The following is a 57,671-nucleotide window of genomic DNA, read 5'->3' on the forward strand; positions in this document are numbered from 1 at the left end:
GCGTCGATGTCAGCGTTTTTATCAGCAACAACTGAAGCTAAAACTTCTTTACCGAATGCTAAGAAACCAGCATCTTTAGCAACGAAGTCAGTTTCGCAGTTCAGTTCGATCAGCGCACCAGTTTTACCGTCGTTGAAAACTTCAGTCAGGATAACGCCTTCAGCAGCAACACGGCCTGCTTTTTTAGCTGCTTTCGCTTGACCTGATTTACGCATGTTGTCGATTGCTAATTCGATGTCGCCGTTAGCTTCAACTAATGCTTTTTTACATTCCATCATACCTGCGCCAGTACGTTCGCGCAGTTCTTTTACCAATGCAGCGGTAATTCCAGACATGTGATTTATTCCTCGATATGCCTCACGGGACTTTCCCACAAGGATAATTCTGATTCACAGAGACAAAAGGGGCCTAAGTAGGCCCCTTCTAACCAATATATAGCAATACCTGGTTAATAAGGGCTTTTGCCTTATTATTCAGCTTCTACTAAGCTTTCTTCTGCTTGAACAGCCAGATCTTGTGAACGACCTTCACGAACGGTGTTTGCAACAGCGCCCAGATACAGTTTGATTGCACGGATTGCATCGTCGTTACCAGGGATAACGAAGTCGATACCGTCTGGATCAGAGTTAGTATCAACGATAGCGAATACTGGGATACCCAGGTTGTTAGCTTCTTTGATAGCAATGTGTTCGTGGTCTGCATCGATAACGAACAGAGCGTCTGGTAAACCGCCCATATCTTTGATACCGCCTAAGCTGTTTTCTAACTTACCAAGTTCACGAGTACGCATCAGCGCTTCTTTCTTGGTCAGTTTGTCGAAAGTACCGTCTTGTGACTGAACTTCCAGATCTTTCAGACGTTTGATTGACTGACGAACAGTTTTCCAGTTAGTCAGCATCCCACCTAACCAACGGTGGTTTACGAAATATTGATCACAGCTTCCAGCAGCTTCTTGAACGGCTTCGCTTGCAGCACGTTTAGTACCAACAAACAGAATCTTGCCTTTACGAGAAGCAATTTTAGTCAACTCAGCCAGAGCTTCGTTGAACATTGGAACAGTCTTTTCCAAGTTGATGATATGAACTTTGTTACGAGCGCCGAAAATGAAAGGTTTCATTTTAGGGTTCCAGTAACGAGTCTGGTGACCAAAGTGAACGCCCGCTTGTAACATATCGCGCATGGAAACAGTTGCCATTTTATACCTCTGTATATAAGTAATTGGGGTTATGCCTCCACGAATCCCATGCTACCGACTCTATAGCTGCGTCTAAACGCATAAGAGCACCCCGGCGCACGTGCCGATTCGTGTGTGTTATTACACAATTGAGTTTTAGTTTACGCACATCCAATCGATGCCTTTAAGATTCACTCACTAATCCAAATTAGATTAAAAAATGAGATAAAGAGAAAAATATGGATTGCCGGCGCGCTTTATATCATAAAATGCAGTTACAATCCAATAATTGTTGTTTTTTTCGCTGATAAAAACCAAGCGCATTATTCAAATCTCAACGAATTTTGCCCGTCACAAAAGAACCACTGAGCAAATATAGAGCAACAACAAAACGATAGCGAAAAATGGCCAAGATGAAAAACTCATCATCAAAAATCGACTGGTGATTTTGACAATTTGTGCTCTAAAAAGCTCAATTTGAACAAACCACGCCTGAGGCTTGGCTTACCCTGTGCTCCATTATCTGTTTTTAATCGGCTTGTATAATCGGATTGTGGGCATCTAAACATATCGCCTACTAGTTGGCAGAAAATGCGGTGACTGTTACCATACTCGGCATCAACGGTAAAAATGTCGCAACAATTGCCCATTCCCAAACCCTTTTTTTAACATGTCGCAAATCCCTGCTGACATATATGGACTGAACTCATGGCTATTATTATCAAAACTGAAGAAGATATTCAGAAAATGCGTGTTGCTGGTCGCCTAGCAGCTGAAGTGTTAGAAATGATCGCACCGCATGTTGTGCCGGGAGTCAGTACAGGTGAATTGGATCGCCTTTGCCACAAACACATTGTTGAGCAACAACAAGCGATCCCAGCCTGCCTTGACTACCATGGTTTCCCTAAGTCTGTTTGTATTTCTGTGAATGATGTTATCTGCCACGGTATTCCAAGCGACGATAAAATTCTGAAAGATGGTGATGTGGTTAACATCGACGTCACTGTCATCAAAAATGGTTTCCACGGCGATACCTCTAAAATGTTCATCGTCGGTAAACCGACTATCCAAGGTGAGCGCCTGTGCCAAGTGACTCAGGAGAGTCTGTATCTGGCAATCCGTATGGTGAAACCAGGTATCCGTTTACGCACCATCGGTAAAGCCATTCAAGAGTTTGTTGAGAAACAAGACCTGTCCGTTGTTCGTGAATATTGCGGTCACGGTATCGGTGAAGGCTTCCACGAAGAGCCACAAGTTCTGCATTATGATGCAGATGACAGCGGCGTTGTGCTGCAAAAAGGCATGACTTTCACTATCGAACCAATGGTGAATACCGGTGATTTCCGTATCCGTACCATGAAAGATGGCTGGACAGTCAAAACTAAAGACCGTGGTTGGTCTGCACAGTACGAGCACACTTTAGCGGTGACTGACAACGGCTGTGAAATTTTAACTCTACGTAAAGAAGAAGAGCCATTTATTTCAGCGGTTCTGATCAACGAGTAATCGTATTTCAAGCTCCTCCTAGGGGGAGCTTAGTTTTTCTGTTCATCCCCCCTAAAAAAACGTAAGCTGATCATAATTTCTGTATGGCTCTCAACACGGACAGATGATGATGACGGCACCTTCAAACAGCTATTTATCCCCCACTCAATTCCAACCTTCCGATCTTGAGCTCTCAGCGCTTCGGCAACACGTTGACCAATTTGATGCTTGGCTAGAATCTGCATTTCACCAAGGAAAAAATGTTGTGGATTTACTCCGCGCCCGCAGTGACTACCTTGATGCCCTGCTCACCAAGCTTTGGCAGAACTACCATTTTGACCAATGTTCAGGGATGTCGTTGATTGCCGTCGGAGGCTATGGTCGTCATGAGCTACACCCGCTATCAGATATCGACATTTTAATTCTCAGCCAGCAACCGCTTCCTGAAGAGATTGCGGCTAAAGTCGGTCAGTTCATTACCTTGCTGTGGGATTTGCGTTTTGATATCGGGCACAGTGTTCGCTCATTGGAAGAGTGCATTGACGCTGGAAAACAAGACTTAACCACAGCGACTAATCTGATTGAATCGCGCCTAATCTGTGGTGATATCACCCTATTCTTAAGCTTACAGAAAACCATTTTTAGTGATGATTTTTGGCCTTCCGCCACATTTTTTGCCGCAAAATTAGCCGAACAGCAGGAACGCCATCAGCGTTATCACAGTACCAGCTACAACTTAGAGCCAGATATTAAAAGCAGCCCCGGCGGATTGCGGGATATTCATACCTTACTGTGGGTAGGCCGCCGTCATTTTGGTGCGACAACCGTCGATGAAATGGTCGGCTTTGGTTTCCTCACCGAAGAAGAACGTCAAGAGCTCAAAGAGTGTTTATCGTTTTTATGGAAAATCCGCTTTGCCTTGCATTTAGTGGTCAAGCGCTATGACAACCGACTACTGTTTGATCGTCAATTTAGTGTTGCACAATCATTAGGTTACACCGGCGAGCGGAACCAACCTGTCGAGCGCATGATGAAAGATTTCTATCGCGTCACTCGCCGCGTCAGGGAATTGAATCAAATGCTGCTGCAACTGTTTGATGAAGCTATTTTGGCCTTGAATCCCAATGAAAAACCGCGTCCTATTGATGAATACTTTCAACTACGTGGCAACTTAATCGATGTAATTGACGAAATGCTGTTTATTAAACAGCCAGAAGCTATTTTGAAAATGTTCTATCAAATGGCTCGCAACCCCAATATTGAAGGGATCTACTCCACCACATTACGCCAATTACGCTTTGCACGGCGCGATCTGAAAGTCCCATTATGCGAAATCCCTGAAGCTCGCCGCATGTTTATCAAAATATTGCGCCACCCAAGAGCGATAAAGGGAGCCTTTGTGCCGATGCACTTACACAGTGTTCTCAGCGCCTATACACCATTTTGGAGCAACATTGTCGGGCAAATGCAATTCGACCTGTTCCACGCCTATACGGTGGATGAGCACACTATTCGCGTCTTACAGAAAATCGACAGTTTTACGCAGGAAGAGAATCGCCGCGAGCACCCGCTATGCATCAGTGTTTACCCTAAGATTTTGCAGCCGGAACTGTTGCGCTTAGCAGCGATGTTTCATGATATTGCTAAAGGGCGCTCTGGGGATCACTCCGATTTGGGGGCTGAATTTGTCTATGAATTCGCCCTTCAACACGATTTTACAACCAAAGATGCCGAGCTTGTCTCATGGCTGGTGAAAAACCATCTATTGATGTCCGTGACAGCCCAACGCCGAGATATTCAAGACCCTGATGTGATTAAACAGTTTGCAGGGGAAGTAAAATCGACAGCACGCTTAAATTACCTAATGTGCTTAACAGTTGCCGATATTTGTGCCACCAACAGCACATTATGGAATAGCTGGAAGCAAAGCTTGATCCGCGAGCTCTATCTTTCAACCGAGCATCAACTCAACCAAGGCATGCAAAGCACTCCTGACCTTCGCGAGCGGATTCGTCACCATCGCTACCAAGCGCTATCGCTACTGCGCCAATCTCATGTCGATGAAGAGCAGCTCAACACTCTGTGGTCACGCTGTCATGCAGATTATTTCCTGCGCCACACGCCGATTCAACTGGCTTGGCACGCCAACCATTTGCTCAAGCACGATTTAACACAGCCTTTGGTGTTAATCAGTACTCAGCCGAAACATGGCGGAACAGAGATTTTTATCTGGTGCCACGACAAAGCGCATTTATTTGCAGCCGTTGCCAGTGAGCTGGATAGACGCAATCTAAGCATTCATAGCGCTCAAATTTTTACCAATAAAGATAATATGGCGATGGATACTTTCGTGGTGCTCGAACCTAACGGCTCGCCACTTTCGAAAGATAGATATGAACATATCCGCAAGGCGCTATTACTGGCAGTTCAGCAACCTGAAATTCCGTTACCAAAACCGCGAACACTCCCTGCGAAGCTACGCCATTTCAGCGTGCCAACCAAAGTGAATTTTCTACACTCCAATAATGACCGCCGTACCTACATGGAGTTATTCGCCCTTGATCAACCCGGCTTGCTCGCCAAAGTAGGCCACATTTTCGCTCAGATGGAAATTTCTTTATACGGCGCCCGCATCACAACCATTGGTGAAAAAGTCGAAGACTTTTTTGTATTGGCAGATAAAGAACACAAAGCATTGGATAAAAATATGCAACAAGAGTTATCAGAAAGGTTGACAGAAGCCCTTAAATCGAAGGATAAAATATAGTGCCAGTCTCATTGATGGCATGTTACCTGACTGAGAACCATTGTAGGAGAAACAGCATTAATGCAACAATTACAAACAATTATTGAGCAAGCATTCGAAGATCGCGCATCCATTACTCCAAATACCGTTACCCCAGCGGTTAAACAAGCCGTGATGGAAACCATCGCTTTATTAGATAGCGGTAAACTGCGTGTTGCAGAAAAAATTGCGGGTGTTTGGGTCACTCACCAGTGGCTGAAAAAAGCCGTTTTATTATCTTTCCGTATTCATGATAACCAAGTCATCGAAGGCGCTGAAAGCCGCTATTTTGACAAAGTTCCGATGAAATTTGCGGATTACGACAAAGCTCGCTTTGAACGTGAAGGCTTCCGTGTTGTTCCACCAGCAGCCGTACGCCAAGGAGCTTACATCGCTAAAAACAGCGTGTTGATGCCATCTTACGTTAACATCGGTGCGTATGTTGATGAAGGAACCATGGTTGATACATGGGCAACGGTTGGTTCTTGTGCTCAAATTGGTAAGAATGTTCACTTATCGGGTGGCGTTGGCATCGGCGGTGTTCTGGAGCCATTACAAGCAAACCCAACAATTATCGAAGATAACTGTTTTATCGGCGCACGTTCTGAAGTCGTTGAAGGCGTAATTGTTGAAGAAGGCTCCGTGATTTCTATGGGCGTTTATCTGGGTCAAAGCACCAAGATTTATGACCGTGAAACGGGTGAAATTTTCTATGGTCGCGTACCTGCTGGCTCCGTTGTCGTTTCTGGTAACTTACCGTCCAAAGATGGTAGCTACAGCCTGTACTGCGCCGTGATCGTGAAAAAAGTCGATGAAAAAACCCGCGGTAAAGTCGGTATCAATGAGTTACTAAGAAGTATTGATGAGTAAATATGGATCAGTGACTTACTCGTAAGTTACCGAATCAATTACTCATCAAACTCTAAACTCTCACCTTCCCCTACATTTTAAGGGGCATAAGGTGTAAAACGCGAAGCTACCCCGAAACGCATGTCCATCTGCGAATCGGGTAGCCGAGTGTCCCATCAAGCTATTGTTCCACTGATTCATTGATTAGCAATGGAAAATCCCGCACTTCAAGCATAAATCTCTCGTTAAGTCAGCAGAAGCCTCTGGGTTATAGATAGATAACGTAAATAATAAAGTAGATTCTATTACAAACAGAGGTTGGTCAAACTGGATTAATCGCGCATAATATGACCGAGAATTTACTGCCCTTGGTCAATTAGCTGCTATTATTAGATGGTTATTTTGTAACTAATCATTTTATAAGCAATTAGGGCTCAGTAAATGGTTATAAAAAGAGACCGCTTTGTTTATAGCCCTTATTTATAACCCTAAAAGTCATCGACACAGTCCCTTACGATTAAGCGAGCTAACATGTACGACAATTTGAAAAGTTTAGGCATCAGCAATCCGCAAGATATTGACCGCTATTCCCTGCGCCAAGAAGCTAATAACGATATTTTAAAAATTTACTTTCGCAAAGATAAAGGCGAGTTTTTCGCTAAAAGCGTGAAGTTTAAGTACCCACGCCAGCGTAAAACCGTTGCAGCAACTGATGGCAGCAACAACTTCAAAGAAATTAACGAAATCAATACTAACTTACGTTATGTAATTGAAGAACTGGATCAAATTTGTCAAAACGACCAAACTGATATTGATTTAAAACACAAAATTTTGGATGACCTACGTCATTTAGAACACGTTGTGTCCAATAAAATCGCAGAAATTGAAGCGGATCTCGAGAAACTCACTCGTAAATAGTCTACTTCCTCACTGCACTGTAAGCCGACATGTTTACAGTGCAGATGCATAAGGCTCACTATTTACAGCAAATCCGCCCAAGATTGTAACCACGCTTTGGCAAACTCTTCAGGCTCTTCCACTTCAGTCGCATCAATAAACAGCACATCGCCAATACGGCTGCCAGATTGCTCAGCTAATAGCTCATCAAACTGTTTACCAGCCCCGCAGAAGTTCTCATAGCTGCTATCACCTAAAGCAATCACGCCATATTTCAATTCAGGCTGATAGCCGACAACATCTTTAATTTCGTAAAAAAGCGGCGCAATAGTATCGGGAATGTCGCCTTGTCCGGTGGTGGAGGTGATCACTAGAGCAATGCCCTCTCCCGCATTGTAAATTTGCCAATCCGCTAGCGTTGGCTCTTCAAACACTGCGACTTCATGGCCTTGCTGTTCAAAGATCTCTTGCGCCACCTCAGCAACCGCTAATGCGTTGCCATACACCGTCCCGACAAAAATTCCGATTTTGGACATTACGCCCTCCTTATAAAAACCTGTCAAACAGGATAATCAATCACATTAATGTCGAGCTTCGAGACAGTATCACCCCATCCAAATTGCTCAACTAATGATAGCCATTGTGCATCCCATGGCGCGACTAACGATATTTTTTCTTCTGTTATAGGGTGAATAAATATTAGCTGACTAGCATGCAGCATCAAGCGAGAAACTGAAAAATGCTCACTCACACCGCGGTTTTGTCGTAAGTCCCCATGTTTACTATCCCCTATAATTGGATGACGTAAATGGGACATGTGGCGTCTTAATTGGTGTTTACGTCCAGTTTCAGGCTTAAGCTCAACAAGGCTAAAACGCGCAGTATCATAGCGCCCAATCGCTACTGGACACTCAACTGTCGCTAAAGGTTTGTAATGGGTGACACACTCTTGTAACCGTGGCTCTTTAGTGGCATGTTTATCCGCAATTTTGTCGAGTTCCTCGAGCAACGGATAATCCAATCTATCCCCTTGTGTAACGTAGCCTCGCACAATCGCATGGTACACTTTTTCCATGGTATGCTGCTCGAACTGCTCGGCGAGTGACCTTGCTACCTCACTGGATAATGCAAACAACAACACACCCGATGTCGGTCTATCAAGACGATGGATTGGAAAAACATGCTGCCCAATTTGGTCACGCAGTGTTTGCATCACAAACACCGTTTCTTTGCTGTCGAGCCAACTGCGGTGCACCAACATGCCTGCTGGTTTATTAACAGCAACTACATACTCATCTTGGTAGATAATATCCAGCATCCGTTATTCACCCATCACGGTGAATTGAAAGTAGCTATCTAACTCACGCAAATGATCGAGGAATGCAATAAAGCGCCCTTCTTCATCGTCTTTGTAGATCTCTTCAAAATATGGTGCGATAGCAAAATTGCTCGGCAACATGGCACCTTGATCAATCATCGCAGTCAACCGAGGAATTAAAATCCACTGTAACCATTGCGCAGCCTCCATCGTATCGATGGCGAAAGGCTCTACACTTTCAAACGCGTCTGGACTTGGTGGTACTTCTTCCCATAAGGATTTAGCTCTCATCTCTATTTCAAGATGACCGAGTTTCTCAAGGATGCGTTGCTCAATATTCATACTAAAACCTATTCAACTATAATAATTCAAAATATACCGTATTTTTGGACACCGTTTTGTCGCAAACATGGTTCTGTCATAAACATAGTCTGTCGCAAATATAGTCTGTCGCAAATATAGCTCTGCCGCAAACATGGGGATGAGACAAGCAAAAAACAATCATGAGCCTAAAAATTGACTTTCAATTCTCCATTCTTAACATTTATTAAAATAATGAATATTTGTTTATCATTCGTTGTATGTTCAGCATTTATTATCAAATGTTTTTCTACACAGTTTGCTTTTTTCATTATTAACATAAAGATGGTTTATCTATGGGACTATTAAAGCAGTGGCGTCAACAAAACAAGACATGGAAATCTTTCACTAACAAATACGTACAGCTAAAAAGAAAGATCCGCATTGCTAAGTTGCCTTCACAACAATATCAGCAATATCAATCGATGTGCGATACATACCAAAGCGCCCAGCTATCAGCGACTATCGATGGTGTACCTCAATTTATTGAGCGACCAATCAACAAATATCTGCATAAAGCATGGAGCGGTAAACAGAAATTATCCACTGCAAGCTACACGTTAGATTTAATTGAAAAAACCTTTACGCCTGAAGCTATTAACGCCATGTTTTCAGATAAACGAGATGGCTTAACGGTCGCGAATATTGAGCTAAAATCTGGTGATTTTGCCCAATTAAAAATGATTTATTCTCAATATCCACGTGAAGGGGATCTCTCCATCCATTTACTCAATGAAACGGGTGATGAAATCTATTTGATGAGTTTCTCATTTGGTGAACAAGGCCAGCTGTATGTCTGCTCTCTACAAGGGCCATCGACAGAGCAGAGTGTAGAGCAAGTGAAATCCATCACAAAGCAGATGCATGCAATGAGGCCTAAAAACCTTTTGATGTCTGCTATTTATGCAGTAGCTGCTTATTTCCAAATCAAATCTATTCTCGGAATTTCAAATAACAGTCATATCAAAAGCCAGCATTTAAAATCTAGCTACGATACCTTTTGGGAGGAATGTGGCGGCGTTTTAAATGCTGAAGGTTGGTATCAATTACCGCTTCAAGAGCCGATGCGTGATATCGAATCAGTAAAAAGCCAGAGACGTTCTGAATTTCGTAAGCGCGAAGCACTGAGAGAAGCTATGTCCCAAAGCATTATTGAGTCCCTTACCCAATACTCAAACTCAGCTCAGAAATAAAAAAAGTAGCCAGTTAAAACTAACTGGCTACTTATCTCTCAATTGACTTGCATCCTGCAATGCGACTTCCTGCCGCCTAACATCCTGTTAGATAAAAATTTAGCAGACCAACTGTTCTGCTAGGTTATCCATTTCCTTGTTTTTTATATGTAAAAAAGCTAAACAACTACCCTGTCCAGCCCGATAAGAATGTATTAAATCCATTAACCAAACAACCTAGTGTTCTACATTCTGGTTATTCAAAAAATAGTAAAAAACTTAAAATGGATAGTAACGCCATGAAATTAAAAGTTAAATAGTTCTCATTTCAGTAAAATGAAAAATTATTAAGACATGGCTTAACCAAATTGTAGGCAATAACCTACAACACCATGCTATACATCTCTTACCCCTGAGATGATATAACGGGCTTCAGTTGTTGAATAAAGCTCGCAAGATTTTCTGCAATAACTTGTCGTTGCTTGCTTCCAAACGTTTCTACAATAATTTCTCCGGTTAAATTACACATAGAAATCATCTCTAATTCAGAGTCTAACGTAGCAATAAACAGCGTTGGTGCTAACTTTAAGCGCTTTTGAGTCACCAAATGCCCAATCAAGTTTTCCTGTAAGCGAATAAAGTCCTCCTCGCTCCACACTTGCACCAAATTCAATGACAAGTCACCAAATGTCGCATTCATGTCTCCAGCTAACTGAGTGGTATAAAAAGCGTGAATATCGTCCTGTAATTGGAGATCTAGCGCATTAGCCACATTATTTAAGCTTTTCTCTTTTAATGGAAACGGTTGAGGCTCCCAATAAACCACATCATCACCAGTACGAACGATGCAAGGAGAAGGTACCCCATACAGCTCAGCAGACACCGGCGGAAGCCCCGTTGCTTCTTGCCACTTAGCCACATACTGGCTGGTAAAATTTTTAATTAAATCAGAGATTATTGTATTCATCGTTTTTCAATTGTGAGAAATGACATTATTGAAACCAATTTAAATTGGCAGACTCAATATTACGGATAAGTGGTATTATGACAGAAGTTAACCAGCGAATAAAACGCACTCAGTTTGCCAATGTTCAGCACTGACACACCGAAAAGATAAGGATCACAATGTCTCACTATCAAAATAACCCCGCTCTCGATAATTTAACCCTCGGGAAAAAGACGGCTTATCATGACCAGTATGATGCCACTTTATTGCAAGCGGTGCCGCGTAGCCTTAATCGTGATCCTTTGGATATTCATGCTGATACACTGCCATTCCACGGTGCCGATATTTGGACACTGTATGAACTCTCTTGGCTAAATGCCCGTGGCGTTCCTCAAGTGGCGATAGGCTCTGTCAGTGTAGATGCGACAAGTGAAAATCTGGTGGAGTCAAAAAGCTTCAAGCTTTATCTCAATAGTTTCAATCAGACTCGCTTCGAAACGTGGGAAAATGTGCGAAGCATTTTGCAAAATGACCTAAGCCGCTGTGCTAATGGCGAGGTTAAGGTTACACTTTATAAACTTGATGACTTCACTCAGCAAGCCATTCACCCATTCCAAGGTGTCTGTATTGATGAGCAAGAGATTGACATCGATAACTATGAATTTAATCGCGACTATTTGGTCGATTGCACCCAACCAGAGGTCGTCGAAGAAACCCTCGTCAGCCACCTGTTGAAATCAAATTGTTTGATAACCAACCAACCTGATTGGGGCTCAGTACAAATTCATTATCGTGGTCCGAAAATTGGCCGTGAAGCGTTATTACGTTACCTCGTCTCATTTCGTCATCATAATGAATTCCACGAACAGTGTGTGGAGCGCATCTTCAACGACATAACAATACTGTGCAAACCAGAAAAATTATCGGTGTATGCACGCTATACTCGCCGAGGTGGGCTTGATATCAACCCATGGCGCAGTAATGAACAATTCGAGCCTGACACGGGTCGTTTGGCACGGCAATAAGTACCTACTAAATTGAAAATCAGTGTAATTTAAGAGAATGCTATTTAAATCATTTTCAATGTAATTCACGCGTCAAGAGCCCAATTGGGCAAAGGAGTGTTACTTGATTACTCATATCAGTCCATTAGGATCTATGGATCTATTGTCTCAGCTTGAAGTCGATATGCTGAAACGTACGGCGAGCAGCCATTTGTATCAGCTATATCGAAACTGCTCCTTAGCGGTATTACATTCAGGAAGCCTAACTGACAGCAGTAAAGAGCTTTTAGAAAAAAGTGCAGGTTTTGATATCAACATTTTACGCCGTGAGCGTGGTATCAAATTAGAGCTTATCAACCCGCCAGAAAAAGCGTTCGTTGACGGTAAAATTATTCGCTCATTGCAAGCAAACTTGTTTGCCGTACTGCGCGACATTCTGTTTGTTCACGCTCAAATCAGCAACGCCAAACAGCAGTTACATCTCGATTTAGAAAACAGCACTCACCTCACTAATATGATCTTTTCCATCTTACGTAACGCTCGTGCGCTACATATTGGTGAAGAGCCGAATATGATTGTGTGCTGGGGTGGTCACTCCATTAATGAAAATGAATACCTGTATGGCCGTAAAGTCGGTAATGAACTAGGCTTGCGCGAACTGAACATCTGTACGGGTTGTGGACCGGGAGCCATGGAGGCACCAATGAAAGGTGCCGCGGTAGGTCACGCTCAACAGCGCTATAAAGATAGTCGTTTTATCGGGTTAACTGAGCCATCCATCATCGCGGCTGAACCACCTAACCCATTAGTGAATGAACTGATCATCATGCCAGACATTGAAAAACGTCTTGAGGCATTTGTCCGTTTAGCCCACGGGATCATTATTTTCCCTGGTGGTGTGGGAACTGCAGAAGAGCTGCTGTATCTGCTGGGTATTATGATGGATCCTGAAAATACCGAGCAAGTGCTGCCATTAGTCCTGACTGGACCGAAAGAGAGCGCTGAATACTTCTCTGTTTTGGATGATTTTATTCGCCATACTCTGGGAGATGAAGCGAGCAAACATTACCAAATCATTATCGACAACCCGCAAGAAGTGGCACGCGTGATGAAAAAAGGTATGTCTGCAGTGAAAGAGTGCCGTCGTAATACGGGTGATGCGTACAGCTTCAACTGGTCAATTAAAATCGCCCCTGACCTACAGCATCCGTTTGAACCAACCCATGAAAATATGGCGTCACTGAATCTGCATCCGGGCCAATCCCCAGAAAAACTGGCTTCAGATTTACGCCGTGCTTTCTCTGGAATTGTCGCCGGTAACGTCAAAGAAGTCGGCATGAAAGCGATTGAAAAACATGGTCCTTTCAAAATTCATGGGGATAGCGACATCATGAAACGCATGGATATTTTACTCCAAGGTTTCGTGAAACAGCATCGTATGAAGTTGCCGGGTGGCACCGCTTACGAACCTTGCTATGAAATTGTGAAATAATCACCTACGCGCCAAGGATGGCGCGTTTAACCACCAAACGGCTTATGATCCATTTATTAATTATTGATGCTTTAAACTTAATTCGACGTATCCACGCGGTTCAGGGTAGCCCATGTGGAGAGACCTGTTTGTCCGCTATTTCTCAGTTGATTAACCACACTAACGCCACCCATATCGTGGCAGTATTTGATGAAGAAGGTCGCCACCATAGTTGGCGTCATGAGAAACTGCCTGACTATAAAGCCGGGCGTCAGCCTATGCCTGAAAACTTGCAAGCTGAGTTACCTCAGCTCGTTGCTCAGTTTGAAGAAAATGGTATTCATTGCTGGCAATCTGAAGGTGATGAAGCTGATGATTTAGCCGCAACTCTTGCCAAACGTATTGCCGATTCTGGGCATACCGTCACCATCGTCTCTACCGATAAAGGTTACTGCCAGCTACTTTCTCCAAACCTGCGTATCCGTGACTATTTTCAAAAACGTTGGTTGGACGTACCTTTCATCGAGAATGAATTTGGAGTCAAGCCTGAACAACTACCTGATTACTGGGGTTTAGCGGGGATCAGCAGCAGTAAAGTTCCTGGAGTGGCAGGTATTGGCGCAAAAAGTGCCACGGAGCTACTTCAGCGATTCCACACGATTGAAAATCTGTACGCCAACTTTGATGCTCTTGAAGAGAAATGGCAGAAAAAACTGATTAACCAACAAGAAATGGCGCTTATCTGTCGCGATATTGCCACATTAAAAACAGACATTGCCTTGAAAGGTAATCTGAATCAGTTACGCTATCAAGCTAAATAGCAGGCACAAAAAAGGTCACTTCACAGTGACCTTTTTACTATTCAAGCCAACTTTGACTTAATAATATTCACGTGCCATTGGGTTTGCAGACCAAACACGTTGTACATGCACGGTGACTTCTTCACGGTCATGATACAAATGTTTCGCGTGGATCAGAACGTTGATACCATTCTCTTTCAGCTGAACTTTCATTTTTTCCAGAATATGCGCGACTTCTTCATAACGCTTTTTCATCGGCAGCTTCAAGTTAAAAATGGTCTCGCGGCACCAGCCTTCTTGCAGCCACTGAGTCATTAATGCGGCCACTTTGGCAGGTTTTTCCACCATATCACATACGAGCCACGTGATATTTTGAGAGGTTGGCTTAAATTTAAAACCATCTTCACGGTGATGTCGAACTTGCCCTGTGTCCATCAAGCTTTCTGCCATTGGACCATTATCTACCGCTTCCACCATCATGCTGCGTTTGACGAGCTGGTAAGTCCATCCTCCCGGACATGCGCCTAAATCCACTGCTTTCATGCCACTCGCTAAACGCTCATCCCACTCTTCATAAGGAATAAACACATGGAAAGCCTCTTCCAGCTTTAACGTCGAACGGCTTGGTGCATCCGATGGGAACTTCAAGCGCGGAATACCCATATAGAAATTCGAGCTATTATTCGAATAAGAATAACCAGTATAGCAGCACCCCGGTGCAATAAAGAACACGTGAACGACTGGGCGTTTAAAGTTCTCTTGCGCTAATAAGACTTTCTCTTGGCGTAATGCATTACGCAGAGGTACCGTAAATTTACGGCAGAATTTCATCAATTCTTTTGATTCATTGGTATCCGCAACTTCAACACGCAGATCGCCCGCTCTCTCAACCTGCTGGCTAAGCGCATTCACAATCGGTGTGACTCTATCTTCTGGTGGTAAATCTTTTAATAAATCACCCACCACAAACATTTGGCGAGCAAAAATCAATTCACGAAATGGAAGTGTACGCGCAAGGATGTCCGCATCCTCAGATTGATAACATTCGAAAATAACATAGCCGCTATTTTCTTTAACGCGGGCAAAACCATAAATTTCGCGTTGCCCTGCTTTATCTGTAATTTCTGCTGCGCACTCTTTTTCAAAGCCCGGGCGGCAATATAATGCAATTTTATTACTCATTGCGTGACGCCGATTTCCTTAGACGCATAGCGCCAATAACAACTAAAAGCCAGCCAACGAGGAAGCAAACGCCACCTATTGGCGTAAAATAAGAGAAGTATTTTACCTGCAATAAGGCCATACAATAAAGGCTACCGCTAAAAAGAAGTATCCCTACGGAGAAAAACACACCCGCCCAATAGAACCACAAAATGACTTTACGCAGTAATACCGCACCCAGCACCATTAATGCAACGGTATGAAACATTTGATAACGTAGCCCTGTTTCAATCCAAGCCATTTGATGAGCGCTCATAATTGGAGAAAGTGCATGAGAGCCAATGGCGCCAAATGCAACAATAAAAAATCCACTAATCCCTGCAAAAATTAACATCAAACGACTATTCACAATAGCACCTTCGTTTTAACTGTTTGATTATTGTATATGCGTCAAATCTTGGTCATTGGTAATAAAGCCAAGCTTTTCTTGCTCACTGGCTGCTTGTGCAAGGATCCATTGACGAAATGCCGCTATTTTCCCTAAATCGGCCTGACTCTCTTGGCAGACCAGATAGAATGCATTTTTACTGACTAATACTTCACTAAACGGACACACCAATCTGCCGGCATCAATCTCATTCTTTGCCATCACATTATTGGTTAATGCCACCCCTTGCCCATGAACTGCTGCTTGGATCACCATGGCACTGTGACTAAAAATAGGCCCTTGCTGCACATTCACAATATTTTGTAGATCTAATTGCTTAACATAAGCTTGCCAATCACGACGAGAAGAGTCATGAAGCAGCGTATGCTTAGCTAAATCTTCCGGGTTCTTCAGTTGATTTCCCCCGGTCATCAATGCAGGTGAACACACTGGCATTAAATATTCGGCGTAAAGTCTGTCCGTTCTTAAGCCTGTCCAGTTTCCTCGGCCATAAAAAATGGCCACATCCACATCATCCGCTAGCTTATCTTCTTCCCGATCAACCGCTTGAATACGCACATCAATGCCTGGGAAAGCTTGGTTAAATCCAGAAAGCCGAGGAACCAGCCATTGTATCGCGAAACTTGGCGATAAGCTTACAGTTAGTGCGCCTTTTGCACTTCTGGCTTGAAGCTTTCTCGTCGCTTCATTTAAAGACGAGAAAATTTCCTTGATATCAAGGTAATAACTTTGCCCTTCTTCCGTCAGCAGTAGTGATCGATTTCGACGGCGAAATAGTTTTAATCCGAGGAAATCTTCTAAGCTTTTTATTTGATGACTGACAGCTGCCTGTGTCACAAATAATTCATCTGCCGCTTTAGTAAAACTTAAATGACGAGCGGCGGCATCAAACACTCTCAGAGCATTTAAAGGCGGTAATCTTTTAGACATAATCTCTTCGACTCAGCTTCGTTATACGCATTAGTTTTTCTCATCCGAAGCATTATAAATTGTCCCTTGAGGATACGCCAGTAAATACCTATAGTATGCGCACTTCCTAAGCCGGAACGAAAAGTTGCAGAGTTTAGTTACTTTGAAACTTTTGGCTTTGTGGTTGTGATGTTGTGTTTGCAAGTTGTCTGGTTAATCCAGGCTTTGTAGCGATTGCTACTGTTTTTTTTCACTTCCTGTACATTTACCCTGTCTGTCCATAGTGATTTTTATAGTGCACCGCCTAAGCGCGGTGCTTTTTTTATTTTGGGCGACATAAAATCCATTATGAAAGATAAAAAAAACATTATCCCATCGGATTTCGAGTAAAAAAGCCCATAAAACGCATCTTAAATTAAATTTAACCATTCGGTTAAAAAGCAAACCTTCATCGACTTAGTGCGTTAACTTTTTTCAGGCGCGCAATTATTCAAAAATTTGCGCAAAAATCTTCCTGTTAAGTGTAACAAATTATTTCTAATAATCGATAACTGAATAACATTTTTTATCTCCATCTACTTATTCACTGTTTTCCGTTATTATCATAATCAACGCATATTCATAACCACAACTATAGCCACATTCACCTGTTGGATAGCTAACATCAAAGAATCAGCATAATGGATAACTTTAACGCTCCTCAATTTCGTCAGCAATTTCCAGCCATCGGCTCTGACATTGTTTTCCTTGATAGCGCCGCCACCGCTCTAAAACCCTTGGATATGATCAACGCCTCTGACGATTACTACCGTTTTTCAGGTAGTTCGGTCTATCGCGGGCAATCTCCCGAAGCATTAAAAATTACTCAATTGTACGAACAAGGTCGCGTATTAACGGCAAAATATATCCAAGCGCCAGACGAAAAATCCATTATCTGGACACGTGGCACCACTGAATCTATTAACTTGATTGCGCAGAGCTATTTCCGTGAGAAACTTCAAGCAGGTGACGAAATTATCGTCAGTGAGACTGAGCATCACTCAAACTTACTGCCGTGGCTGATGTTGGCACAACAAACAGGTGCAAAGATCGTAAAATGGTCGGTGACTCCTGACTTAACCTTAAATCTCAATGCGCTGCTATCGATCTTGAACGCCAAAAGTAAAATTGTTGCAGTAACGCAAATGTCTAACGTAACGGGCTACCAGCCGGACATTAGCGCGATAACCACACTTGCTCATCAATTTGGTGCAAAAGTCGTTGTTGATGGCGCTCAAGGCGTTGTACACCATCCTCTTAACGTCATGGAAACTAATGTAGATTTCTACGCGTTTTCAGCACACAAATTATATGGGCCAACAGGTTTAGGCATCTGCTATGGAAAACCTGAACATTTAGCCAATATGAGTCCATGGCATGGTGGCGGTAAAATGTTAAATCACGTTGATTTTTCAGGTTTCACCCTCGCCCCAATACCTCAACGATTTGAAGCTGGAACCCCGAATATCGCAGGTGTAATAGCCTTTTCAGCTGTGCTCAAGTGGCTTTCAACGCAAAAATTAGCGCAAGCAGAAGCCTATACTTGCGCCTTGATAGACTATGCCTATGAGCAGCTTTCTCAACTCGAAGGTGCGATTTGCTATCGCACGCAAAATTCGCCACTTTTATCTTTCAATTTCCACAATATTCACCATAGTGATTTAGGGCTTTTCTTGACCGAACAAAAAATTGCATTACGCTATGGACAACATTGTGCTCAACCATTGATGGATTCACTCAATATCAGCGGGTGTTTACGTATCTCCGCCATGCCATATAACAACAGGCAAGATATTGATAAATTTATTGATTCAGTGAAATTTGCACTTTCGATTTTAAATGATTAAAAGGTAATCTAATGACTTTGTCTCGACATGAACTGGCTTCTCATCCATTTGGCACAGAAATTGTCATTCACGAAATCGTTGAACAGTTTTCCAAACAAAAAGCGTGGGAAGATAAATATCGCTTACTTATTCAACTCGCGAAAAAACTGCCCTCTCTCACAGAAGAAGAAAAGCAGCAGACTCAGGAAGTTCATGGGTGTGAAAACCGTGTATGGATTGGCGCTATTCTCAATGATGATGACACATTCCATTTTTATGGGGATAGCGAAGGACGTGTAGTGAAAGGGTTATTTGCTATTTTGCTCGCCTGCGTTGAACAGAAAAATGCACAGCAAATTTTAGCAACTGACTTCGATGAGATTTTCAGCCAGACTGGCTTATCAGGGCAACTGAGTGAATCCCGCCAAAATGGGATCCACGCATTGATTACTGCAATCAAAAACATTGCGGGTGAAATGACCCCAGCAGAATGATTATTCCGTTGAGGCTACACCGTAGCCTCAATTCTACTGTTTAGCTTCTCTTTGTGCCTTTGCGACCATCTTTTTCAACGCATGGGACACCGCAATAAAGCCAAAACTGGCCGTCACCATCGTGACCGCACCAAATCCTGATGCGCAGTCCATACGTTTTGAACCATCTGCCGTGCTTTTCGCTGCGCACACCGTTCCATCACTCTGTGGATAGACCAACTGCTCCGTCGAAAATACACAATCGATTCCCAATTTACCTTTGCCATTTTTCACGACATTAAAGTCTGATTTCAGACGTTCGCGTAATTTTGCTGCCAAAGGATCTTGAACTGTCTTTGCTAAATCTGCGACTTGAATTTGGGTCGGATCGATTTGACCACCAGCGCCTCCCGTCGTCACGACAGGAATTTTAAAACGTCGACAATATGCCAGCAGCGCCGCTTTCGGTCTTACACTGTCAATGGCATCAATAACGTAATCAAATCCCAAAGAGAGGTATTCAGCCACATTATCCACCGTAATGAAATCATCGATAACATTCACGGTACACTCAGGATTGATTGCCAAAATGCGCTCTTTCATCACATCAACTTTAGGTAGCCCCACCGTTGATTTCAATGCATGAAGTTGGCGATTCGTATTTGTCACGCAGATATCATCCATATCTATCAGGGTGATAGCACCAATACCTGAACGCGCCAATGCTTCAGCAGCCCACACACCAACGCCGCCCACACCAATAACACACACATGTGAACGTGCAAAAAGATGAAGGGCTTGTTGCCCATATAAACGCCCGATTCCAGCGAATCGCTGCATCCACGCATCAGAAAGCTGAGCTTGCATAATCACAAACAACCTTAGTTAAAACGAAAATCGAATAAACAGTAAATGGGGGCTACATCGCACTAAAAACAGGCTGGCTCTTTTTCAGAACCCATACTCGGCCATAGTGGTTATAAAAACCGGCCATTTTACCTGCATCGTGCCCTGTTCCATGATAAATATCGAAATGGTGCCCTTTAATTGCGCCACCCACATCAAGGGCAACCATCATACGCATTTCGTATCTACCCGTAAATTTCCCATTGCCATCTAACACAGGAACTTCGGCTAGCAATGCGGTTCCCGGTGGGATCAAGGTTTTATCCGATGCTACCGACGCTTTTGCCACTAATGGCACCGCACTCGCACCTCTGACAGGGACGAAAGATTGCGGTTTAAAGAAAACAAACGATGGATTACTTTCAAGTAATTCACGCACTTCTTGCTCACTGTGGGTGTTTGTCCAGTCGTGAATAGCCTGTAGGGACATTTTTTCTAAAGGCACTTCGCCTCTATCAACTAGCACCTTGCCAATACTTTTATATGCATGACCATTTTTGCCTGCATAAGCGAAGAAATTCAGTGGGCTACCATCGCCGAAATCCACGTAACCACTGCCTTGCACTTCCATCATAAAATTGTCAACAGGAGAATCGCTGTAAGCCAAGATCAAATTGTTACTGAGTGCACCATTATATATTTGCGCACGGCTAGGTAAGCGCCCCTTGCTTTTTGACGGCATACCATACAATGGATGGCGGTAATTACCTTGCGGCGAGCGGCGAGCTTCAATTACTGGCGTGTAGTATCCCGTGAATTGGACGTTTCCGTAATTGTCCATCCCTTCCATTTGGAAAGCCGACAAATTGAAACGCGATAACTGAGCAGGATCGCCCCCTGCCATCAACCAGTTTTCTATTGCGTGGTAAGTTTCATTATTGTTGTTGAATAAGCGTGGCGATGCATTTTGAATTTCCGTCACTTGGCGATTAAAATCCGGCGCATTTATTGGTCGTCCTTGCACGTTAACTTGATTAACTTGTTGCAAGTCTCTATGCAATTTCCCGTCTTTATATTGTTGTCCTTTATCTGTTGGATGAGATTGACACCCAGCCAGTAAAGAAAAGAAGACGCCCGCGATTAACCCTTTCAGCCATGAATTCATCTTTATACCACCTAACACATATCCAATATGAAGCGCACAATAGCAAACCCAAATTGAGAATGAAACGGCTATAAATATTTAGTGAGGTTATTTTTGGATTAGAAACCTTTAAAGAACAAAAAAACTACATTTTGTGCGATTTTTAAACGCCACTTAATGAAAAATGAAAAAAAAACACGAAAAAACTTGCATCAGATCTCATCCCGAGTATAGTGCCCGCTATCGGACGCGGGGTGGAGCAGCATGGTAGCTCGTCGGGCTCATAACCCGAAGGTCGTTGGTTCAAATCCAGCCCCCGCAACCAATTTCTTGATTTAGTCAAACTTGATTCAGTCAAAGTAAATTCAGCAGTAAAATCAAAGTAGTATCCCAAAGTAGTGAAATATTCAGGCGCGGGATGGAGCAGCATGGTAGCTCGTCGGGCTCATAACCCGAAGGTCGTTGGTTCAAATCCAGCTCCCGCAACCAATTCCTGATATATTTAACCTCTTCAGTCGCGGGGTGGAGCAGCTTGGTAGCTCGTCGGGCTCATAACCCGAAGGTCGTTGGTTCAAATCCAGCCCCCGCAACCAATTCTTTTTTCTTTTCTTATATACCCTTTACTTCATTTTCCTTAGCCATATCAAAACCAAAACTGATTCTTAATCACTTAGTTTCTTGTTTTCAGCCAATAAAAAAGGCGACTCACATTGCTGTTTGCCACCTTCTTCGATATGTAAAATCTCGCGATTAATTACGGATAGCTAGCTCACCACCATTACGGAAATAAGCTTTGATTCCTTCAAAAATCGACTCAGCCATCTGCTGTTGAAACTTAGCGGTTTTGAGTTTGCGCTCTTCCTCTAAGTTACTGATAAAGGCCGTTTCCACTAAAATGGATGGAATTTCTGGGGCTTTTAATACCGCGAAGCCAGCTTGATCCACTTTGTTTTTATGTAGCCGGTTAACGCGGCCCATGCGTTTTAAAACTTCATCCCCAAACTTCAAGCTGTCATTGATCGTAGCTGTTTGCACCAGATCTAACATGGTGTGGTCGAGATACGCATCGCCGCTTTTACTCACACCACCAATTAAGTCAGCTTCGTTCTGAGTTTGAGCAAGGTAACGCGCCGTGTTACTGGTTGCCCCTTTCGTGGACAATGCGAAAACCGATGAACCATTCGCTGAACGGTTGGTAAATGCATCCGCATGAATAGAAACAAACAAATCGGCCTGCATCTTTCTCGCTTTCGCCACGCGAACTTTTAATGGAATAAAGACATCCTCATTACGCGTCATATAGGCCCGCATTTTCGGATCTTTATCAATCAGCGTTCTCAAGCGACGAGCGATTTGTAAAACCACATCTTTTTCACGGGTCTTATACTTACCAATCGCACCGGGGTCTTCCCCACCGTGACCTGGGTCAATCATAATGACAATCGGCCTATCGGTACCCGCTTTCCCCGGTTTTTTCGCCTGTACCGGCATACTCTCTTCTAAATCACCTTTGTTGTAATCTTCAAGGAGTGCCAATAATGGGTCGTCGTTGGTTTCAACACCTTTACCTGGATAGAAATCCATGACTAAACGGTGTTTAAATTCAGCAACTGGCGGTAGAGTAAAGAACCGAGGAGATACTTTGTTTTTAACTTCGAAAACCAAACGTACCGTTTTAGGATCAAACTGCCCGACTCTCACTAATTTTAAGTAAGGGTCTCGAGACTGAATTTGGCTACCCATATTCTTAAGAACGTTATTTAATTGAACGCCCTCTAAATCAACAACAATACGCTCAGGATTGTTTAAAACAAACTGGCGATACTTTAAAGGAATGCTGGATTCTAGAGTAATACGGGTATAACTCGAGGCTGGCCAAATACGAACGGCAACAACGCTACTACTGGCAGCAAAACCGAATGGGCTGACACTTAATAGCATAACTGCCGCCGCACCTTGCAATAGGCGACGTTTTGATGGGCTGTGATCTTGATGACTCATCAATAATTCCGAATCTATATCCTGAAAAGTTTAATAATATCTAAGACAAGAGATAATATATTAGCGACTAATTCGCACTCTATCTAGTTCTTCATCCTTTGTCATTACCAATCTATTCTATTTATATCCCAGCACGCATCTATTCAATGCAATATAAACGCCACACTTGCGTAATTTAAATAGTTAATGATGCTCAATTGTCGAATAACATTTATTGGCAATTATCTGATATGCAGATTGTATTGTTGTGATTATATCCATTTATATTTAGAGATATGTAAACCTTAAAAATAAATTTGTTACTTTTATTGTCCTAACTTTTACTTGATATTTTCCGCCAAAAAGAATAAAAATACAGTTATTGCGAATAAAAATTCAGTTAAGAGGGTAATTATGAAAGAGCGCAGCACCGAGTTGGTTGATGAATTTCGCCATTCGGTACCTTATATAAATGCCCACCGTGGCAAGACATTTATCATCATGCTTGGCGGTGAAGCAATTGCGCATGAAAATTTTCCTAGTATTGTCAACGATATAGGCCTACTGCATAGCCTTGGTATTCGTATTGTCGTTGTTTATGGCGCTCGACCTCAAATTGAAGAGATCCTCGCTGAACATAATTATGATGCCATTTATCATAAACATACCCGCGTTACTGATGCGAATACCCTTGAATACGTTAAGCAGGCTTCTGGAGCATTACAGCTCGACATTACCGCTCGTTTATCGATGAGTTTAGGCAATACGCCATTACAAGGGGCACACATTAACGTCGTGAGTGGTAATTTTGTGATTGCGCAGCCTTTAGGTGTCGATGATGGGATTGATTATTGCCATAGCGGCCGCATTCGTCGCATCAACGAAGATGCTATCAACGCTCAACTCGATAATGGATCTATCGTGTTAATTGGTCCTGTGGCAGTCTCTGTCACAGGTGAAAGCTTTAATCTTACCTCGGAAGAGATTGCAACTCAGCTTGCCGTTAAAATTAAAGCCGAAAAACTGATTGGTTTCTGTTCATCTCAAGGGGTAGTCGATAAAGACGGTAATATTCTGTCTGAACTCTTCCCGAATGAAGCGGAAACACGGATCCAAGAATTAGAGTCTGAAGGAGATTATTATTCTGGAACAGTTCGCTTCTTGCGTGGCGCGGCTTCCGCCTGCCGCCGAGGAGTACGCCGTAGCCACTTACTTAGCTATCAAGAAAATGGCTCGCTGATCCAAGAACTCTTCTCTCGTGATGGTATCGGTACACAGATAGTCATGGAAAGCTCAGAAAAGACTCGCCGTGCGAATATCAATGATATCGGTGGGATTTTAGAGCTGATCAGACCCCTTGAGCAGCAAGGTATTCTAGTTAGACGCTCACGGGAACAGCTCGAAATGGAGATCGATAAGTTCACAATCATTGAACGTGATAATTTGGTGATCGCCTGCGCAGCACTTTACCCCTATCCTGAAGAGAAACTAGGCGAAATGGCTTGCGTGGCTGTTCATCCTGATTACCGTAGCTCATCACGCGGTGAAGAATTACTACAGCGGGTTATGGCACAAGCTAAACAACTTGAACTGGATAAACTGTTTGTCTTAACCACAAGGAGCATTCATTGGTTCCAAGAACGTGGTTTTATTCCAGCAGAAATTGAGATGCTTCCTGTCAAAAAGCAGGCACTTTATAACTATCAGCGTAAATCGAAAATTTTAATGCTGGATATTAAAAGCCAAGCCGCTTGAAATCGCCCAGAAAGTTGGCAAACAAATTAGTTCGCCATACTCTCTAACTAACGTTCATAAACCCAGATATTCAAGTAATACTCTGGGTTTTTCTTTGATACGACCTAATCTTAAGTTAAGCCATTTGTACTACTCGGCACTTCTCGCACAGTGGGTTTTGCTCTAACAGTGGACGTAAAATCGCTTCCATTTCAGCAAAAGAGGTACCGTAAAAATAGAATGCAGTTTCTGTTGGGCCATCCCAAACACCGTGGATCCCACCGATATCTTCAACCGCTTCATCAAGCTGATCAAAAAGATCGTTAATATCATTATTTTCATAGACTTCATCAGCTAAATCTGTGCCATTGAAATAAATCGCCAACCCTTCATCCGCTCCAAAATCGATTTGAACGTCTTCACCATGAATAGTTAAGCGGGAACCTTTAGGGGCTAACATCGCCGAAAACATTTGAATAATCAGGCTGATATTCTCATCACTTGCATCACTTAGTGCCAATTCAATATCACACTCAGCAACTTCGCCATTTTCAGCTAATTGGGTACCACCACCACTAACTTGGATTTGCCCTTCTTTACCTAATTTTTCCATGGCTTGATCAAATGCATCTTCCAAATCTGCACGGCGAGCAGGATCAATTTTGGCATTCAATGTTACTGTCACGGCGGTCATTTGTTGCTGGTTTTCCATATTGGTACCTTAAATGTCTAGGAATTAATTTAACTGCTCAAACCGTAGTGTTCAAACTGTAGCGCTAAGCCACTACGGCGTTTAGTCGGTGTTTCTATCGCACGGCGTAACACTTTTTTGCTGCCATACAATGAAAGTTCATTTTTAGCTCGTGTCATCGCGGTATAGACGAGCTCTCGAGTGATTACGGGCGAATATACATAAGGTAGAACCAAGGCGGTATGAGCAAACTCTGAACCTTGAGATTTATGAACCGTCATCACGTAAGCCGTTTCATGTGTTGGCAGTCGATTGGGTTGGATCCCACGAATGGAGCCATCAGGAAACTGGAAATAAGCTCTCATTTGCCGCTCTTCATCTAACAAGATAATACCAATATCGCCATTAAAGAGGCCTAGTGCGCTATCATTACGGCTGATCATGACCGGCCTTCCAACATAATGCTTATGCTGCAAGTTATACGGTTTTGTAATTAACCCTTGGCGATGGAGTAATTTTTCAAGTTTGTCATTTAAACCAGAAACCCCGTATGCCCCTTCCCTCAATGCGGCAAGTAGACGGTATTGATTAAATTTATGTAGGACATCGGCAGGGTTTTCCCTTGCTTTAACGGCTCGTAAATAGTGCTGATAGAACCCTACAGCATCTAATAACATGTTAGCGTAGCTTTCACTAATTTCAGCTTCAGCCTCGTTTTCGTTATCTGGCATAGCGTTAGGAATATAGTTATGAATATCCGTGAAACCCTGCGTAAGAATATCATCCACCCTTTTCACATTTCCGGCATTGACGGCGAAAGCCAGCTGGCCAATTCCTGAATCCGCAGAAAAACGATAACTATGTCTTAATAGACATAAACTATCACGGATAGCAGGCCCTTCATTTGAAGTAAATTCACTTAATGAGCATCCTGCCAATCGCTCCAGCTGAGCGGCTCGCTCAGGGCTATAGCCTTTATTCGCGAAACGGCAGATATCCCCTAAAACCGCCCCCGCTTCAACAGAAGCGAGCTGATCTTTATCACCTAAAAATATCAATTTAGCTGAATCAGGCAGTGCTTCAATGAGCTTACCCATCATGGGTAAATCCACCATGGAAGCTTCATCAACAATCAAGATATCAAGTGCAAGCGGATTATCACGGTGATAACGAAACTGCTGGCTTTCAGGCTGAGCCCCTAATAATCGGTGCAATGTTTTGGCTTGAGAGGGGAGAGATTCACGCTCATCGTCATTTAGCGGCAGCTGTTTCATCGCATACCCTAATGACTCGGTTAAACGAGCGGCAGCTTTACCTGTTGGGGCGGCTAATTCAATACGCAAGCGATGTTGCTGTTGATGGCCTAACTTAATCAGCGCCGCTAAAATTTTCGCGACCGTCGTCGTTTTCCCCGTTCCAGGTCCCCCTGAAATAACCGAGACTCGGCTAGTTAACGCAATAGCAGCGGCAATTTTTTGCCAATCTATCTGCGTTGATTCAGGGAAAAGCTCCGTTAAAATCGGCTGAATTTTCGAATCATTAACAATATTATTATTCCTAACATCGGCTAATTCAGTTTCTGAAAAGAAGTGAGCTACGCACTGCTCGTATTGCCACATACGCTGGAAATAAAGGAAATCACCTGATAGCAGCAATGGAGCAACAGACCCTCCCTCAACTTCACACACGGATTCACTGGATAATAATGCAGCTCTGATAGCGGCTTGATTTGGTTCTCCAATCATTTGCCATAATTGCGCCGTAAACTCAGGATGTCTTCCCATAAATAGCACGTCAGGGCGAATATCCTCCAACGATAAGCAAACATGTCCAGACATAGTTTCTGCACTAAGCAGCGCTGCCACTACCAATAAAATCGGGTTATCTTCATTCGCAACGTTATAGGCGAATTGCACATCAAGAGGCGTGAATATACGCGCTTCAATAGCTTGATTAAATAACGCTTTCATCATTGTGGCTCCTTAGATTGAGCATCATGAAATAGCGCATCAAACTCACTGATAAATTCAATTGTTGGTCGATAAAAGAAGATGCCATTTTGAGAATCTATGCGTTCAGTTCCCCGTAAAAAGAGATAATAAACGCCGCCAAAATGAGTTTCATAATCGTAATTTGGCATCCTCTGTTGTAAAAAACGGTGTAATGCCAGCGAATAAAGCTGATATTGCAGATCATATCGATGGTCAATCATCGCTTCAGCCATTGCCTCTTGAGTGTAATAAGAGGCATCTTCACCTAAATAGTTGGACTTATAATCCAACAAATAAAACTTCCCTTTCCAGCAAAAAGTTAAGTCGATAAAACCTTTTAAAATACCTTGTACTTGCTCAAAGCTCAGAGGGGGGCAATGTTTTGATAGAGGGTCATACTTGTGAGTAACACGATCAACCTCCTTTGCATTGAGCAAGCTATCAATTGGTAAATAAAACTGCATTTCATCCAGCCTATCTTGAGCTGGAATAGCCGACAAACAGAGCCCATCATCAGCTAACGGTATATTAAGAATGGCATTCAACCAGCCTTGTAACATAGAAACCCATTGAGTATCAAAACCTGCTACTTGTAATTTTTCTTCTAGCCATTCGGATGAAATGTCACCTGAAAAATCAATTTCTTCCATCAAACTATGTAAAAATGTGCCTGGCGCAGCACCTTTAGGGAATTGGTGCGGAGTCAGTGTATTTTCTTGTGTTTCTTGCACCTCAACATCATGACTGACTTCAATATCCATCTTAGGAGCTAATGAGTTAGCAAATTGCTCAGCAGATAAGGTTTGCTCTTCTTCTCCATGGGAGGTGCTATAACTCAGACCGGAATAGCTTGTTACACGCCAGCTATCATCAAAGTGCCGAGAAACCGCTCTTGCTGATAATTCATCACTGGCCTCTTTAGCTAAATCCAGTTTTACCATTTCAGGGAGATCTATCGGTTGCACATCAATCACATCATTACTGAGCGCATCGAGCATACTGCTAAGTAAAACACTGTCACCTTCTTCGCCTTTTTGCAGCAAATACCCCAGCGCGGATAGGTGCAAATCCGTATTACCTGCTTTTTTACGATTGCCCTTGATAAGCGGAGCCACTCCGACACTACAGTGATAAATAGCGCGAGTGAGTGCCACGTAAAGTAAGCGTAAATCCTCAGCTAAACGTTCTTCATCCGCTAGTTCGACATACTCTTGTGAGTCATCAAGGTCGAGCTTCGTAACGTAATCATCACGGTCATGAAACAGGCCTTTTGATTGAGGCAAAAAGTTACTCGCAAACGGCAACCAGACAATTTTATATTCCAGCCCTTTAGACTTATGTATGGTGCTGATTTGCACCAAATGTCTATCACTTTCAAGGCGCATCTGTTGTGCATCTGATTGATGGTCTGGGTGAGCAATCTGCTGCGCTAACCAACGGGTTAGTGTGTGCTCACCTTCAAGTTGGAGAGACGTCTCTTGCAGTAATTCACCAATATGCATGAGATCCATCAAACGACGCTCACCTTCAGAACCCGATAGCAAGGTTTCAGCGATATGTCGCTTGGACATAATCCCACGTAACATGGGTAAAACACCGCGTTTACGCCAAATTACAGCATAGTAAGCAAACTCATCAACTAAGTTTTCCCACGCTTTTTCATCGTAATTTAGGTTATCAATATCTTCCGCCGTTAAGCCTAATAACCCCGTCGCTAAGGCGCTTCGCAACACCCGTTCTTTTTCTGGTGTTAATACTGCCAATAATAGCCAGAGAACCTCTTTAGCTTCTTGGGTCGCAAACACGCTTTCTCGATTTGATTGGAATACCGATGGGATATTCAGTTGATTTAGCGCATCACGGATCAATATCGCCTCACGACGACTGCGCACTAATACGGTGATATCCGAAGCTTCTACAGGCGTTTGCTGCTGCTTATTTTCAAAGTAAGTGGTCCCTTTCAAACCACCAGCAAGATATTGCCCTATTTGTGCTGCACATTGCTGCGCAAGGGCTTGTTCATATTCAGAAACGGAAACAGCTTCAGCTTGCTGCTGCCAGAAAGTGAGCGCTTTCACTTCTTTCCCGTCATGGATCAGTTTTTTGTGGCGATTATGAGCCGCAAAATTAACGCTTTGAAATGGAATTTGTTCAAAAATAAATGGGGTTTCAGCATGGTGAAAGACCTGATTAACTGCCTCAACCATACTCTGGGATGAGCGATAGTTTGTCTCTAACGTATAGTGAGCACTAACTTGCGTTTTCGCCGCAATATACGTGAAGATATCTGCACCACGGAATGCATAAATAGCTTGTTTCGGGTCTCCGATAAACAGCAATGCAGTGTCTTCAGTTTCCCGATAAATACGCTGAAAAATACGATATTGCTGCGGGTCAGTATCTTGAAACTCATCAATCATCGCCACAGGGAAGCGCTTAGCAATCGCTTCGGCAAGTAATGCCCCACCGTCTTGATGCAGCGCTCTATCCAGTCGAGTTAGCAAATCATCAAACCCTAATTCACCACGCGTTTGCTTTTCATGAGCGATAGTTTGGCGTACTTCACTAATCGCCTGCGGGATAATTAAATCTTTAATCGTCAGCGCCTGGGCAAGCAATTCATCCACTAATCTGAAAACAGAATGGGAAGGCCCCGAACCGCTTTTGGATTTTTCATCTAATCGAGATTGCGCAAAACGCTCTAAAATATCTTTCGGCAGTTGATAATCATCGGTGCTTTTCTTCGCCCACTCGGTTATTTTTTCTAACCAAGTTGGTAAATAACGCGCGCTGTAGCTACGTTTGTCTACATCAGACTCCGAGATTAGCTTTTCAAAATCAGCGACATTTTCGGCCCATACGTCTTTTACATTTTGAATTAAACCAATCAAACGTTGATGGCGCTCTTCAAGGGTTTCAGGTAATTCCGGCTGATTGATAATGGCAGGAATATCCCCTTGCAAGAACGGCTTAATATCGTTCAATAGTGCTTCAGGTCCATTCCACTCGGCATGAACCACTTTAGTCATAGAATAATCCAGAGGATAAAAATGACGACGCCAAAAATCCGCACAGGCTTGTTTCTGGATAGGAAATTCATCTTGGATCATGGTTTGCTCAAACAAAATGCCTGATTCAAACGCATTGTGCGCTAACATTCGTTGGCAAAAACCATGAATGGTGTAAATAGCCGCTTCATCCATTTGACGCTCAGCAGCTAATAGCCAATTCGCCGCAAAAGCGCGTTGTTCTTCACTCGGTAATTCTGTTAACAGTGTGAGATATTCTGGTTCCGATTCAAATCCCAAGCCATTTCGTAAACACGCCAAGCGCATCTTATGAATACGCTCACGAATACGCCCACGTAATTCATTGGTCGCTGCCTCAGTAAAGGTCACAACTAGAATTTCTTCAACACTTAAAGGTCTAGGGAATGCATTTTCATCCCCTAAACCTAATAATAGGCGCAGATAGAGGATCCCTATCGTATAGGTTTTGCCTGTACCAGCCGATGCTTCAATTAGCCGCTGTCCACGTAATGGAAGTGTATAAGCATCTAACAATTGGGAACTCATCTGCACCTTATTCACTCAACATTTTCCTTGATAGGTAACATCTTCTGAAGATCTGAAGCTTGTGGGTACAACACCCAGTTTTTCAGTTTTGCATACCCTGATTTTTCATCAACACCCTGACCAATCACTTGAGATGCCATTGCTAAACCTTGGTGTTTTAAAACCGCATTTTCATAATACGCAATCACTTCAGCTTGAGTGGCAGTCTCTAGTCTCGCTAACACTTTATCTCGAGAGTCAAAACTGAAAATATTACGAGAAAAATCGGAACCATAGCGCCCCACTTCTTCATAGAATGTTTGTGGCGGCTGTTTCATTTCCGTAATAATCGATTGTTTATATTGCTCAAACTCAGCAGAAGGCAATTTTTTCAGCTTATCCAGAGTGACTTTATAGAAATCTTGATAGCGAGTATTGAGATAATCTGGTGTTTTAGCATTGCTTTGCAGCAAGAAGCCAATACCCCACTGATCACCAAGCCCCACCTTGAAAGCAAATACGGCATAACCTAATTGCTCATTGGTTCGTAATTGGTCGTAAAACCACGGCTGAACAATTTTAGATAAAATACCAGACAGAACCGCACCATCGATACGGTCATAACCATCAGGAATAAATAACTCAGCCAATGCGTTATCACTGCTATTACCTTGCTTATGGAAATCTGCCAGATAGGTTTTATTCACCACAACGATGTCACCACTCCACCAATTTTTACCCTTGCTCTTTAACAGCTTACTGACGTCTTGGATAGTTTGAACACTTTGCTGCTGAGTAATATTACCCACAACTAATGCTTGTAAGGCGGCACCTTCAACGACGGAATTACGGTAGTCAGTTATATCCTTCAAAGTGATAGTGTCTAAAGCGGCTAACCGTTGCTCCTGTTCAAAATAAGGAACACTGTTAAGGCGCTGCAATGGCTGCATGGCTAGCTCGTATGCTTTCGCATTGTTTGCCACTTCGATTTGTTCTTTGTACCAAGATTTAGCCTGAACCAGCTCTCTTTCTGTTGGCTCAAAACTTAAATATTCCTTGGTCATGGATAAAAACAGCTCCGATAAATGCTGAGTATAACCGCTCGCATTTAATTGTAACCCAACCCCTTGAGAGACGGAGACGGACATCCCTGCCACGGAAGCTTGATACTGTAATTCATCCATTTTTAACGATGAAATATATTGCAATAAAGAACCAGTGACTTGTGATTTTGCTGTTTTGTCTTGATCGTTATAGCGCAGGTCTAACGTAATACTTGCCTTCGGCTCATCAGCAAAATACTGACTTGGCATATACAGCACACGTGTATTCCCTTCCTGATAAACCATTTCAGGATGTTTATACGCTTTATCCGTTTTAATCAGGGATAAGTTATCGGGAATATAAGGGTTTAATTTTGGTAATTTAAAAGTCATTTTTGACTCTAAACCAGCCCATTCCGTGAACTGTTTTTCACTGATTTTATCGACTTGGTAAGGCGCATCGACAAAGTAAGCTTTTTTATTACTCGGTTCGTTCGGGCTAATAAACCAAATACGTGCATTTTTCGCTGTCAGTTCAGAAAGTCTCTGTTTTATCGCTGCAGGATTATATTTATCTGCAACATAATCAGAATCTAGAACGTGATTAACAGGCATAGTGATCATTTGGTCAGAAAGCCATTCGATATAGTTCATGTCTCTAACAATGGAACCATAACGAAATGATAGATTGAGCACTTTGGCTATTTCATCAAAATAATCTTGGTTAACGCCTTGTTTTTTAATCAAATCAATATAAGCAAAAATAGCTGCGATAACTTGATCACGCTCTGCTAACCCTTTGTCCGTTAACGTGACATAGATAGAAAATGAGCCATAGTTACGATCAGCATTTGGTGACGCAGATGCGCTGATACCTTCTGCTAATCCTTGAGAAATAAGCCAATCAGATAACGTTCCCGGACTACGATTTCCAATTAAGTAGCCGATGTATTCATCACTCTTGCTACGAAAATCGACCATATTGTTTTTGATGCTAAATTCGATTTGCAATGCTTTTTGTGGCTGAGAGGGAACATAGTGGATCACAATCCCCTTTTCTTTATCCGTCACTGCGGGGATCGTAACCGCTGGTACTGACGCATTAAAATTAGGAATACGTCCAAAGGTTTCATTGGCAATTTTCGCTAATTGTTCAATAGATTGGTCACCATACAATACGCCATTCATTAAGTTTGCAGAGTAATAACGTTTATAGAAACTCACTAACTCATCTTGGAGCTTGCTATTGGGTTTGTCCTTCAACGTTTCCAGATTTCCACCTGCAAAGCGAGAGTTTGGATGGGCAGAGTTTAGCGTTTCAGAACGAATTTGCCAAATACGCATACCATCACGAGCACGAGCCATGGTGAGTTCAGCGTTGACAGCATTACGTTCTTTGTCTGCATTCACAGGGTCAAGTAACGGCTCAGCGAGCGCATCCGCTAGTCTATCAGTAGCAGCCTCAAGAGCTCCATTTTCAACTTCAAAATAGTAGGCGGTGCGATGTGGTGCCGTACTGGCGTTATGGCTTCCGCCGTGTTTTTGTAAAAACTCAGAGAAGCTACTTGGCTCAGGGTATTTTTTAGAACCCATTAACACCATGTGCTCTAAGTAATGAGCAAGCCCTAACTGACTATTCGGGTTTTCAATACTCCCTACGGGTAATGCAACTGCCGCTAACGACTTAGTTGCTTTAGGGTCTGAAACCAGTAAAACAGTCATATCGTTATTAAGTTTGATTGCTTTATATTCTCGCGGGTCACTGACGCTTTTATTGATAGTCTCTGGTAAAACTTGCCAAAGTGGCTGCGCAGCAATAGCACTACCTATAAATAGTAGTGATAACAAGAATAAATGAGCGATATGTTTCGATAATCGTAACATTCTTAGATGCTCTCCCTTATTTTAAGTACTCTGCCATCGGCAGTAAGAAGCGCCGAGTATTACTCAGCAGCGATTCAATCAATGAACTATTTATGCTTCTGCAAGCTCTCAATACATAATCATCTTCCATTTCACCCACTTTCATTTGGCTTCCTTGTAGGCTTTGCAGTAGCGCCGATAACGCCTTTTGCTGCACATCTTCCGACGTAAAGTCATATTCCTTTGTTTTTTTATCAAAACACGCCGAAATCCAATTCCAACCACTCTGGTTTAGCAGAATTAGTGGCGTATTCATTCCTTCACAATATCCTTCAATAAGCGTATTCAAGTGTACTTTTGCACGCTCAGAGGATATGGCAGAGAAATGCCAAATACTGTTTTCTCGCCCTAATGCGATGCTTTCACCTTCACGAATAAAAGCATTAAAAAACAAATGTTCTATCCATAATTGCACACCATCATTGGCGGTAAGATAAGCAGGCCGATAACGCAATATTCCTGACTCGTGAACATTTCGCAATAAGCCTGTAATTTTGACCTCATGTATTTCACACTCAATCGGATAATCAACACGCGGGTCCCCATACTCTTTCACTTTTTCAGCTAATGGAGCAATATCATTCAATTGCTTCTCCCAAAATAGCTGGCCAAATTGTTTGGCGGGTAATTGCCCTGAGGCTTTTAATGCATGATAAAGGGGATTTGGATCTTCATCTTTGACTAATAAATCTAATACTTGGTCATTGATTTTATAGCGTTGCAATCCCCCCAATACAAATGGCTCTTCCTCTGGAAGTTCAGTCTCTTCAATTGAAAAATGCACTTTTAAGCGTTGTTGAAAAAAGCCACGTATAGGGTGTCGATAAAAACGTAAAATCTGTTCTAACGATAACTCTGTAATAGGTTCTCGTTGTTCTAATACTGACGTAAACGACTTAGCCGCTTGCTCTGCGCTTTTTGCGGCTGGCAGCCACTCTTGTGCGAAGCTTTGATAAAGCGTGTTAGGGATAAAGTTTTCTTTCGCAAATGGCACTCGATTATGCTCAGTGACTAAATACTGTTTTAGCCGCAGTGAACTTTCATCGATATTCAATGATTGATCGCCCTGTAAGCAGAAACTCTGACAGATATACTCCAATAATTCAGTGACTAGCACCGATGGATTGCACTCTTGGTTATCTCGAATTGAACGTCCAATGTAGCTAATATAGAGTCGCTTCGTCGCTGAATTTAATGCTTCTAAGAATAGATATCGGTCATCATCACGGCGCTTTCTATCCCCTCGCTGGACTTTTTCTGCCATTAAATCAAACCCGAGGGGCGGTACATTACGTGGATATGCACCATCGTTCATACCCAGTAAACAAACTACTTTAAACGGTACAGAACGCATTGGCATTAGCGTGCAGAAATTCACTGCGCCAGCAAGAAAACGCTGGCTGATTTTTTCGTCGTCAAAGCAAACCGATAGCTCGTCACGAATTAAACGTAATGGGATGGCTTCTTGGTAATTGGCAGTCAGGGCATTTTCAATAATTTTATGCCATTGTGTCGTGAGTAAGGTTAAGACGATTTCAGTTTCACTATCGACTTTGAAACAGCTATCAATTAATTGCTGGCAGATCTCCTTCCACTCATCGAGTGTACGTTCTTGCTCTAAGCGTGTTCGCCATTCTCTAAGTGTATCGATGAGTAATGCTAATTTGCCTGCCAATTGAGCTGCGAGCCCACTGCATTCATCATACGGAAGCACGCCATTCCAAGGGCCATTACGGCTATCCATCGCATAGCCAAGTAACATTCGGCTTAAACCAAACTGCCACGTATTTTGCCCAATAACGGGTAAAGATAGTGATCGTACGTTATCGTCATCAAGCCCCCAACGAATACCGGATTCATTGACCCAGCGCCTTAATAAACTCAGTTCACTTTCATCAATATCAAAACGCGCGGCAAACGCTGAAACTTCTAATAACGCCAGTACTTGCTCCGTTGAAAAGCGGCTTTGAGGCAAATCCAATAACATAATAAAAGCTTGTAAGATTGGATGGGCTTGTAGTGCCTTTCTATCTGAAATAGAGAATGGAATATAGTGTGATGAGCTAGTGTTACCAAACACCGCCTGAATATAAGGCGCATAACTGTCGATGTCTGCGACCATGACAATCACATCACGGGGAGTTAATGTGGGATCTTCTTCAAATAGAGCCAATAAGCGATCCTGCAAAACTTCAACTTCACGCTGAGCACTATGGCATGAATGAAATGTCACGGATTGATCGCTTGGATGGAGTGAGCGCTTCTGTGAGCTACTTTCGTACTCATCTAATGTTACGCCTAGCTGTGCGTGATTTTCAAGATCGAGAATATCTTGCTGTAAATTTTCGAGAAGGTTACTTCGCCCATTATCAACAAAGGCAGACACTTCATTGGCGGTTTCAATTTGAGAAATAAAATATAAGTTATCCCGACCAAGCTTGCCCCACGAGGCTAACAGTGGGTTTGCTAAATTTTGTTCACCTTCTGCGTTAAATAAGTTGGCTGCGTGCTCATCAATTTTAAAGCGGGAAATTTCGTGCTTATCCAAATAGTGGCGCAATTTTCGTTGTTGTAATCGCGCTAAAAAGGCACTGCTTTGAATGTCTCCCCAGTAATAGCGGCACGGGTTGGTAAACATTAAGTGAATATCTGAGTGTTCGGCAATTGCATTAAGCGCTTGTAAATACACCGGTGGCAAGGAGGAAATACCGCAAATAAATAGGCGCGATGGCAAATTTTTAGCTAACTCTGGCGATGCTTTAAGCTTATCGATAAAACTCTGATATAGGTTTGCTCGATGCCAAGGCGATTGACCCAGCTGCTCTGTATATTCCACCAAACATAGCCATAATCTTTTTTGCCACAATTGATTTTCACTGAGCCCATCAATCAACTCATTACGTTGCCACAGAGCAATCCACTCCGGTCGGTAAACCAAATATTGGTCAAATAAATCGGCAATACGCCCTGATAATTGGTGCAATTTACGCTTGTCTGAATCGTCTTGCAGATAGTGACGTAGAGGCTCAAACTCAGCTTCATTAATGACATTGGGTAAAATTGTCATTAACTTCCATGTCATCGCTTGTTTAGTGTAAGCGCTCTCTTTAGGAATATCTGGAAGTACTCGACGGAACATATCCCAGATAAACGTAGCAGGTAATGGGTAGTTAATATTGGCGGCTATTCCAAAGCGTTTAGCAAGCTCTATCTGTAGCCATTGAGACATACCGGGGCTTTGTACTAATACAATTTCTTGCTCAAAAGGATGAGATAGCGGGTCATTCTCCATTAAGTGTGCAATTAGCTCTTTGAGTAGATCTAATTGGTTAGAATGATAAACCTGAAACATGACTCTCTCCTTTTGCACACATCCAGCGACTTATCGAATACAGTTTCCCGCCCACTAACAAGGACACCTTAGATTCACTACAGTTCCCAAGGATTGTAGAATGCACGATTTTTATCTGTTCTCTCTGGGGCTGATCCCCTATTTCCAATGGAACTTTATCATTAGAAGAGCGTTTACCTTCTAAAGTACCATGTAGAGACCGAACTGCCTGTGAACCTTGGTATATTTGATTAAAATTCAAAGCGATATATTGGCTGTAGTTTAGCAGAGCTATCAGCAAGATAGCAAAAACAACCACCGCAATCATCGACTCTACCAGCGCAAATCCTTGCTGTGAATTCTTCATTGGCAAAATCCTTTAATCGCCACAGGACAATAATCAATCCAGCCATTTTCTCGCGCTTGTAAGCGCCCTTCATTCCATATCGGCACAACCCATCGATATACCGTTAGCGATTGGTTTTTCGATAATTCACCTTTACCCGATAAAATGAATTGGTTATTTTTATAATGCTTAAGGCAACTCACCCACCCGTGATTTGTTTCTCGTTGACATACCCAAGGGCTCGCTTTTTCTGCCTTTAATTTCCAATGTTGAGCGAGCCCCCATGAGAATGCTGATTCTGCCAAATTGAATGATTGATAGTATTTTTCTTCGCGGCTTAATTCATGGCTAGCCCGCGCTTGGTAATAATTTAGTGCTTTCAGCAAGATAAGCCCGACACTCATTAGCACCATCACCATGACTAAGGCAATATTGCCTCGCTGCGCATTTGTTTCCCTCATGGCACATTCCTTAACATCACGGAGGAATGATAATCAAACGTTCTATTCGGCAATAAAATGCTTTCAACTGTCATCGACATGTCTAAAACTTTTGTTGCAGGCCGCCAATCAAAGGTCAGTTTATTAACTTTCACCATGTTCGGGTCAAACAACGAGTGCCAACGGGTACCATCGCAATTTGTCACATTACGGTTAGATTCCAGCTTATTGTCATGTAGCCTGAATCCAAAGAAATCGGAATGTAATGAATGACTTGGCCCTATAACCCATCCCCCAGATAAATCTTGGTCATAGGCAAAAATAATGCAGGAGTTAGCCTGACGACTTAAGAACTTAGAGCTGATGGTAATTGCCTTTCCTTCACAATGAGGTTTGGAAGGTGACTGGCTGCAATGACCAATTCGACGAAAATCTTTTTCCATATTAATCAACACCTGCCTGACCTCTCTATCCAATTGATATTGAAAAAAAGCCTGAAATAGTTGCTTAAATAACACGGGGATCGTATTCATCGCTGCAATGCAGACTAGACAACCAATTAGCATCGCAATCAGTGTTTCTAGCAAAGAGAAACCTTTTTCTGCTTTATGCTTTTTAGTGTGACTCAACATTTGGGCACGCCTGCTAATATTTGAGGGGTGCAACTGCGAACCCGACCCGCAGATGAAATAATCACGGATATTTGGTCACTTTCATTGTTGAGCTCAATTCGAAAAGGGCTACTTGTCCCTTGCCTACCGTAAAAGTGAATCGATTGTCTAGACGCGTGCTTGAGCTCAATACGCTCAAATTTTTCCCCCTTAAATTGGCTAATTTGTTGCGCTGTATCTGCATCCGTAACCACTAAATGCCACTCTTTTGATGTGAAACTTACTGTCATAATACGGTGCTGATTTAAATAAATGCCTTCCATTAGATTACTGTAGATAAATTCGGCAGTTTGCCTAGCAGCATCAATAAGTTGTAGCCGTTTCACTTGCTGTTGCCATTGATAAAACGCAGGCAGAGCAACAATTGAGCACAGAAACAGAACAACCAGTATTTCAATTAAAGTGAATCCCTGCTCATCAATGTTGCACTTTAGCCACTTTATTTTTCCATGTACCAAATTTGTCTGTTCTGGCATTTCTTTATCTCTCTCAACCGTTATCTACGGGGAGCTTGGGTGAAAACTTCTCAGCCCAACAGACCTCATTTACCATTCTTCGTAGCGCTTCCCAGCAAAATGTCACTTTTGCATTTTCCTTGAATGCTTTTGGAAACGGCTTCGCAAAATTAATCGTAAAGATAAAAAAGTGTTCCCCAAAAATAAGGGAGACAGGTCAGAATAGCTTTCGGGGATAAGGCGAAAATGGGAAATAGCGGAAGTAATAAGGGTGAAAGAGAGTAAGAGTTAACAGGGATGTAAAGGTATGGAGCAACTTAGAAAATCGAGTGAGCTGTAAAGATAATAAAAAATAAAGGCATAAACCGTATTATTTACAGGGTATATGCGTATCTATGCCTTTATATCAATCCACCCGCATTAGACCGTAAATGGATATTTTATGGCTTCGTGGCACTGATAATCGTCTAAGGTGAAATCATCAGTTGTTACCCACGTTTCAAGATCTTCCAATGATTTAATTGCAGGGTTAATCGTTAAGCTTGGAGATGGGTATGGTTCACGTTTTAATTGAACATCACGCATTAAAGGCAGTTGATTTTCATAAATATGTGCATTCACAATTTTATGATAAGCCTTACCTGCTTTATGACCCGTAATACGCGCCATTAAAGCCAGTAAAACAAAGCATTGGACCTGATTGAAGTTGAGGCCAAGAGGCACATCGCAGCTACGTTGATAAGAGGTTAAATGCAGCGTATCGCCAAGTAGTGAAAACGTATGGGTGTGCATACAAGGACGTAAGCAGCCCATTTCGAACTCTCCGGGGTTATAGAAAGTCACGATTTCGGCGCGGTCATCAATACCGTTTTTCAGGTTATTAACCACTTTCTTTAATTGGTCAAGATGAGAGCCATCAGGACGCTGCCATGATCGGCCTTGGACGCCATAAACGCGCCCCATATCATCTTCACCTTTACGATGCGGGTTATCTAACCATGCTTGGTTTTCATTAGCATTGGCATTCCAAGTGTTACAACCAATTTCACGGAACTGCGCTGCATTATCATAGCCACGTAAGTACCCTAATAACTCGGCAATAGCGGCTTTATAAAAGCTTTTGCGCGTTGTAATTAAAGGAAATTGATTGTTGCCCACATCATATTCGAGATCGGCATTAATCACGGTTAAACAGCGGACACCAGTGCGCTTATTTTCAACCCATTGACCTTCATCGATAATACGTTGGCATAACTCAAGATACGGCTTCATAGTGGCTCTCTTACTCCGAAATACAGGCGGTTTGTGCTATCGAATATCCCTCAATAACACAAACCGAAAATGACTTAATTTACTGCTTATTAACGTGATTTACTGTCTGCGTTATTTGCTGTCTACGTTATTTACTGCCTACGTGACTAGCTATATACGCTACTTGCTATCTGCGCTATTTTTTATCAACGCTACTTACTATCAACGCTTTTAGCAGGCTTATGGGCAGGGATATTTTTACCGTATTTGTAAGCCCAGATAATCATCAATACACCGATAATAATCATCGGAATCGAGAGGATTTGCCCCATACTGATGCCACCGAATAAACCTAACTGCGCATCTGGCTGTCTGAAGAATTCAACGATAATACGGAATGCCCCATAACCGATAAGGAACAGACCCGATACGCTACCCATTGGACGAGGTTTACGTACAAATAAATTCAATATCAGGAATAAAACGATACCTTCTAAAACCATTTCATACAGCTGGGATGGGTGTCTTGGCAATACACCGTACTGCTCGAGAATAGGCAACAGAGACGGATCTTGTGCCGCAAGTTGGATATCTTCACTTCTTGAGTGAGGAAATAAAAACGCCCATGGTGTATCTAGGGTAACGCGACCCCATAACTCGCCATTAATAAAGTTACCGATACGCCCCATTCCAAGACCAAAAGGAATCAAAGGTGCAACAAAATCAGAAACTTGTAAGAAACGGCGTTTCGTGCGATAGGCAAACCACATCATGGCACAGATAACCCCAATCAAACCGCCATGGAAGGACATCCCGCCATCCCATACCTTGAACAGATACAGAGGGTCATCTAAGAAAACAGGCAAGTTATAGAAGAAAACATAGCCAAGTCGTCCACCCACAAATACACCGACAAAGCCAATGTACAACAAGTTCTCGACTTCATTTTTTGTCCAACCGCTGTTTGGCTTAGAGGCGCGACGCCCTGCTAGCCATAGCGCAAAAACGAATCCGACAAGGTACATAAAACCATACCAGTGCAAAGAGACTGGGCCAATCGAGAACATTACGGGATCAATTTCCGGAAATGCTAAGTAGCTGTTACTCATCGTTCCCCACTTTAAAATAATTGAGTCAAAAATTATGCCGCATAATAACACGAGGTTATTGTCCGCATATAATTACATATTAATAACATAGAAGATCAAACTAGATCCCGCCACGCACAAAACCACCAAGTCCATTTCTTTCCATAAACTCGCTGATCTTATGCCGGACATTTTCGCTGGTTTCTGCACTGAGCAAATCAGGTACTAACTCAGCCATCAATTGAGGATCAAGCTGACGAATTAAATATTTCATGCGAGGAACACTGCGCCCACTCATACTCAAACTACGATAACCCAATGCAATCAGCACCATAGCGCTTAATGGTTGCCCCGCCATTTCACCGCACACACTAATCGGCAAACCTATACGCTGACATTCCATATGTACCATGGATAGAAAACGCACCACCGCAGGGTGCAGATTATCATAGAGCGCCGCCACATGAGTGTTATTACGGTCGACGGCGAGTAAATATTGTGTAAAGTCGTTGGTACCTATCGAAATAAAATCAACTCGCTGCTTTAACTCTGGCAGTAAAAACAGGAGTGAAGGTACTTCCAACATCACGCCAATTGGAGGTAAATTAATCGATTTTCCGAGTTGTTGACTCACTTCATTTCTGGCGCGATTAATCAGCCCGATAGCTTCATCCACTTCATTAATGCTAGTGATCATCGGCAATAAAATACGTAAATTGCCCGTATCTTGGTTAGCTCTCAGCATAGAGCGCAGTTGGATCAAAAATATTTCAGGTTGATCCAGCATCACGCGGATCCCGCGCCACCCTAAGCAAGGATTTTCCTCGCTGATCGGCATATAAGGCAGTTGCTTGTCTGCGCCGATATCTAAAGTTCTTAATACCACAGGTTTCGTTGCAAAAAGTTGCAGTACATCCCGATATAACTGCTTCTGTTCATCCTCAGATGGGAAACCGTTGTGCAGCATAAATGGCAGTTCGGTTCGGTAGAGTCCAACACCATCCACCCCATCATGAATTTGCTGTTCATAGCGAGGGCTCAATCCGGCATTTAGGCAAATATCCACATGCTCACCGTTTTTGAGTACTGCATCTTGAGAAAGTGTGCCTTCCGCTAATCTGCTAAGCACATTTTCTTCTTCAATAATTTGCTGGTATTCCTGAGCGATGAAGTTTTCCGGCTCAATAAACACTTCGCCACGATAACCATCCAAAATCAGATGGCGATTATGTAATAAAGAAGGCTCAATATCCGCCCCCATAATCGCGGGGATCCCCATCGCTCGGATCAAAATCGCAGAGTGAGAGTGCGTTGCACCATCGCGCACAATCACACCCGCTAATTGTTCAAGTGGTAATTCTGCAAGAACGCTCGCACTTAGCTCATCAGCCACTAAGATAAAACGGTCTGGCCATTGGCTGGTTGGTGTCAGTGAATCATCGAGATGAAATAATAAGCGCTGCCCTAAGGTACGAAGGTCGGAGCCGCGCTCTCTTAAATAGAGGTCACGTAAACGTGAGAATTGCAAAGCGTAATCTTCGATGACGGTTTTCACCGCCCACTCAGCCACCGCGCCTTGATTGATCGCCGTAAATAACCGCTTTTTCAGTTGGGGATCATTAAGTAAGTGGTTATATAGGTCGAAAATAGCCGCGCTTTCTTTCGATGAACTCGCCATAAACCGCTTACTAATACGACGAAATTCTGCTGCCGCACTTTCCAGCGCTATCACCAAGCGTTGACGCTCTTCATCAATATTTAATGTGGTCGCTTGATACACATTCTCTAAAGAAGGTTGAGAGGTATCTTGCCAACCATAAGCCATCGAAATTCCTTGAGAAACAGGAATAGCTTTGAGACGGTTTTGGCGATATTGACCGAAAATACCTTTTGTTTGCGCTTGGGATAATATCACCGCTAACTGCATCGATAGCGTGACCATAAAGGACTCTTCGGTTTCGCTGAATAACCGTTTTTCTCGCTGTTGAACCACCAGCACGCCCAGCAATTGGCGTCGATAAACGACAGGCACGCCGAGAAAGGCTTTGAGCTGCTCTTCTTTGAGTTGGGGAAGATATTTGAATTGCGGGTGTTCGCGAATATCGGCAAGGTTCAACATTTCCGATTGCCGACCGACAGCGCCAACAACCCCTTCATCGAATCCTAAACGAATAGCAATCCCGCTAGGCTTTTTCAGCCCGCGGGTTGCCATTAGGTAATAACATTGGCGAGGATGATCGGCTAAGTAAATCGAGCACACATCAGTGCGCATCGCTTTGCACGTCTCGTTGACCAAAACTTCAAGAGCTTGAGTGAGACTGGTCGCCATCGCGACCTTTTCGACAATGTCACGTAAACGCGTCAACATAGGCTTACTTAACTCCGCGCCTACGATTATTAAAAACAGGTCGTTGTGGTAATTTCTGTTCCTGCAAAGGCATAACTACGGGAGCGAATTCCTTCATCACACGGCGATAAACTTCGCGCTTAAAAGAGACCACTTGCCTAACAGGATACCAATAACTGACCCACCGCCAGCCGTCAAATTCTGGCGATTTACTGCGCTGCACGTTTATATCGGCGTCATTACATTGGAGTTGAAGTAAAAACCAACGTTGTTTCTGTCCAATACAAACAGGTTTTGTATCCCAACGCACCAAACGCTTAGGTAATTTGTAGCGTAACCAATTACGGGTAGATGCAAGTAACCTTACATCTTTACGCTGTAGTCCGACTTCCTCGTATAACTCACGATACATCGCTTGTTCTGGCGACTCCCCCGGGTTAATCCCACCTTGAGGAAATTGCCAAGAATGCTGACCATAACGGCGAGCCCATAAGACTTGACCTTGCCGATTACAAATTACAATTCCTACATTCGGGCGGTAGCCATCATCATCGATCACTAGACTACCTCAATAACCAAATTTGAAAGATGCCTAATTGTTTCACACATACCCAAACTGGTAAACCTATATCAATACAGTTTGCAGATATGTCTGAAGTAATTACAATAGTCTGCGTCTCAACGGGGTGCCATTTGGGCTGAGAAATAACCCGTAGAACCTGATCCGGCTAATACCGGCGTAGGGATTTGAGCTACCGCCTACAAATTATTGTATCGGTCCCTCCTCAAATCCTGTGTTTTTTTTATGATTTACGCAGGAATTAAAATGACTAAAAATAAACTCTTTACCTCACTCATTGCTTTAACCACCTTAAGTTTCGCTGCATTCGCCTCTGCCGAAAAACCAACGTTGACGGTGTATACCTATGATTCCTTTGCTGCGGAATGGGGCCCAGGCCCGCAAATCAAAAAGAATTTCGAAGCACAATGCGAATGTGAGTTAAAACTGGTTTCTCTAGGGGATGGTGTTGCACTACTGAATCGCCTACGTATGGAAGGGGAAAAAAGCAAAGCCGACATTATCTTAGGGTTAGATAACAACTTACTCGACTCCGCAGAAAAAACCGGCTTATTTGCCCCTGCAGATATCAAAACGGATGCGCTTAAATTACCTATCGAATGGACAAGCAAAACATTCATTCCTTATGATTATGGTTATTTCGCCTTTATCTATGACACCAATAAAATCAAGCAACCGCCAAAAAGTATGGACGAACTGCTTGATAGCAAAAATAATTGGAAAATCATTTACCAAGATCCACGCACCAGCACCCCAGGTTTAGGGTTGATGTTGTGGATTGAGAAAATCTACGGCGATAAATCGGCTGATGCATGGAAGAAAATGGCAGCCAAAACACTGACCGTGACCAAAGGTTGGAGTGAATCCTATGGGCTGTTCTTAAAAGGTGAAGGAGATTTTGTCCTGAGCTACACCTCTTCGCCGGGTTACCAAATTTTAAATGATAAGAAAGACAACTACGCAGCGGCGCTGTTCGATGAAGGGCATTATATGCAAGTCGAAGTGGCGGCAAGATTGAAACATAGCCCGCAGCCAGAGCTGGCAAAACAGTTCTTACAGTTTATGTTAACTCCTGAATTCCAAGGCACATTACCAACTACTAACTGGATGTATCCGGTTATCGATATGCCGTTGCCTGAAGTGTATAACGTGCTACCACTGCCTGCTAAATCCCTGCAATTTAGTGCGGCGGAAGTGGCTAAAGAACGTCAAACATGGACGCGTTTATGGCAAACCGCCGTCAGTCGTTAATCAATTTAACCTTATTACCGGGGGCAATAGCCTCCGGTCTTTTAATCGTCGTTGCCCTTCTCGCTTTTGGGGCGCTGTGGTTTTTCGCACCTGAAATTTCCCTCAGCGAGATAATCGACGACGATTATTTATGGCATGTCATCGGCTTTACGTTTTGGCAGGCATTGCTTTCCGCTATTTTCTCCATTATTCCCGCTATTTTTCTTGCAAGAGCTCTGTATCGCCGACGATTCTGGGGAAGAACACTATTGCTCCGCTTGTGTGCAATGACCTTAGTCTTGCCGGTTCTCGTCGCTGTTTTCGGTATTTTGTCGGTATATGGACAAACTGGATGGCTAGCAAAGTTGTGCCTATGGCTCGGTGTTGACTATCAGTTTTCCCCTTATGGTCTGCGTGGCATTTTATTAGCACATATCTTTTTCAATATGCCGCTCGCCACTCGAATGCTATTGCAATCCCTTGAAAATATTGCAATTGAGCAGCGCCAAAGTGCCGCTCAACTTGGGTTTAATGAGTGGCAGCAATTTACCATTCTAGAGTGGCCTTATTTACGCCGTCAGATGTTGCCAACAGGCGCGCTGATTTTCATGCTGTGCTTTGCCAGCTTTGCGACGGTACTGGCTCTGGGCGGCGGCCCTGCCGCGACCACTATCGAACTCGCAATTTACCAAGCGCTGAGTTACGACTTTGATTTAGGGCGTGCCACACTACTTGCGTTGATTCAACTGGGATGTTGCGTAGGATTAATGCTTATTTGCCAACGTATTAACCATGCTTTTTCCGTTGGGTTTAGCCACCAAACATCGTGGTTTGATCCTGCTGACAATCTATTTCGCCGTCTACGTGACTGGCTGGTGATCGCCGCAGCTATTTTACTATTAATTCCGCCGTTATTAGCAGTTATTGTTGATGGGCTCAACGGCCAATTACTGGATGTTTTACAGCAACCTGCGTTATGGCAAGCCACGTCCACCTCGCTGTTTATTGCACTCTGTGCGGGAGTTCTGTGTGTGATCCTCACGCTAATGCTGCTGTGGAGTAGCCGTGAACTGCGTTTAAGAAATGCATTAAAACTTGGACAAGCTATTGAGCTAAGCGGGCTGATTATTCTGGCGATGCCGGGCATTGTGCTGGCGACAGGCTTTTTTATCTTTTTCAATGAAACCATTGGAATACCCGAAACACCTTATCCGTTGGTGATCATGACTAACGCCTTACTTGCGATCCCTTACGCGCTCAAAGTGCTGGATAACCCAATGCGAGATCTGGCTCAACGCTATAACCCGTTATGCCAATCACTCGAAATTACCGGTTTTAACCGATTTAAAATCATTGAATTGCGTGCATTACGCAAACCTATCGCCCAAGCTTTGGCATTCGCTTGTGTGATTTCAATTGGGGATTTTGGCGTGGTCGCCTTGTTTGGTAATGAAGAGTTCCGCACCTTGCCTTACTATCTTTATCAGCAAATTGGGGCTTATCGAACCAATGACGGCGCGGTTACCGCGATGTTATTGCTGTTACTCTGTTTCTGCCTGTTTAGCCTGCTCGAACGCCTATCGGGGAAAACTCATGATTGAATTACAAAATCTGGATTATCAATACGATAACCTAAATATGCATTTTGATATTGTGGTAACTTCGGGGGAACGAGTTGCCGTAATGGGTCCTAGTGGCGCAGGCAAAAGCACGCTGCTCAGCCTAATCAGTGGGTTTCAATTTCCTCGCAGCGGCACTATCACCTTAAATGGTGAAAATCATACATTTACACCTCCAGCTAAGCGCCCTGTGTCCATGTTATTTCAAGAAAATAACCTGTTTGCTCATCTGACGGTTAGGCAGAACATTGGATTAGGTTTACAACCGAGCTTACGTTTGAGTGCATCACAAATGGCTGACGTCGAACAAATGGCACAGCAGGTTAGTTTAACCGACTGTTTAGACCGAACACCGGCGCAATTATCCGGTGGGCAGCGTCAACGAGCCGCGCTCGCCCGCTGTTTAATTCGTAACCAACCGATTTTATTGTTGGATGAGCCATTTTCTGCTCTCGACCCTGCATTACGCAGCGAAATGCTGCAATTGCTCAATGACGTTTGCGTGAGTAAATCCATCACGTTATTAATGGTCTCCCATAGTATTGAAGACTCACTACAAATCGCCCCTCGCAGCTTAGTGGTTGCCGATGGCGCGATTGTGTATGACGGCGATACTGAAACACTGTTACAAGGCAAAACCGACGCTTCTGCATTATTGGGCATTTCTAATTAGCTCGATAAATAATACTGTATAAATTCCCACTACTCGCGTATATTAATTTGCAGATTATTTACGCGAGTTTCCTTTATGCCTCAGTCAAACCCCCCCACTGAAAAAGGCTTTATTCTTAGCCGCCATTGGCGAGACACCCGATACGGTGTCGAGGTAAGCTATTGGTTACTTACGGATAATCAGCCGCAAAAAGTTATTGTTCCCTATCAGCAAGCGGTCGGTTTTTTACCTGAATCCAAGTTTCCGCTCGTACGCCATTTAATTGAAGGGCAAGCCGATATCAGTTATCGCGCCGTTGAACTGCGGGATTTTAAACGCGAAAAAGTCTATGCCATCTATTGCCAGCAATATCGTCAATTACAAAATCTGGATAAAAACTGCCAAGCGCTAGGTGTTGAGCTGCTGGAAACCGATATTCGCCCTTGTGAGCGTTATTTAATGGAGCGCTTTATTACCGCACCCGTGTGGTTTTCTCGCAATCATCAGGGGAAATATCAACTCAAACCCTGTGAAGGTTATCGCCCGACACTGCGCGCCGTTTCCCTCGATATTGAAACTAGCCAACATGGAGAGCTTTACTCGATTGGATTGTCTGGCTGCGGTGATAATGTGGTGTTTATGCTTGGCCCCGAACAAGGCCCAGCTCTGAATGACCAACATCGACTCGTATATGCCACGAGCCGCCCTCAATTACTTGAAAGACTGAACGAATGGCTGCAACAGTACGATCCCGATGCCATCATCGGCTGGAACCTGATCCAGTTTGATTTGCAAGTCTTACAAAAGCATGCGGAGCGCTATGGCATCCCTCTGTTACTCGGTCGGCAAGGGAAAAAACTCGAATGGCGAGAACACGGTTTTAAGCAAGGCGTCTTTTTTGCCTCTGCTGAAGGTCGCTTAATTATCGATGGTATTGATGCGTTAAAATCGGCAACGTGGAGTTTTAGTTCATTCAGTTTGGAATCCGTTGCTCAGCAGCTACTTGGGGAAGGGAAAGCCATCGATACTCCTTATGATCGCATGGATGAAATTAATCGCCGCTTTGCTCACGATAAACCCGCCCTCGCCCATTACAATATTCAAGACTGTATTTTGGTGCATCGCATCTTTGAAAAAACCGATTTAATGGCGTTCTTGCAAGAGCGTTCGTCGGTGACAGGATTAGCAGCCGATCGCATGGGGGGCTCTGTGGCCGCCTTTTCCCATTTATATATTCCTCGGCTACACCGTTTAGGGTTTGTTGCCCCCACACTCTCAGAGCAAAAATTTCAGCTTAACCCCGGCGGATTCGTGATGGATTCACAGCCCGGTTTGTATGACTCCGTTTTGGTGCTTGATTACAAAAGCCTGTATCCCTCTATTATTCGCACCTTTTTAATAGACCCTGCAGGCATGATTGAAGGGCTTGCACACCCAGAATCTGAACACTCTGTTGAAGGGTTTCGCGGTGCTTGGTTTTCCCGTACGACCCATTGCTTACCAGATATTGTTAGCCACATTTGGCAAGGCCGTGATAAAGCCAAACAGCAAAAAAATGCCCCGCTTTCTCAAGCCCTCAAAATTATTATGAATGCTTTTGCGGGGGTCTTGGGTGCCGATGGATGCCGCTTTTTTGATCCACGATTAACCGCGTCAATTACCATGCGCGGTCATGAAATTATGCGAATTACCAAACAATTGATTGAATCCCAAGGGTATCAGGTGATTTATGGAGATACTGACTCCACTTTTGTTTGGCTGCGAGATCCCCATACCGATGAACAAGCCCAAAAAGTGGGTTATCAACTGCGTGACCATGTGAATAATTGGTGGAAACAGCATCTTAAAGAAGAGTGGCAACTTGATGGCGTGCTCGAACTTGAGTATGAAACCCATTATCGGCGCTTTTTGATGCCAACAATTAGAGGCACAGACCAAGGTAGTAAAAAACGCTATGCGGGTTTAAGCCAAGATACGATGGTTTTTAAGGGATTAGAAACTATTCGCTCTGACTGGACGCCCCTCGCACAAAACTTCCAAAAAGAGCTGTATACGCGCATTTTTTATCGCCAGCCTTATCGGGAATTTATTCGTGACTATATTCATGCCATTCGTTCAGGAGAATATGACGATCGCTTGATTTACCGCAAGCGGCTACGGCGTAAATTGTCAGATTATCAACGTAATGTGCCGCCTCATGTGCGCGCTGCCCGTCAAGCCGATGAATATAATTTGAAATTACAGCGCCCTTTGCAGTATCAAAATGGCGGGTGGATCAGCTATCTCATTACTCAGGCAGGCCCTGAACCCTTAGAGACCGTGACCGCGAAACCTGACTATGAGCACTATATTCTTAAGCAAATCAAACCTATCGCCGATGGAATTCTGCCATTTCTGCAAGATGATTTTGACGCCATTTTGACAGGGCAAATTAATCTTTTGTTTTAAAGCCTAACGAACAGCGAGAATTGTACAATTCTTATTACAATTGCCGCATTTTTAACAGGTGACGATAAGCGAATGTTGAATTAATATAACGCCCCTTTGATATCTCGACCTGTTATACGCACAGCTTGGCGAGAAAATCGGCTATACTCATCATAATTCGAGCAACGCGACTCGAAAGAGAAAAGAGCTATAATTGCCAAACGGCAAAACGATTAAAAAAATTTCGCATCACCCTTGGTATATAACCGTTATATCAACACTGGGCAAAGACACCGGTTAGTTGTCTTAAACATCTAAAAATAAACAATCAAAATTATGGAATTAAATTAAACCTATGCCATTTACTCTTGGTCAACGCTGGATCAGCGACACAGAAAGCGAACTTGGGTTAGGCGCCGTCGTGGCTATTGATGCCCGTATGGTGACGTTGCTTTTCCCTGCCACTGGGGAAAATCGACTGTACTCACGTAGTGATGCCCCAATTACCCGAGTGATGTTCAACGAAGGTGATACCATCACCAGTCACGAAGGTTGGCAGCTACAAGTTGAAAGTATTCAAGAAGATAAAGGGTTATTGACCTACACAGGAACGCGTTTAGACACCCAAGAAGCGGATGTCAGCCTGAGAGAAGTGTTCCTTGATAGCAAGCTAACGTTTAATAAGCCACAAGATAGACTGTTCGCCGGTCAAATCGATCGTATGGATCGTTTTGCTCTGCGTTTTCGCGCACGTAAATTCCAAAGCGAACAAGTTAAACACCAATCTACGGGTCTGCGTGGTATCCGCGCGAGTTTGATCCCGCACCAATTGCATATTGCTAACGAAGTCGGTAAGCGTCACAACCCCCGAGTTTTACTGGCGGATGAAGTGGGCTTAGGGAAAACCATCGAAGCGGGTATGATAATCCATCAACAACTGATGGCTGGGCGTGCTGAGCGTGTACTGGTTATTGTCCCTGATAGCTTACAGCATCAATGGCTGGTGGAAATGCTGCGCCGCTTTAACCTGCGCTTTTCCCTGTTTGATGATAGCCGCTACAGCGAAGCCCAACACGACAGCGATAACCCATTTGAAACAGAGCAATTAGTTCTGTGTTCTCTGGATTTTGTTCGTCGTAATAAACAGCGTTTTGACCAACTCGTTGAAGCGGGTTGGGATATGATGGTGGTCGATGAAGCTCACCACCTGCAATGGAGCGAAACTGCCCCAAGCCGTGAGTATCAAGTGATTGAAACCTTAGCAGAGCACGTTCCTTCTGTTTTACTGCTAACGGCAACACCGGAGCAATTAGGTCAAGAGAGCCACTTTGCGCGTTTGCGCCTCCTCGACCCTAGCCGCTTCCATGACTACCAAGAGTTCTTAGCCGAGCAAGAAAATTATCGCCCTGTCGCCGATGCAGTTTCACTGCTACTTTCTGGTGATAAGCTGACAAATGATCAGCAAAACCTGCTCAACGAGCTTATCAAAGAACAAGATATTGAACCGTTATTAAAAGCTGCAAATCTTGAAGGTGATGATAGCCAAGCCGCTCGCCAAGAACTGATCCATATGCTGATGGACAGACACGGTACTAGCCGCCTGTTATTTAGAAACACCCGTAATGGTGTCAAAGGCTTCCCACGCCGTGAATTGCATTCTTTAAAAATGCCACTACCAACTCAATACCAAACGGCAATCAAAGTCGCTGGCATTATGGGCACGAAAAAGGATGTGGAAACTCGCGCGAAAGAGATGCTGTATCCAGAACAAATCTACCAAGAATTTGAAGGCGAAAACGCCACTTGGTGGAACTTCGACCCACGTGTTGAATGGCTAATGGGCTTCTTAACTGCGAATCGCCACGAAAAAGTACTGGTTATCTGTGCCAAAGCCGCCACAGCACTGCAGCTTGAGCAAGTTCTGCGTGAGCGTGAAGGGATCCGAGCGGCGGTATTCCACGAAGGTCTATCCCTGCTAGAACGTGACCGCGCGGCAGCTTATTTCGCTTCACAAGAAGAAGGTGCACAAGTTTTACTGTGCTCTGAAATTGGTTCAGAAGGCCGTAACTTCCAGTTTGCTAACCAATTAGTGATGTTTGACCTGCCATTCAACCCTGACCTGCTTGAGCAGCGTATTGGTCGTTTGGATCGTATTGGTCAAAGCCGCGATATCGTGATCAACGTGCCTTACTTGGAAAACACCGCACAAGCTGTGTTGATCCGTTGGTACCATGAAGGTTTAGATGCTTTCGAGCATACTTGCCCTACCGGTCGTACCATTTACGATAAATATTACCAACAACTGCTGCAATTTATGGCTGAGCCAACCATCACTGACGGGTTTGATGAATTTATTAAAACCTGCCGCGAAGAGCACGATGCACTCAAAGCACAGCTAGAGCAAGGTCGTGACCGTTTGCTGGAAATGCACTCAAATGGCGGTGAAGCAGGTAATAAATTAGCCGAAGAGATTGGTGAAGGTGATAACGAAACCGAGCTGGTTAACTTTGCATTGAACCTGTTTGATATTGTTGGGATCAACCAAGAAGATAAGAGCGATAACTTAATTATCCTCACGCCATCCGACCATATGTTAGTGCCTGACTTCCCAGGGTTACCGCAAGATGGCTGCACTATCACTTTTGACCGTGAACAAGCACTTTCCCGCGAAGATACGCAGTTTATTAGCTGGGAACATCCGATTATTCGCAACGGTTTAGATTTAGTGTTATCCGGCGATACGGGTAGCTGTGCGGTTTCTGTTTTGAAAAACAAAGCGTTGCCAGTGGGTACCTTGTTGACCGAACTGGTTTACGTGGTAGAAGCGCAAGCGCCGAAACAGCTGCAAATCAGCCGTTTCTTACCGGCGACTCCAGTTCGCTTATTAATTGATTTAAAAGGCAATAACCTCTCTTCACAAGTGGAGTTTGAGAGTTTTAACCGCCAATTAAATGCCATCAACCGTCATATGGCGAGCAAGTTGGTCAATGCGGTACAAAACGAGGTGCATTCTGTATTACGCCTCTCTGAGCCGATGGTCGAGAAAGAAGCGAAATCCATTATTGAGAATGCTAAAGAAGCGGCTGATAAAGCCCTGACTCTGGAGCTGTCTCGCTTGGAAGCGCTAAAAGCGGTTAACCCAAATATCCGTGATGAAGAACTCGATATTATCGAGGAAGAGCGTCGCCAATTGATGACCAATATCGACCAAGCTTCATGGCGCCTCGACGCTATCCGCTTAGTGGTTGTCACGCATCAGTAGAGAATGTAGCTCGGCACTAGCGGTGCTGGCTAAGAGCAGCCAACACCGCTACAGCGTGAAGAATCAAGGATAAAAAGTAGATATTTATAGTTTGGCTTTTGACTTTATATCTCTATTATTAGCCAAAATTATTCGCGTTGTAGCTAGGCGGCAAACGCCAGCTATCCCTAGGAGCATACACAAGTATGTGACTAGGGTAGCTAAGAGCAGCCAACACCGCTACAGCGTGAAGAATGAAGGATAAAAGAAATGTTACCCTACAACCCGCCAACAGAACCATGGCTACACATACTCTACCAAGATGAGCATATTATTGTAGTCAACAAACCTAGCGGCTTACTCTCCGTGCCAGGAAAAGCCCCAGAGCACCATGACAGCATCATGAGCCGCATTCAGCGGGATCACCCTGCAGCGGAGTCTGTTCACCGTTTAGATATGGCAACTAGTGGTGTTATGGTGGTGGCTCTGCATAAAGCGGCTGAGCGTGAACTTAAGCGTCAGTTTAGAGAGCGTGAGCCGAAAAAACATTATGTTGCTCGCGTGTGGGGTCATTTGGAAAAACCAGAGGGTTTGGTGGATTTGCCACTGATTTGTGACTGGCCGAATCGACCTAAGCAGAAAGTCTGTTTTGAAACGGGGAAATCGGCGCAAACCGAATACCAAGTTTTAGAATATGAAGAGCAGGCAACGCGAGTCAAACTTTCGCCAATTACGGGACGGTCTCATCAGCTACGTGTGCATATGCTTGCGTTAGGGCACCCTATTCTTGGTGACAGATTTTATGCCCATGAAGAAGCTTTAGCATTAGCGCCGCGTTTGCAGTTACATGCTCAAGAGCTGTATATCACTCACCCAGAGTATGGCACGCCAATGCATTTTACTTGCCCGCCCGATTTTTAATCTTATTGAAGCGCTTAGGCGATTTAAGCGCTTCAATTATTTAAAAGCTTAAGTTATTTAAAACCCTTCTCTTTTTTAACAAGATCATAAGCTGCCTGAATTGACTGCGCTTTTTGCTTGGCAATTTCCATCATTTCTGGCGGTAACCCTTTCGCAACGAGCTTATCTGGGTGATGTTCGCTCATCAGTTTACGGTACGCTCGCTTAATTTTCGTTGGGTCATCATCCACAGAAACCCCGAGCACCTTACAAGCATCTTCCAGCGTAGGGCCATTATTTTGTTGATAATAGCCCCCTGACTGCTGCTGGGAATAACCATGACCAAACTGGCGACCGCTTTGGATCATATCCAAGAATTGCTCAAACTGAATTTTGGAGATACCCAGCTCTTCCGCAATGATAAATAGCACTTTTCTTTCGTTAGGATGTAAGGTTCCATCCGCGAAAGCCGCTTGCAATTGAATTTCCAGAAACATCTGAACAAGGTCAAAACGACCATAACAAGCCATACGTAATTGTTTAAGAACATCACGCAGTGGAAAGTCTGGGGATTTTCCTTCTCTAAAGGCTTGTTGGGCGGCTTTGCGAGTTTCTCCGTGCAGTTGCATTCTGTCCATTAGGTTCGATGCTAACTGGATATCAATCTCGGTGACACGCCCTTTTGACTTGGTTAAATGCCCTAATATTTGAAAGGTACTTGCGAAGAAAATAATTTGTCTATCGCGCTTATTGAAGGCGCCAGCGAACTTACGTTGAGCCGAAGCCTTATCAAAACCGTGCCCAATCAGTAAGCCGGCTAATGCTCCCCAAAACCCTAAACCGGAGACAATAGCGAGTATCACCCCAATAATTTTACCCCAATAGTGCATATATCCCTCAATTCTTCAATGCTCAGAATGCAATTTTGCATTATCATACTATCCATTCTGCTTTTGTGCATAACGATAAAGAGCCTAACAAGTTGCTAACCACGTTTACGCCAGTTTTGATATTATACTGGCGAAAACGGATTGGCTAAGATAGTCTTTGAGCGTTTGCCGACTGTGCCCATTTGACGGACTCCCTATTTAATGATGAAGAAAAGTTATCCCACAATAATCGCCACCATGGTATGGGCGGCTATTTATAGCCAGCAAGCACATGCTGATCTTGCAGCACAATGTATGCTTGGAGTGCCTGTTTATGACAAACCTATTATCTCTGGTGATCCAAATAGCTTACCGATTGAAATTCAAGCTGACGATGTCACAGGGGAATACCCTAATTTTGTCGAATATACTGGTAACGTTGATATTCAGCAGGGCAACCAGACTCTCACAGCAGATAACGTTAAACTGACACAAACCCAAAAAGAGGGTGAAGAACCGGTTCGTGAAGTGACGGCGACGGGGAATGTTCATTACGATGACCCTCAAATTATCCTGAAAGGCCCTTCAGCGTGGTCAAACTTAGATAATAAAAATACTGACGTTGATGACGGTAACTACATGATGGTAGGTCGTCAAGGGCGTGGTGATGCGAAAAAAATGAAAATGCGAGGTGAAAACCGCTATTCCATTATGGAAAACGGGACTTTCACCAGTTGCTTACCAGGCAGTAATACATGGAGCGTTGCAGGCTCTGAAGTGATTATTGACCGCGAAGAAGAAGTCGCAGAAATTTGGCATGCTCGTTTCCGTATCGCAGATGTGCCTGTGTTCTATAGCCCATATATGCAGTTACCAATTGGTAGCAAACGCCGTTCTGGTTTCTTAATCCCAATGGGAAGCTATTCCAACAATGACGGGTTAGAGTTCACGCTGCCGTATTACTGGAACATCGCGCCAAATTACGATGCGACGATTACGCCACAATTTATGACCCACCGAGGCGTTAAATTAAATAACGAATTCCGTTATTTAATCACACCAGGTACGGGCACCATGGCATTCGACTTTATTAATCACGACCGCGCTTATATCAAAGACAAAGAGAATGAAAAACGTGATGCCCGTGACAGTGATGACCGTTGGTTATTCTACTGGCGCCATTCAGGGACCTTTGCTCAACACTGGAACTTTGGTGCCGACTACACCAAGGTAAGTGATCCCCAATACTTTACTGACTTTAGCTCTCAGTACGGTAGCACCACTGATGGTTATGCCACGCAGAAATTTAACGTCGGTTATTCTGATACCAATTGGAACATGAAAGTGTCCCACAAACAGTTCCAAATCTTTGTGGATAACCCAAACAAGCGAGCTTATAAAGCTGAGCCACAAATCGATTTCAACTATTACCAAAATAACGTCGGTATGTTGGATTTCCATACCTATGCACAAGCGGCTCGTTTTACCAGCGTAGGTGAAAATAACCCAGATGCGACCCGTTTGCATATTGAGCCAGAAGTCAGTATGCCTCTGTCTAACGGTTGGGCGCAAATGAACAACAGCATTAAGCTGATGGCGACGCATTACGACCAAGATATTCCTGATGTAAAACAAAATAGCGGCTTAGAAAAAAATGTCACCCGTGTGCTGCCAATGTTTAAGAGCGATGCGAAAGTGGTATTTGAACGCGACTTATTCCAAGGCAGTGATTTTGTCCAAACATTAGAACCGCGAGTCCAGTATCTATATATTCCGTATAAAGATCAGGACAATATCAATAACTACGACTCCTCATTATTACAGTCTGACTATACAGGTTTGTTCCGCGACCGTATTTACAGTGGTTTAGACCGTATCGCTTCTGCTAACCAATTCACAACCGGTTTAACCACCCGTATTTATGATGAAAACTTAGCTGAGCGCTTCAATTTCTCCGTCGGACAGATTTACTATTTTGAACGCCCTCGTGCGGGTAACTCAAACCTGAAAATCGATGATAAGAGTGATACAGGCTCATTAATGTGGGCAACCGATGCCATGTGGCACATTGATGAAAACTGGGGTGTTCGCGGTGGCTTACAATATGACCGTCGTCTGGGTAGTGTCACCATGGGGAATGCGGTTACCGAATATCGCTTTGATGCCGATAGACTGATTCAGCTGAATTACCGTTTTGTTGA

At 43.5% G+C, this 57,671-nt stretch carries 44 protein-coding genes, 3 tRNA genes and 1 riboswitch (2 of these 48 only partly in view); of the genes, 21 read left to right on the forward strand and 26 right to left on the reverse strand.

Features of this window, described 5'->3' with window-relative positions; translation table 11 throughout:
• Positions 1 to 335 carry the 5' end (the start) of a translation elongation factor Ts gene (tsf, locus tag H0913_RS14815; RefSeq protein WP_036956353.1) on the reverse strand. 517 nt of this gene lie to the left of the window's left edge, so the window shows 335 of its 852 coding nt (coding positions 1-335); the start codon lies at positions 333 to 335; the stop codon falls past the left edge of the window.
• Positions 336 to 469: 134 nt separating this feature from the next.
• On the reverse strand, positions 470 to 1,195 hold the full coding sequence (gene rpsB / locus H0913_RS14820) for a 30S ribosomal protein S2 (protein ID WP_036956352.1): 726 nt from the start codon (positions 1,193 to 1,195) through the stop codon (positions 470 to 472).
• 687 nt (positions 1,196 to 1,882) lie between these two features.
• Here rpsB and map point away from each other — a divergent pair.
• The 4 genes from map to H0913_RS14840 all read left to right on the forward strand — a co-directional run bounded on the left by map (position 1,883) and on the right by H0913_RS14840 (position 7,211).
• Positions 1,883 to 2,680 carry a type I methionyl aminopeptidase gene (gene map / locus H0913_RS14825; protein ID WP_036956350.1) on the forward strand — a complete coding sequence of 266 codons (798 nt, stop codon included), beginning with the start codon at positions 1,883 to 1,885 and terminating at the stop codon, positions 2,678 to 2,680.
• Positions 2,681 to 2,786: 106 nt separating this feature from the next.
• Positions 2,787 to 5,426, forward strand: coding sequence for a bifunctional uridylyltransferase/uridylyl-removing protein GlnD (glnD, locus tag H0913_RS14830; protein ID WP_181477514.1), 2,640 nt, complete (start codon positions 2,787 to 2,789; stop codon positions 5,424 to 5,426).
• Between the two features lie 60 nt (positions 5,427 to 5,486).
• Positions 5,487 to 6,314, forward strand: a complete 828-nt coding sequence (gene dapD, locus H0913_RS14835) for a 2,3,4,5-tetrahydropyridine-2,6-dicarboxylate N-succinyltransferase (RefSeq protein ID WP_132496506.1) — start codon at positions 5,487 to 5,489, stop codon at positions 6,312 to 6,314.
• Between the two features lie 510 nt (positions 6,315 to 6,824).
• Entirely contained in the window at positions 6,825 to 7,211 is a 387-nt protein-coding gene (locus H0913_RS14840; protein ID WP_154603346.1) for a DUF3461 family protein, read from the forward strand.
• 62 nt (positions 7,212 to 7,273) lie between these two features.
• Here the strand turns inward: H0913_RS14840 and H0913_RS14845 are convergent, their stop codons facing one another.
• The 3 genes from H0913_RS14845 to H0913_RS14855 are packed head-to-tail and all read right to left on the reverse strand — an operon-like array spanning position 7,274 to position 8,850.
• Positions 7,274 to 7,726, reverse strand: a complete 453-nt coding sequence (locus H0913_RS14845; protein WP_154603347.1) for a flavodoxin — start codon at positions 7,724 to 7,726, stop codon at positions 7,274 to 7,276.
• A 23-nt stretch (positions 7,727 to 7,749) separates the two neighbouring features.
• Positions 7,750 to 8,508 carry a tRNA pseudouridine(65) synthase TruC gene (gene truC / locus H0913_RS14850; RefSeq protein ID WP_181477515.1) on the reverse strand — a complete coding sequence of 253 codons (759 nt, stop codon included), beginning with the start codon at positions 8,506 to 8,508 and terminating at the stop codon, positions 7,750 to 7,752.
• 3 nt (positions 8,509 to 8,511) lie between these two features.
• A complete protein-coding gene (locus H0913_RS14855; RefSeq protein ID WP_154603349.1) occupies positions 8,512 to 8,850 on the reverse strand; it encodes a YqcC family protein in 339 nt (112 codons plus the stop codon).
• Positions 8,851 to 9,164: 314 nt separating this feature from the next.
• Between H0913_RS14855 and H0913_RS14860 the strand changes: the two genes are divergently transcribed.
• On the forward strand, positions 9,165 to 10,061 hold the full coding sequence (locus H0913_RS14860; protein ID WP_154603350.1) for a VirK/YbjX family protein: 897 nt from the start codon (positions 9,165 to 9,167) through the stop codon (positions 10,059 to 10,061).
• Positions 10,062 to 10,446: 385 nt separating this feature from the next.
• Here the strand turns inward: H0913_RS14860 and syd are convergent, their stop codons facing one another.
• Positions 10,447 to 11,007: a SecY-interacting protein gene (gene syd, locus H0913_RS14865; RefSeq protein ID WP_181477516.1), complete on the reverse strand. Its 561-nt coding sequence runs from the start codon at positions 11,005 to 11,007 to the stop codon at positions 10,447 to 10,449.
• A 158-nt stretch (positions 11,008 to 11,165) separates the two neighbouring features.
• Here syd and queF point away from each other — a divergent pair, with 158 nt between their 5' ends.
• The 3 genes from queF to xni all read left to right on the forward strand — a co-directional run bounded on the left by queF (position 11,166) and on the right by xni (position 14,282).
• Complete coding sequence (gene queF, locus H0913_RS14870) at positions 11,166 to 12,011, forward strand: NADPH-dependent 7-cyano-7-deazaguanine reductase QueF (protein WP_181477517.1); 846 nt, start codon at positions 11,166 to 11,168, stop codon at positions 12,009 to 12,011.
• A gap of 103 nt (positions 12,012 to 12,114) precedes the next feature.
• The gene (gene ppnN / locus H0913_RS14875) at positions 12,115 to 13,482 is read left to right on the forward strand and encodes a nucleotide 5'-monophosphate nucleosidase PpnN (protein ID WP_154638747.1); all 1,368 of its coding nucleotides are present in this window, start codon (positions 12,115 to 12,117) and stop codon (positions 13,480 to 13,482) included.
• 44 nt (positions 13,483 to 13,526) lie between these two features.
• Complete coding sequence (gene xni / locus H0913_RS14880; protein ID WP_154603532.1) at positions 13,527 to 14,282, forward strand: flap endonuclease Xni; 756 nt, start codon at positions 13,527 to 13,529, stop codon at positions 14,280 to 14,282.
• Positions 14,283 to 14,339: 57 nt separating this feature from the next.
• On the opposite strand, the gene rlmM is transcribed toward xni, so the two are convergent.
• Genes rlmM through H0913_RS14895 form a run of 3 tightly spaced genes read right to left on the reverse strand, consistent with a single transcriptional unit; the run spans position 14,340 to position 16,800 of the window.
• Entirely contained in the window at positions 14,340 to 15,443 is a 1,104-nt protein-coding gene (gene rlmM / locus H0913_RS14885) for a 23S rRNA (cytidine(2498)-2'-O)-methyltransferase RlmM (protein ID WP_181477518.1), read from the reverse strand.
• Positions 15,436 to 15,831: a DUF423 domain-containing protein gene (locus H0913_RS14890; protein WP_036956331.1), complete on the reverse strand. Its 396-nt coding sequence runs from the start codon at positions 15,829 to 15,831 to the stop codon at positions 15,436 to 15,438. Before H0913_RS14890 ends, rlmM begins: the two co-directional genes overlap by 8 nt.
• A 27-nt stretch (positions 15,832 to 15,858) precedes the next feature.
• Positions 15,859 to 16,800, reverse strand: coding sequence for a transcriptional regulator GcvA (locus tag H0913_RS14895; RefSeq protein WP_154603355.1), 942 nt, complete (start codon positions 16,798 to 16,800; stop codon positions 15,859 to 15,861).
• A gap of 659 nt (positions 16,801 to 17,459) precedes the next feature.
• Between H0913_RS14895 and csdA the strand changes: the two genes are divergently transcribed.
• A complete protein-coding gene (gene csdA / locus H0913_RS14900; protein ID WP_181477519.1) occupies positions 17,460 to 18,665 on the forward strand; it encodes a cysteine desulfurase CsdA in 1,206 nt (401 codons plus the stop codon).
• A gap of 11 nt (positions 18,666 to 18,676) precedes the next feature.
• Positions 18,677 to 19,138 (forward strand): cysteine desulfurase sulfur acceptor subunit CsdE, encoded by a 462-nt coding sequence (csdE, locus tag H0913_RS14905; RefSeq protein ID WP_154603357.1) that lies wholly within the window; start codon positions 18,677 to 18,679, stop codon positions 19,136 to 19,138.
• A gap of 33 nt (positions 19,139 to 19,171) precedes the next feature.
• Here csdE and tcdA read toward each other — a convergent pair whose 3' ends face one another.
• Positions 19,172 to 19,984, reverse strand: coding sequence for a tRNA cyclic N6-threonylcarbamoyladenosine(37) synthase TcdA (tcdA, locus tag H0913_RS14910; protein WP_154603358.1), 813 nt, complete (start codon positions 19,982 to 19,984; stop codon positions 19,172 to 19,174).
• Between the two features lie 52 nt (positions 19,985 to 20,036).
• Complete coding sequence (mltA, locus tag H0913_RS14915) at positions 20,037 to 21,128, reverse strand: murein transglycosylase A (protein ID WP_154603359.1); 1,092 nt, start codon at positions 21,126 to 21,128, stop codon at positions 20,037 to 20,039.
• A 227-nt stretch (positions 21,129 to 21,355) separates the two neighbouring features.
• Between mltA and H0913_RS14920 the strand changes: the two genes are divergently transcribed.
• The 3 genes from H0913_RS14920 (at position 21,356) to H0913_RS14930 (ending at position 21,700) form a co-directional block, all read left to right on the forward strand.
• Positions 21,356 to 21,432, forward strand: a tRNA-Met gene (locus H0913_RS14920).
• 87 nt (positions 21,433 to 21,519) lie between these two features.
• Positions 21,520 to 21,596: transfer RNA gene (locus tag H0913_RS14925), tRNA-Met, on the forward strand.
• A gap of 27 nt (positions 21,597 to 21,623) precedes the next feature.
• A tRNA-Met gene (locus tag H0913_RS14930) sits at positions 21,624 to 21,700 on the forward strand.
• A gap of 157 nt (positions 21,701 to 21,857) precedes the next feature.
• On the opposite strand, the gene amiC is transcribed toward H0913_RS14930, so the two are convergent.
• Positions 21,858 to 23,108, reverse strand: coding sequence for an N-acetylmuramoyl-L-alanine amidase AmiC (gene amiC, locus H0913_RS14935; protein ID WP_154627660.1), 1,251 nt, complete (start codon positions 23,106 to 23,108; stop codon positions 21,858 to 21,860).
• Between the two features lie 393 nt (positions 23,109 to 23,501).
• On the opposite strand from amiC, the gene argA reads away from it, so the two are divergent.
• Entirely contained in the window at positions 23,502 to 24,842 is a 1,341-nt protein-coding gene (gene argA / locus H0913_RS14940) for an amino-acid N-acetyltransferase (RefSeq protein ID WP_154603360.1), read from the forward strand.
• Positions 24,843 to 24,957: 115 nt separating this feature from the next.
• On the opposite strand, the gene H0913_RS14945 is transcribed toward argA, so the two are convergent.
• From H0913_RS14945 to rppH, 13 genes are all read right to left on the reverse strand, one after another.
• Positions 24,958 to 25,533 carry a hypothetical protein gene (locus H0913_RS14945; RefSeq protein ID WP_154603361.1) on the reverse strand — a complete coding sequence of 192 codons (576 nt, stop codon included), beginning with the start codon at positions 25,531 to 25,533 and terminating at the stop codon, positions 24,958 to 24,960.
• Between the two features lie 29 nt (positions 25,534 to 25,562).
• Complete coding sequence (gene recD / locus H0913_RS14950) at positions 25,563 to 27,482, reverse strand: exodeoxyribonuclease V subunit alpha (protein ID WP_181478809.1); 1,920 nt, start codon at positions 27,480 to 27,482, stop codon at positions 25,563 to 25,565.
• On the reverse strand, positions 27,482 to 31,093 hold the full coding sequence (gene recB / locus H0913_RS14955) for an exodeoxyribonuclease V subunit beta (protein ID WP_181477520.1): 3,612 nt from the start codon (positions 31,091 to 31,093) through the stop codon (positions 27,482 to 27,484). The genes recD and recB overlap by 1 nt, the downstream gene beginning before the upstream one ends.
• Positions 31,090 to 33,984, reverse strand: coding sequence for a pitrilysin (ptrA, locus tag H0913_RS14960; RefSeq protein ID WP_181477521.1), 2,895 nt, complete (start codon positions 33,982 to 33,984; stop codon positions 31,090 to 31,092). The genes recB and ptrA overlap by 4 nt, the downstream gene beginning before the upstream one ends.
• A 16-nt stretch (positions 33,985 to 34,000) precedes the next feature.
• Positions 34,001 to 37,375: an exodeoxyribonuclease V subunit gamma gene (gene recC, locus H0913_RS14965; RefSeq protein WP_181477522.1), complete on the reverse strand. Its 3,375-nt coding sequence runs from the start codon at positions 37,373 to 37,375 to the stop codon at positions 34,001 to 34,003.
• Positions 37,353 to 37,721, reverse strand: a complete 369-nt coding sequence (locus H0913_RS14970; protein WP_181477523.1) for a type II secretion system protein — start codon at positions 37,719 to 37,721, stop codon at positions 37,353 to 37,355. The genes recC and H0913_RS14970 overlap by 23 nt, the downstream gene beginning before the upstream one ends.
• Positions 37,718 to 38,161: a DUF2509 family protein gene (locus H0913_RS14975; protein WP_181477524.1), complete on the reverse strand. Its 444-nt coding sequence runs from the start codon at positions 38,159 to 38,161 to the stop codon at positions 37,718 to 37,720. The genes H0913_RS14970 and H0913_RS14975 overlap by 4 nt, the downstream gene beginning before the upstream one ends.
• Positions 38,158 to 38,772, reverse strand: coding sequence for a prepilin peptidase-dependent protein (locus H0913_RS14980; RefSeq protein ID WP_181477525.1), 615 nt, complete (start codon positions 38,770 to 38,772; stop codon positions 38,158 to 38,160). The genes H0913_RS14975 and H0913_RS14980 overlap by 4 nt, the downstream gene beginning before the upstream one ends.
• A complete protein-coding gene (locus tag H0913_RS14985) occupies positions 38,766 to 39,287 on the reverse strand; it encodes a prepilin-type N-terminal cleavage/methylation domain-containing protein (RefSeq protein ID WP_181477526.1) in 522 nt (173 codons plus the stop codon). Before H0913_RS14985 ends, H0913_RS14980 begins: the two co-directional genes overlap by 7 nt.
• Before the next feature lie 399 nt (positions 39,288 to 39,686).
• Positions 39,687 to 40,538 (reverse strand): thymidylate synthase, encoded by an 852-nt coding sequence (locus H0913_RS14990; protein ID WP_154603369.1) that lies wholly within the window; start codon positions 40,536 to 40,538, stop codon positions 39,687 to 39,689.
• A gap of 191 nt (positions 40,539 to 40,729) precedes the next feature.
• Positions 40,730 to 41,626: a prolipoprotein diacylglyceryl transferase gene (lgt, locus tag H0913_RS14995; RefSeq protein WP_154603370.1), complete on the reverse strand. Its 897-nt coding sequence runs from the start codon at positions 41,624 to 41,626 to the stop codon at positions 40,730 to 40,732.
• A gap of 100 nt (positions 41,627 to 41,726) precedes the next feature.
• A complete protein-coding gene (gene ptsP / locus H0913_RS15000; RefSeq protein WP_154638755.1) occupies positions 41,727 to 43,973 on the reverse strand; it encodes a phosphoenolpyruvate--protein phosphotransferase in 2,247 nt (748 codons plus the stop codon).
• Positions 43,974 to 43,977: 4 nt separating this feature from the next.
• Positions 43,978 to 44,511 (reverse strand): RNA pyrophosphohydrolase, encoded by a 534-nt coding sequence (rppH, locus tag H0913_RS15005; RefSeq protein WP_006659219.1) that lies wholly within the window; start codon positions 44,509 to 44,511, stop codon positions 43,978 to 43,980.
• 113 nt (positions 44,512 to 44,624) lie between these two features.
• Positions 44,625 to 44,716: riboswitch (TPP riboswitch) on the forward strand.
• A gap of 62 nt (positions 44,717 to 44,778) precedes the next feature.
• On the opposite strand from rppH, the gene thiB reads away from it, so the two are divergent.
• The 6 genes from thiB (at position 44,779) to rluA (ending at position 54,622) form a co-directional block, all read left to right on the forward strand.
• Entirely contained in the window at positions 44,779 to 45,783 is a 1,005-nt protein-coding gene (gene thiB / locus H0913_RS15010) for a thiamine ABC transporter substrate binding subunit (RefSeq protein WP_154603372.1), read from the forward strand.
• Complete coding sequence (gene thiP / locus H0913_RS15015; protein ID WP_154603534.1) at positions 45,759 to 47,363, forward strand: thiamine/thiamine pyrophosphate ABC transporter permease ThiP; 1,605 nt, start codon at positions 45,759 to 45,761, stop codon at positions 47,361 to 47,363. Before thiB ends, thiP begins: the two co-directional genes overlap by 25 nt.
• Entirely contained in the window at positions 47,356 to 48,054 is a 699-nt protein-coding gene (gene thiQ / locus H0913_RS15020) for a thiamine ABC transporter ATP-binding protein ThiQ (protein ID WP_154603373.1), read from the forward strand. Before thiP ends, thiQ begins: the two co-directional genes overlap by 8 nt.
• Before the next feature lie 75 nt (positions 48,055 to 48,129).
• Positions 48,130 to 50,481: a DNA polymerase II gene (locus H0913_RS15025; RefSeq protein ID WP_181477527.1), complete on the forward strand. Its 2,352-nt coding sequence runs from the start codon at positions 48,130 to 48,132 to the stop codon at positions 50,479 to 50,481.
• 334 nt (positions 50,482 to 50,815) lie between these two features.
• Positions 50,816 to 53,722, forward strand: coding sequence for an RNA polymerase-associated protein RapA (rapA, locus tag H0913_RS15030; RefSeq protein ID WP_181477528.1), 2,907 nt, complete (start codon positions 50,816 to 50,818; stop codon positions 53,720 to 53,722).
• Between the two features lie 249 nt (positions 53,723 to 53,971).
• Complete coding sequence (gene rluA, locus H0913_RS15035; RefSeq protein ID WP_154603376.1) at positions 53,972 to 54,622, forward strand: bifunctional tRNA pseudouridine(32) synthase/23S rRNA pseudouridine(746) synthase RluA; 651 nt, start codon at positions 53,972 to 53,974, stop codon at positions 54,620 to 54,622.
• A 53-nt stretch (positions 54,623 to 54,675) separates the two neighbouring features.
• On the opposite strand, the gene djlA is transcribed toward rluA, so the two are convergent.
• Positions 54,676 to 55,491: a co-chaperone DjlA gene (djlA, locus tag H0913_RS15040; RefSeq protein ID WP_181477529.1), complete on the reverse strand. Its 816-nt coding sequence runs from the start codon at positions 55,489 to 55,491 to the stop codon at positions 54,676 to 54,678.
• Positions 55,492 to 55,695: 204 nt separating this feature from the next.
• On the opposite strand from djlA, the gene lptD reads away from it, so the two are divergent.
• Positions 55,696 to 57,671, forward strand: partial view of an LPS assembly protein LptD gene (lptD, locus tag H0913_RS15045; RefSeq protein ID WP_181478811.1) — the 5' portion only. It continues 394 nt past the right edge of the window; only the first 1,976 of its 2,370 coding nucleotides appear in the window; it begins with the start codon at positions 55,696 to 55,698; its stop codon lies off the right edge, out of view.

Source organism: Providencia rettgeri (assembly GCF_013702265.1).
In the GTDB taxonomy this organism is placed as follows: Bacteria; Pseudomonadota; Gammaproteobacteria; order Enterobacterales; family Enterobacteriaceae; genus Providencia; species Providencia zhijiangensis.

What these genes read in the sequence shown, in the direction of transcription:
- H0913_RS14860 (WP_154603350.1), top strand. Translation starts at nt 9,165, where the DNA reads ATGGGACTATTAAAGCAGTGGCGTCAACAAAACAAGACATGGAAATCT.
- csdE (WP_154603357.1), top strand. Translation starts at nt 18,677, where the DNA reads ATGACTTTGTCTCGACATGAACTGGCTTCTCATCCATTTGGCACAGAA.
- H0913_RS14990 (WP_154603369.1), bottom strand. Translation starts at nt 40,538, where the DNA reads ATGAAGCCGTATCTTGAGTTATGCCAACGTATTATCGATGAAGGTCAA.
- H0913_RS14855 (WP_154603349.1), bottom strand. Translation starts at nt 8,850, where the DNA reads ATGAATATTGAGCAACGCATCCTTGAGAAACTCGGTCATCTTGAAATA.
- H0913_RS14845 (WP_154603347.1), bottom strand. Translation starts at nt 7,726, where the DNA reads ATGTCCAAAATCGGAATTTTTGTCGGGACGGTGTATGGCAACGCATTA.
- H0913_RS14840 (WP_154603346.1), top strand. Translation starts at nt 6,825, where the DNA reads ATGTACGACAATTTGAAAAGTTTAGGCATCAGCAATCCGCAAGATATT.
- thiQ (WP_154603373.1), top strand. Translation starts at nt 47,356, where the DNA reads ATGATTGAATTACAAAATCTGGATTATCAATACGATAACCTAAATATG.
- rapA (WP_181477528.1), top strand. Translation starts at nt 50,816, where the DNA reads ATGCCATTTACTCTTGGTCAACGCTGGATCAGCGACACAGAAAGCGAA.
- lgt (WP_154603370.1), bottom strand. Translation starts at nt 41,626, where the DNA reads ATGAGTAACAGCTACTTAGCATTTCCGGAAATTGATCCCGTAATGTTC.
- queF (WP_181477517.1), top strand. Translation starts at nt 11,166, where the DNA reads ATGTCTCACTATCAAAATAACCCCGCTCTCGATAATTTAACCCTCGGG.
- recD (WP_181478809.1), bottom strand. Translation starts at nt 27,482, where the DNA reads ATGAAAGCGTTATTTAATCAAGCTATTGAAGCGCGTATATTCACGCCT.
- ptrA (WP_181477521.1), bottom strand. Translation starts at nt 33,984, where the DNA reads ATGTTACGATTATCGAAACATATCGCTCATTTATTCTTGTTATCACTA.
- rlmM (WP_181477518.1), bottom strand. Translation starts at nt 15,443, where the DNA reads ATGAGTAATAAAATTGCATTATATTGCCGCCCGGGCTTTGAAAAAGAG.
- H0913_RS14945 (WP_154603361.1), bottom strand. Translation starts at nt 25,533, where the DNA reads ATGGAAAACCAGCAACAAATGACCGCCGTGACAGTAACATTGAATGCC.
- truC (WP_181477515.1), bottom strand. Translation starts at nt 8,508, where the DNA reads ATGCTGGATATTATCTACCAAGATGAGTATGTAGTTGCTGTTAATAAA.
- rluA (WP_154603376.1), top strand. Translation starts at nt 53,972, where the DNA reads ATGTTACCCTACAACCCGCCAACAGAACCATGGCTACACATACTCTAC.
- tcdA (WP_154603358.1), bottom strand. Translation starts at nt 19,984, where the DNA reads ATGCAAGCTCAGCTTTCTGATGCGTGGATGCAGCGATTCGCTGGAATC.
- syd (WP_181477516.1), bottom strand. Translation starts at nt 11,007, where the DNA reads ATGAATACAATAATCTCTGATTTAATTAAAAATTTTACCAGCCAGTAT.
- djlA (WP_181477529.1), bottom strand. Translation starts at nt 55,491, where the DNA reads ATGCACTATTGGGGTAAAATTATTGGGGTGATACTCGCTATTGTCTCC.
- map (WP_036956350.1), top strand. Translation starts at nt 1,883, where the DNA reads ATGGCTATTATTATCAAAACTGAAGAAGATATTCAGAAAATGCGTGTT.
- thiP (WP_154603534.1), top strand. Translation starts at nt 45,759, where the DNA reads ATGGCAAACCGCCGTCAGTCGTTAATCAATTTAACCTTATTACCGGGG.
- mltA (WP_154603359.1), bottom strand. Translation starts at nt 21,128, where the DNA reads ATGAATTCATGGCTGAAAGGGTTAATCGCGGGCGTCTTCTTTTCTTTA.
- rpsB (WP_036956352.1), bottom strand. Translation starts at nt 1,195, where the DNA reads ATGGCAACTGTTTCCATGCGCGATATGTTACAAGCGGGCGTTCACTTT.
- thiB (WP_154603372.1), top strand. Translation starts at nt 44,779, where the DNA reads ATGACTAAAAATAAACTCTTTACCTCACTCATTGCTTTAACCACCTTA.
- ptsP (WP_154638755.1), bottom strand. Translation starts at nt 43,973, where the DNA reads ATGTTGACGCGTTTACGTGACATTGTCGAAAAGGTCGCGATGGCGACC.
- recC (WP_181477522.1), bottom strand. Translation starts at nt 37,375, where the DNA reads ATGTTTCAGGTTTATCATTCTAACCAATTAGATCTACTCAAAGAGCTA.
- amiC (WP_154627660.1), bottom strand. Translation starts at nt 23,108, where the DNA reads ATGAGTCATCAAGATCACAGCCCATCAAAACGTCGCCTATTGCAAGGT.
- dapD (WP_132496506.1), top strand. Translation starts at nt 5,487, where the DNA reads ATGCAACAATTACAAACAATTATTGAGCAAGCATTCGAAGATCGCGCA.
- H0913_RS14985 (WP_181477526.1), bottom strand. Translation starts at nt 39,287, where the DNA reads ATGCCAGAACAGACAAATTTGGTACATGGAAAAATAAAGTGGCTAAAG.
- argA (WP_154603360.1), top strand. Translation starts at nt 23,502, where the DNA reads ATGAAAGAGCGCAGCACCGAGTTGGTTGATGAATTTCGCCATTCGGTA.
- H0913_RS14975 (WP_181477524.1), bottom strand. Translation starts at nt 38,161, where the DNA reads ATGAGGGAAACAAATGCGCAGCGAGGCAATATTGCCTTAGTCATGGTG.
- H0913_RS14980 (WP_181477525.1), bottom strand. Translation starts at nt 38,772, where the DNA reads ATGTTGAGTCACACTAAAAAGCATAAAGCAGAAAAAGGTTTCTCTTTG.
- xni (WP_154603532.1), top strand. Translation starts at nt 13,527, where the DNA reads ATGATCCATTTATTAATTATTGATGCTTTAAACTTAATTCGACGTATC.
- glnD (WP_181477514.1), top strand. Translation starts at nt 2,787, where the DNA reads ATGATGACGGCACCTTCAAACAGCTATTTATCCCCCACTCAATTCCAA.
- H0913_RS15025 (WP_181477527.1), top strand. Translation starts at nt 48,130, where the DNA reads ATGCCTCAGTCAAACCCCCCCACTGAAAAAGGCTTTATTCTTAGCCGC.
- H0913_RS14970 (WP_181477523.1), bottom strand. Translation starts at nt 37,721, where the DNA reads ATGAAGAATTCACAGCAAGGATTTGCGCTGGTAGAGTCGATGATTGCG.
- H0913_RS14895 (WP_154603355.1), bottom strand. Translation starts at nt 16,800, where the DNA reads ATGTCTAAAAGATTACCGCCTTTAAATGCTCTGAGAGTGTTTGATGCC.
- csdA (WP_181477519.1), top strand. Translation starts at nt 17,460, where the DNA reads ATGGATAACTTTAACGCTCCTCAATTTCGTCAGCAATTTCCAGCCATC.